The organism is Actinomadura physcomitrii (genome assembly GCF_008923205.2).
GTDB lineage: Bacteria > Actinomycetota > Actinomycetes > Streptosporangiales > Streptosporangiaceae > Spirillospora > Spirillospora physcomitrii.
The window spans coordinates 338,156-394,053 of sequence record NZ_WBMS02000002.1 but is presented as its reverse complement, the minus strand read 5'-3'; the positions used below and the strand labels follow the sequence as shown (position 1 = coordinate 394,053).

56 protein-coding genes (2 of these 56 running past the window's edge) are annotated in these 55,898 nt (G+C 72.7%); 25 read left to right on the top strand and 31 right to left on the bottom strand.

The window, feature by feature from the left end; all coding sequences use genetic code 11:
- A protein-coding gene (locus F8568_RS50170; RefSeq protein WP_151591389.1) for a TRM11 family SAM-dependent methyltransferase crosses the window boundary here: on the top strand, positions 1-120 show its final stretch. It extends 939 nt beyond the left edge of the window; 120 of the gene's 1,059 nt are visible here — the last part of the coding sequence; its start codon lies off the left edge, out of view; its stop codon occupies positions 118-120.
- Positions 121-129: 9 nt separating this feature from the next.
- Here the strand turns inward: F8568_RS50170 and F8568_RS03915 are convergent, their stop codons facing one another.
- Complete coding sequence (locus F8568_RS03915; RefSeq protein ID WP_151591387.1) at positions 130-831, bottom strand: HAD family hydrolase; 702 nt, start codon at positions 829-831, stop codon at positions 130-132.
- Positions 832-1,318: 487 nt separating this feature from the next.
- Here F8568_RS03915 and F8568_RS47750 point away from each other — a divergent pair, with 487 nt between their 5' ends.
- Both F8568_RS47750 and F8568_RS03905 read left to right on the top strand, forming a co-directional pair.
- Positions 1,319-1,630: a hypothetical protein gene (locus tag F8568_RS47750; protein ID WP_236008309.1), complete on the top strand. Its 312-nt coding sequence runs from the start codon at positions 1,319-1,321 to the stop codon at positions 1,628-1,630.
- 61 nt (positions 1,631-1,691) lie between these two features.
- The gene (locus F8568_RS03905) at positions 1,692-1,958 is read left to right on the top strand and encodes a hypothetical protein (protein WP_151591384.1); all 267 of its coding nucleotides are present in this window, start codon (positions 1,692-1,694) and stop codon (positions 1,956-1,958) included.
- Positions 1,959-1,994: 36 nt separating this feature from the next.
- On the opposite strand, the gene F8568_RS03900 is transcribed toward F8568_RS03905, so the two are convergent.
- The gene (locus F8568_RS03900) at positions 1,995-3,395 is read right to left on the bottom strand and encodes a hypothetical protein (protein WP_151591381.1); all 1,401 of its coding nucleotides are present in this window, start codon (positions 3,393-3,395) and stop codon (positions 1,995-1,997) included.
- A 227-nt stretch (positions 3,396-3,622) separates the two neighbouring features.
- Here F8568_RS03900 and F8568_RS03895 point away from each other — a divergent pair, with 227 nt between their 5' ends.
- Together F8568_RS03895 and F8568_RS03890 are read left to right on the top strand one after the other, a co-directional pair.
- A complete protein-coding gene (locus tag F8568_RS03895; RefSeq protein WP_151591379.1) occupies positions 3,623-4,906 on the top strand; it encodes a lysylphosphatidylglycerol synthase transmembrane domain-containing protein in 1,284 nt (427 codons plus the stop codon).
- Positions 4,907-5,139: 233 nt separating this feature from the next.
- Entirely contained in the window at positions 5,140-5,652 is a 513-nt protein-coding gene (locus tag F8568_RS03890; RefSeq protein WP_151591378.1) for a flavin reductase family protein, read from the top strand.
- Positions 5,653-5,676: 24 nt separating this feature from the next.
- On the opposite strand, the gene F8568_RS03885 is transcribed toward F8568_RS03890, so the two are convergent.
- From F8568_RS03885 to F8568_RS03860, 6 genes are all read right to left on the bottom strand, one after another.
- A complete protein-coding gene (locus tag F8568_RS03885; RefSeq protein ID WP_151591482.1) occupies positions 5,677-6,918 on the bottom strand; it encodes an ROK family transcriptional regulator in 1,242 nt (413 codons plus the stop codon).
- Positions 6,918-7,676, bottom strand: a complete 759-nt coding sequence (locus F8568_RS03880; RefSeq protein WP_151591376.1) for an ATP-binding cassette domain-containing protein — start codon at positions 7,674-7,676, stop codon at positions 6,918-6,920. The genes F8568_RS03885 and F8568_RS03880 overlap by 1 nt, the downstream gene beginning before the upstream one ends.
- Before the next feature lie 258 nt (positions 7,677-7,934).
- Positions 7,935-9,218 carry a sugar ABC transporter permease gene (locus tag F8568_RS03875; RefSeq protein WP_151591374.1) on the bottom strand — a complete coding sequence of 428 codons (1,284 nt, stop codon included), beginning with the start codon at positions 9,216-9,218 and terminating at the stop codon, positions 7,935-7,937.
- A 13-nt stretch (positions 9,219-9,231) separates the two neighbouring features.
- Positions 9,232-10,017, bottom strand: a complete 786-nt coding sequence (locus tag F8568_RS03870) for an ATP-binding cassette domain-containing protein (RefSeq protein ID WP_151591372.1) — start codon at positions 10,015-10,017, stop codon at positions 9,232-9,234.
- Positions 10,018-10,211: 194 nt separating this feature from the next.
- Positions 10,212-11,300 (bottom strand): sugar ABC transporter substrate-binding protein, encoded by a 1,089-nt coding sequence (locus F8568_RS03865; RefSeq protein ID WP_151591370.1) that lies wholly within the window; start codon positions 11,298-11,300, stop codon positions 10,212-10,214.
- A gap of 472 nt (positions 11,301-11,772) precedes the next feature.
- On the bottom strand, positions 11,773-12,069 hold the full coding sequence (locus F8568_RS03860; RefSeq protein ID WP_151591368.1) for a hypothetical protein: 297 nt from the start codon (positions 12,067-12,069) through the stop codon (positions 11,773-11,775).
- Positions 12,070-12,276: 207 nt separating this feature from the next.
- On the opposite strand from F8568_RS03860, the gene F8568_RS03855 reads away from it, so the two are divergent.
- Positions 12,277-12,894 (top strand): hypothetical protein, encoded by a 618-nt coding sequence (locus F8568_RS03855; protein ID WP_151591366.1) that lies wholly within the window; start codon positions 12,277-12,279, stop codon positions 12,892-12,894.
- 57 nt (positions 12,895-12,951) lie between these two features.
- Here the strand turns inward: F8568_RS03855 and F8568_RS03850 are convergent, their stop codons facing one another.
- Complete coding sequence (locus tag F8568_RS03850) at positions 12,952-13,623, bottom strand: hypothetical protein (RefSeq protein ID WP_151591364.1); 672 nt, start codon at positions 13,621-13,623, stop codon at positions 12,952-12,954.
- A gap of 178 nt (positions 13,624-13,801) precedes the next feature.
- Here F8568_RS03850 and F8568_RS03845 point away from each other — a divergent pair, with 178 nt between their 5' ends.
- Positions 13,802-14,875, top strand: a complete 1,074-nt coding sequence (locus F8568_RS03845; protein WP_151591362.1) for a hypothetical protein — start codon at positions 13,802-13,804, stop codon at positions 14,873-14,875.
- A gap of 15 nt (positions 14,876-14,890) precedes the next feature.
- Here the strand turns inward: F8568_RS03845 and F8568_RS03840 are convergent, their stop codons facing one another.
- Positions 14,891-15,478, bottom strand: coding sequence for an HAD family hydrolase (locus tag F8568_RS03840; protein WP_151591360.1), 588 nt, complete (start codon positions 15,476-15,478; stop codon positions 14,891-14,893).
- Between the two features lie 129 nt (positions 15,479-15,607).
- Between F8568_RS03840 and F8568_RS03835 the strand changes: the two genes are divergently transcribed.
- The gene (locus F8568_RS03835; protein ID WP_151591358.1) at positions 15,608-16,282 is read left to right on the top strand and encodes a TetR/AcrR family transcriptional regulator; all 675 of its coding nucleotides are present in this window, start codon (positions 15,608-15,610) and stop codon (positions 16,280-16,282) included.
- On the opposite strand, the gene F8568_RS03830 is transcribed toward F8568_RS03835, so the two are convergent.
- A complete protein-coding gene (locus F8568_RS03830) occupies positions 16,279-18,405 on the bottom strand; it encodes an MMPL family transporter (RefSeq protein ID WP_151591354.1) in 2,127 nt (708 codons plus the stop codon). The genes F8568_RS03835 and F8568_RS03830 overlap by 4 nt on opposite strands.
- A gap of 258 nt (positions 18,406-18,663) precedes the next feature.
- On the opposite strand from F8568_RS03830, the gene F8568_RS03825 reads away from it, so the two are divergent.
- Complete coding sequence (locus F8568_RS03825; RefSeq protein WP_151545373.1) at positions 18,664-18,891, top strand: hypothetical protein; 228 nt, start codon at positions 18,664-18,666, stop codon at positions 18,889-18,891.
- Here F8568_RS03825 and F8568_RS03820 read toward each other — a convergent pair.
- The 3 genes from F8568_RS03820 to F8568_RS03810 all read right to left on the bottom strand — a co-directional run bounded on the left by F8568_RS03820 (position 18,866) and on the right by F8568_RS03810 (position 20,607).
- The gene (locus F8568_RS03820; protein WP_151591352.1) at positions 18,866-19,540 is read right to left on the bottom strand and encodes a response regulator; all 675 of its coding nucleotides are present in this window, start codon (positions 19,538-19,540) and stop codon (positions 18,866-18,868) included. The two genes, F8568_RS03825 and F8568_RS03820, sit on opposite strands and share 26 nt — an antisense overlap.
- A 283-nt stretch (positions 19,541-19,823) precedes the next feature.
- Positions 19,824-20,123 (bottom strand): Dabb family protein, encoded by a 300-nt coding sequence (locus F8568_RS03815; RefSeq protein WP_151591350.1) that lies wholly within the window; start codon positions 20,121-20,123, stop codon positions 19,824-19,826.
- 28 nt (positions 20,124-20,151) lie between these two features.
- A complete protein-coding gene (locus F8568_RS03810; RefSeq protein WP_151591348.1) occupies positions 20,152-20,607 on the bottom strand; it encodes a flavodoxin family protein in 456 nt (151 codons plus the stop codon).
- 196 nt (positions 20,608-20,803) lie between these two features.
- Between F8568_RS03810 and F8568_RS50165 the strand changes: the two genes are divergently transcribed.
- From F8568_RS50165 to F8568_RS03785, 5 genes are all read left to right on the top strand, one after another.
- On the top strand, positions 20,804-22,462 hold the full coding sequence (locus F8568_RS50165; protein ID WP_151591346.1) for a bifunctional lysylphosphatidylglycerol flippase/synthetase MprF: 1,659 nt from the start codon (positions 20,804-20,806) through the stop codon (positions 22,460-22,462).
- A 178-nt stretch (positions 22,463-22,640) separates the two neighbouring features.
- Positions 22,641-23,810: a serine hydrolase domain-containing protein gene (locus F8568_RS03800; RefSeq protein ID WP_151591342.1), complete on the top strand. Its 1,170-nt coding sequence runs from the start codon at positions 22,641-22,643 to the stop codon at positions 23,808-23,810.
- Positions 23,811-23,860: 50 nt separating this feature from the next.
- The gene (locus tag F8568_RS03795) at positions 23,861-24,547 is read left to right on the top strand and encodes an endonuclease V (RefSeq protein ID WP_151591340.1); all 687 of its coding nucleotides are present in this window, start codon (positions 23,861-23,863) and stop codon (positions 24,545-24,547) included.
- 105 nt (positions 24,548-24,652) lie between these two features.
- Positions 24,653-25,222 (top strand): TetR/AcrR family transcriptional regulator, encoded by a 570-nt coding sequence (locus tag F8568_RS03790; protein WP_202124432.1) that lies wholly within the window; start codon positions 24,653-24,655, stop codon positions 25,220-25,222.
- 99 nt (positions 25,223-25,321) lie between these two features.
- Complete coding sequence (locus F8568_RS03785; protein WP_151591337.1) at positions 25,322-26,083, top strand: glucose 1-dehydrogenase; 762 nt, start codon at positions 25,322-25,324, stop codon at positions 26,081-26,083.
- A 57-nt stretch (positions 26,084-26,140) separates the two neighbouring features.
- Here the strand turns inward: F8568_RS03785 and F8568_RS03780 are convergent, their stop codons facing one another.
- A complete protein-coding gene (locus F8568_RS03780; protein WP_328600713.1) occupies positions 26,141-27,517 on the bottom strand; it encodes an amidase in 1,377 nt (458 codons plus the stop codon).
- Between the two features lie 73 nt (positions 27,518-27,590).
- Between F8568_RS03780 and F8568_RS03775 the strand changes: the two genes are divergently transcribed.
- From F8568_RS03775 to F8568_RS03765, 3 genes are all read left to right on the top strand, one after another.
- The gene (locus F8568_RS03775) at positions 27,591-28,151 is read left to right on the top strand and encodes a TetR/AcrR family transcriptional regulator (protein ID WP_202124431.1); all 561 of its coding nucleotides are present in this window, start codon (positions 27,591-27,593) and stop codon (positions 28,149-28,151) included.
- Between the two features lie 830 nt (positions 28,152-28,981).
- Positions 28,982-29,755 (top strand): hypothetical protein, encoded by a 774-nt coding sequence (locus tag F8568_RS03770; protein ID WP_151591331.1) that lies wholly within the window; start codon positions 28,982-28,984, stop codon positions 29,753-29,755.
- A 174-nt stretch (positions 29,756-29,929) separates the two neighbouring features.
- The gene (locus F8568_RS03765; RefSeq protein ID WP_151591329.1) at positions 29,930-30,427 is read left to right on the top strand and encodes a DinB family protein; all 498 of its coding nucleotides are present in this window, start codon (positions 29,930-29,932) and stop codon (positions 30,425-30,427) included.
- A 1-nt stretch (position 30,428) separates the two neighbouring features.
- Here the strand turns inward: F8568_RS03765 and F8568_RS03760 are convergent, their stop codons facing one another.
- A complete protein-coding gene (locus tag F8568_RS03760) occupies positions 30,429-31,772 on the bottom strand; it encodes a sensor histidine kinase (protein ID WP_151591327.1) in 1,344 nt (447 codons plus the stop codon).
- Between the two features lie 52 nt (positions 31,773-31,824).
- Positions 31,825-32,511: a response regulator transcription factor gene (locus F8568_RS03755; RefSeq protein WP_151591325.1), complete on the bottom strand. Its 687-nt coding sequence runs from the start codon at positions 32,509-32,511 to the stop codon at positions 31,825-31,827.
- 39 nt (positions 32,512-32,550) lie between these two features.
- On the opposite strand from F8568_RS03755, the gene F8568_RS03750 reads away from it, so the two are divergent.
- Together F8568_RS03750 and F8568_RS03745 are read left to right on the top strand one after the other, a co-directional pair.
- Entirely contained in the window at positions 32,551-33,051 is a 501-nt protein-coding gene (locus tag F8568_RS03750; protein ID WP_151591323.1) for a hypothetical protein, read from the top strand.
- Between the two features lie 207 nt (positions 33,052-33,258).
- Positions 33,259-33,885, top strand: a complete 627-nt coding sequence (locus F8568_RS03745) for a TetR/AcrR family transcriptional regulator (protein WP_151591321.1) — start codon at positions 33,259-33,261, stop codon at positions 33,883-33,885.
- Between the two features lie 14 nt (positions 33,886-33,899).
- On the opposite strand, the gene F8568_RS03740 is transcribed toward F8568_RS03745, so the two are convergent.
- Positions 33,900-34,532, bottom strand: a complete 633-nt coding sequence (locus F8568_RS03740) for a PaaI family thioesterase (protein WP_151591320.1) — start codon at positions 34,530-34,532, stop codon at positions 33,900-33,902.
- Positions 34,533-34,708: 176 nt separating this feature from the next.
- Here F8568_RS03740 and F8568_RS03735 point away from each other — a divergent pair, with 176 nt between their 5' ends.
- The 3 genes from F8568_RS03735 to F8568_RS03725 all read left to right on the top strand — a co-directional run bounded on the left by F8568_RS03735 (position 34,709) and on the right by F8568_RS03725 (position 35,831).
- Complete coding sequence (locus tag F8568_RS03735) at positions 34,709-35,197, top strand: DUF4870 domain-containing protein (protein WP_328600712.1); 489 nt, start codon at positions 34,709-34,711, stop codon at positions 35,195-35,197.
- A gap of 170 nt (positions 35,198-35,367) precedes the next feature.
- Entirely contained in the window at positions 35,368-35,592 is a 225-nt protein-coding gene (locus F8568_RS03730; protein WP_151591316.1) for a hypothetical protein, read from the top strand.
- Positions 35,589-35,831, top strand: coding sequence for a type II toxin-antitoxin system RelE family toxin (locus tag F8568_RS03725; RefSeq protein ID WP_151591314.1), 243 nt, complete (start codon positions 35,589-35,591; stop codon positions 35,829-35,831). The genes F8568_RS03730 and F8568_RS03725 overlap by 4 nt, the downstream gene beginning before the upstream one ends.
- A gap of 37 nt (positions 35,832-35,868) precedes the next feature.
- On the opposite strand, the gene F8568_RS03720 is transcribed toward F8568_RS03725, so the two are convergent.
- Positions 35,869-36,540, bottom strand: a complete 672-nt coding sequence (locus F8568_RS03720; RefSeq protein ID WP_151591311.1) for a cyclase family protein — start codon at positions 36,538-36,540, stop codon at positions 35,869-35,871.
- Positions 36,541-36,585: 45 nt separating this feature from the next.
- Between F8568_RS03720 and F8568_RS03715 the strand changes: the two genes are divergently transcribed.
- The gene (locus F8568_RS03715) at positions 36,586-37,413 is read left to right on the top strand and encodes a HipA family kinase (RefSeq protein WP_151591309.1); all 828 of its coding nucleotides are present in this window, start codon (positions 36,586-36,588) and stop codon (positions 37,411-37,413) included.
- The gene (locus F8568_RS03710; RefSeq protein ID WP_151591307.1) at positions 37,410-37,826 is read left to right on the top strand and encodes a DUF3037 domain-containing protein; all 417 of its coding nucleotides are present in this window, start codon (positions 37,410-37,412) and stop codon (positions 37,824-37,826) included. The genes F8568_RS03715 and F8568_RS03710 overlap by 4 nt, the downstream gene beginning before the upstream one ends.
- A gap of 1 nt (position 37,827) precedes the next feature.
- Here the strand turns inward: F8568_RS03710 and F8568_RS03705 are convergent, their stop codons facing one another.
- The 11 genes from F8568_RS03705 to F8568_RS03655 form a co-directional block, all read right to left on the bottom strand.
- On the bottom strand, positions 37,828-38,736 hold the full coding sequence (locus F8568_RS03705) for a hypothetical protein (protein ID WP_151591305.1): 909 nt from the start codon (positions 38,734-38,736) through the stop codon (positions 37,828-37,830).
- Between the two features lie 116 nt (positions 38,737-38,852).
- Positions 38,853-39,776 (bottom strand): hypothetical protein, encoded by a 924-nt coding sequence (locus F8568_RS03700; RefSeq protein WP_151591303.1) that lies wholly within the window; start codon positions 39,774-39,776, stop codon positions 38,853-38,855.
- 101 nt (positions 39,777-39,877) lie between these two features.
- Positions 39,878-40,720, bottom strand: coding sequence for a GNAT family N-acetyltransferase (locus F8568_RS03695; protein ID WP_151591478.1), 843 nt, complete (start codon positions 40,718-40,720; stop codon positions 39,878-39,880).
- 131 nt (positions 40,721-40,851) lie between these two features.
- On the bottom strand, positions 40,852-42,450 hold the full coding sequence (locus F8568_RS03690; RefSeq protein ID WP_151591301.1) for an alpha/beta hydrolase: 1,599 nt from the start codon (positions 42,448-42,450) through the stop codon (positions 40,852-40,854).
- Positions 42,451-42,588: 138 nt separating this feature from the next.
- On the bottom strand, positions 42,589-44,190 hold the full coding sequence (locus tag F8568_RS03685) for an alpha/beta fold hydrolase (protein ID WP_328600711.1): 1,602 nt from the start codon (positions 44,188-44,190) through the stop codon (positions 42,589-42,591).
- 304 nt (positions 44,191-44,494) lie between these two features.
- A complete protein-coding gene (locus F8568_RS03680) occupies positions 44,495-46,153 on the bottom strand; it encodes an alpha/beta hydrolase (RefSeq protein WP_151591299.1) in 1,659 nt (552 codons plus the stop codon).
- Positions 46,154-46,476: 323 nt separating this feature from the next.
- On the bottom strand, positions 46,477-47,670 hold the full coding sequence (gene ispG, locus F8568_RS03675; RefSeq protein WP_268896140.1) for a flavodoxin-dependent (E)-4-hydroxy-3-methylbut-2-enyl-diphosphate synthase: 1,194 nt from the start codon (positions 47,668-47,670) through the stop codon (positions 46,477-46,479).
- Positions 47,671-47,780: 110 nt separating this feature from the next.
- Positions 47,781-48,980 carry a M50 family metallopeptidase gene (locus F8568_RS03670; protein WP_151591297.1) on the bottom strand — a complete coding sequence of 400 codons (1,200 nt, stop codon included), beginning with the start codon at positions 48,978-48,980 and terminating at the stop codon, positions 47,781-47,783.
- 66 nt (positions 48,981-49,046) lie between these two features.
- The gene (gene dxr / locus F8568_RS03665; protein ID WP_151591472.1) at positions 49,047-50,267 is read right to left on the bottom strand and encodes a 1-deoxy-D-xylulose-5-phosphate reductoisomerase; all 1,221 of its coding nucleotides are present in this window, start codon (positions 50,265-50,267) and stop codon (positions 49,047-49,049) included.
- A gap of 952 nt (positions 50,268-51,219) precedes the next feature.
- Positions 51,220-52,482 (bottom strand): extracellular solute-binding protein, encoded by a 1,263-nt coding sequence (locus F8568_RS03660; RefSeq protein ID WP_236008308.1) that lies wholly within the window; start codon positions 52,480-52,482, stop codon positions 51,220-51,222.
- Positions 52,483-52,848: 366 nt separating this feature from the next.
- Complete coding sequence (locus F8568_RS03655; protein ID WP_151591293.1) at positions 52,849-53,193, bottom strand: hypothetical protein; 345 nt, start codon at positions 53,191-53,193, stop codon at positions 52,849-52,851.
- Between the two features lie 471 nt (positions 53,194-53,664).
- On the opposite strand from F8568_RS03655, the gene F8568_RS03650 reads away from it, so the two are divergent.
- Entirely contained in the window at positions 53,665-55,089 is a 1,425-nt protein-coding gene (locus tag F8568_RS03650) for a phospholipid carrier-dependent glycosyltransferase (protein ID WP_151591291.1), read from the top strand.
- Here F8568_RS03650 and F8568_RS03645 read toward each other — a convergent pair.
- Positions 55,025-55,898, bottom strand: the 3' portion of a protein-coding gene (locus F8568_RS03645; protein ID WP_151591289.1) for a CoA-acylating methylmalonate-semialdehyde dehydrogenase. Its footprint extends 632 nt past the window's final position; the window shows 874 of its 1,506 coding nt (coding positions 633-1,506); the start codon falls outside the window, past its right edge; it ends in the stop codon at positions 55,025-55,027. The genes F8568_RS03650 and F8568_RS03645 overlap by 65 nt on opposite strands.

The following is a 55,898-nucleotide window of genomic DNA, read 5'->3' as shown; positions in this document are numbered from 1 at the left end:
CTGGCGGAGATCCTGGCCTCCAGCGGGCTGGAGGTGCAGGACTCCGGGGCCTATCTGGGCTTCCGGCACCGCGTCGACCAGGCGATCTCCCGCGACCTGATCGTCGCCCGCAGGCCCTGACCCGGGCCGTCAGGCGGCGTGCCAGGTCTCCACGTGCGGGAGCAGCTCGCCGATGCCGTGGATCAGCGCGTCCGGGGGCGTGAGGCCGGGGCGGGTGAAGGCGTGCGTCGTCTGGTGCCAGATCTGGACGGCGCGCAGCCCGGCCGCCTTGGCGCCGTGGATGTCGTCGTAGGGGCGGTCGCCGACGAAGACGCAGGCGTCGGGGTCGGTGGCGCCGACGGCGTCCATGGCGGCGCGGAACGCCTCGGCGTGCGGCTTGGTCCAGGGGATCTCGCTGGAGTAGACGGCGCCGTCGAGCAGGTCGAGGACGTCGTCGCGGGCGAAGATCCGCTCGTGCAGCTCGCGGCTCCACATGGTGTTGGACAGCACACCGACCTTGATGCCGCGCTCGCGCAGCGCGCGGAGCAGGCCGGGGACGGCCGGGTCGGTCCAGGTGTGCGGGGTCCACGTCTCGTAGTGGGTGTCGAGCATGGCCTCGGTCGGTTCGACGCCGGCGAGCGCGAACAGTTCGGCGAGGGTGGCGCTGCGGTGTTCCTCGGCGCCGCGCCGCCACAGTTCGAGCTCCGCCTCGCAGAGGGCGGCGGCGACGGTCTCGACGCTGTCGGCGGGCAGGTGCGGGGAGCAGATCGCGCGCCACATGTCGGGGAGTTCGACGTCGTGCCAGGGGGTCAGCGTGCCACCCCAGTCGAAGATCACTGCTTGTAGGGCCATGCCGGGAATGGTAACCATCCGGACGCTCCGTCCGATGATCCGTTAACGCAGTGCACGCGGGGTCAGGACTTCATGCTGTGGCTGATCGACCCGGCGACGCTGAAGGACCTCGCCGCCTACCGGCTGCCGCCCAGGCCGTCGACGGTGCGGGCGGTGTTCTCCGGCAGCCTCGACACGATCTTCACCGACACGTCCGGCGGCGCGTACTACTACCTGGACCCGCAGGACCGGGCCGTGCTCGCGGACTCTCGGTTCCATCTGCGCCGCTTCGCGCACGGCAAGGGCCCGGACGGCGAGTGGCGGTTCACCGTCACCGACGACTGGGACCTGTCGCGCCACCTCCCGCACGACTGCGCCACCTGGACGAAGCGCCACGGACAACTCGCTCGTCGGCTACGGGGACAGCCTGTTCGTCGAGAACAACCACGGCTACCGGAACTTCTTCGAACTGCCGCCCGGCGGGTCGTCCACGGGCGGGGTGAGCCGGGTGGACGTCGACGCCGGCGGGAAGGGCTGCCGCACCGTCTGGACGAGCCCGGAGCGGTCGCCGTCCACCGTGGCGAAGGTCTCCGTCCCGGCCGGGCTGCTGTACCTGTACACCAAGGACCCGCGCAAGGACCTGATCGACTCGTGGTACTTCACGGCGGTGGACGTCCACACGGGCAGGACCGTCTACAAGGTGCTCACCGGCATGGGCAAGTGGTTCGACAACAACTGGGCGCCCGTCACCGTCGGCCCGAACGGGACCGCGTACGTGGGCGTGATCGGCGGGCTGGTCGCCGTCCGCGACCGTGAGTAGGCGCGGCGCCAGCGGGGATACAGGTCTGATCGGACGTACCCGACCGGACCGTGGAGGAGCCATGAGGGCGCGCAAGCCCGGGGAGAGCCGCGACTTCCGCGCGGACGTCGACGACATGGGCGACAACGATCAGGACATCGAGATCGGCCTGACCGAGCGGTACGTGACCGATCCGCCCGAGGACCTGAGGATCGAGGACCCACAGCCGGACCGGGACGGGGTGAGCATCGCCGAGTACGAGCGGGAGGCGCAGCGGGACGACGACGACCCGCCGGAGCCCGACACCGCCGCCGAGTCCGACGCCGTGAACCCCACCCGCCGCCCCTAGCCCGCCCCTGGCATCACCGCTCGTGGACGCGGCCGGCTAGGGCATGCCGGGCCGCTGGAGCTGCGTGCGGTAGATCCAGTAGAACATCCGCTGGTTCCGCCGCTCGGTGACGCCGTAGACGCGGTCGCCGCCCGAGTAGGGGTCGAAGGCCAGGGACTCCCCGCCGATCGGCCCGACGACCTTGAAGGGCGCGTTGCCGTCCCCGTCCCGGTCGCTGTAGATCGCGCCGGGCGAGGCGCCGTTGGACTGGCTGTAGTAGATCGTGTCGCCGCCGCCGCTGTGGTAACCGGCGACGCCCTGGACGTTCGTCAGGTTCGTCCCGTAGACCACCGAGGACTTTACCTGGCCGGAGGCGTCCGCCTTGAGGGAGCCGTCGGCGTTGAGCGGCCAGCGGACGACGCGCATCGGCTTCGCCGACGTCACCCCGCCACTGGTCTTGTACTCGGCGGTGAGCAGGCTCTTGGGGGACGTGGTCGGGTCGTAGGTGACCGTACTGAAGCACAGGTCCTTGTTCTTGGCCGACGGCGCCTTGTTCCAGGCCGGGCAGGAGCCGGCGTTGACGGGCCGGTACATGCCGGTCTGGAACAGCGCGTACTTCTCGTTGTGCGCGTAGAACTTGCCGTCCGTGGGGTCGACGCCGAGTTCGTTCTTGCCGGTGGCGACCTGGTAGGTGCGGCGGACGTCGTAGACCCGCAGGCCCGAGGTGTCGGCGGTGTAGAGGTAGTCGCCGGCGAGGGCGACGCCGCCCTGGTGCTGCGTGGCCTCGGCGACGCCCTGCGCCGAGACGGAGCCGGTCGCGGGCGCGGCGGGCCGGACGTCCTTGACCGTGAGCTTCCCGGCGGACGTGGTGGTCGGGATGGCGAGGGTGACGGGCTGGTAGGCGCCCTTCTTCTCGACGAGGGGGCGCTTGCCGACGGTGATGCGCGACCCGTCGGTCACCCAGTCGGAGCCGGAGAGGTGCCGGTGGTACCAGCTGAGCACGAACCCGTCGAGCTGGGCGCTGCGGCTCGTCGCGACGCCTTGCGGGATCCAGTAGTCGCTGCTCTTGTCCCCGTTGTCGAAGCACCAGGCGCCGAGCGTCACCTTGGCGTCGACGGCCTTGACGGCGTCGTTGGAACCGCATCCGGTCTTCCAGGTCATCCCGTTCTTCGCGCCGCTCGCGGCGGCGACGAGGTTCGCCTGCCGCTTCATGCCGCGTGCGGAGTCCGCCGCCAGGTCGTCGAGCTGCTTCAGGGCGGCGGCGGAGACGGGCGTGGACTTGAGGGTGAAGGCGACGCCGGGGAGCGGGGCGGTGTCGCCGGCGGCGGTGGACGCGGCGGCCGGCGCCGCGGTGACGTGCGGGGCGGGAGCGGTGGCCAGCGCGACGGCGACGGCGGCGGAGAGCGCGGCCGCGCCGGCGGTGGCGCCGAGGACGGCCGTCCTTCGGGAGGCGGGCATGGAGTCCTTTCCGGCAGGGCGGGAACGAATAGGACAGACCGGAGATCCTAGACAGGAAGGCGATCAGCTGTCAGAGCAACGCGACAGGTTGCTGACGAGCCCGCCGCGCGCGCCCGGCACGCCCCCGTGGCAAAGATCACTTTGTGGTTCCAAGACCCGCCCGTGGGGAATGTCATACCGGAGCCGTAGGTTGCGCTAGGCGGGCGAGCTTGCGAGGTGACCGGGACATGCAGGAGACAGTCGCGGCACCGGCACACCCCCCGGCCGACGTCGCCTCACCTCGTCCGCTCCGGGACGGGCCACGACCGGGCGGACCGGACGCGGACGAACCGTTCACCACCGACCTCTTCCTCGACCGCCCGGCCGCCGGCGCGCACGCCGCCGACGACGCGCCGCGGCAGCCCTGGTGGCGGCGCAGGGCGGGCCTGCTCCTCCAATCGGGGGTGCTGCTCCTCGTCATCGCGGCGCTGCCGCTGTACCGCGACTCGCTCCCCGACCTCGGCGCCATGTGGCGCTCGTTCCGGCACGCCGACCTCGGCTGGATGACGATGGTGGTGCTCGCGGTCGCGGGCTCCATGGGCGCGTTCGCCCGGCTCCAGCGGCGGCTGCTGCGCGTCGGAGGGCTGCGGATGCCGCTGCGCCGCGCGTTCGCGATCACCTACGCGGGCAACGCGCTGTCCACCACGCTGCCGGCGGGCCCGGCGGTGAGCGTCGTCTACACGTTCCGGCAGTTCCGCCGGGGCGGGGCGTCGGCGAAGCTCGCCACCGCCGTGATCCTGGCCGGCGGCGTCATCACCACGACGGTCTACACGGCGATCGGCCTGCTCGCGCTGCTCGCCGACGCGGACACGCGGGGGCCCGCGCTGGCCGCCCTCGCCGTCCCGGCCGCCCTGCTCGTGCTACTGGTGCCGCTGCTGCGGTGGCCGCGCCCGCGCGCCGTGCTGACGGCGCCGCTGCGCCGCGGGTACCGGGCCGCGCTGGCGCATCGAAAGCTCGGGCCGTGGGCCGAACGGCTCGCCGGCGTCCGCGACGTCCTGCGCCCGAACCGGCGCGACTGGGCCGCGCTGATCACGCTCGCCACGCTGAACTGGGTGCTGGACATCCTCGCGCTGCTGGCCGCGGCGCACGCCGTCGGCATCGACGTCGACCCGCACGCCGCCGCGCTCGCCTACTTCGCGGCCCAGGCCGCGGGCAGCGTGCTGCCGCTGCTGCCGGGCGGCCTCGGCGCGGTGGAGGGCAGCATGGCCGCCTCGCTGGTCGCGTTCGGCGCGGCGCTGTCCCCGGCCGCCGCGGCGGTGGGCCTGTACCGGCTCGTCTCGTACTGGGCGGTGGTCGCGGCCGGCTGGATCGCCTGGCTCGGCCTGCACGAGGGGCCGCGGCTGCCGGTGCCGGCGAGGGCCCGGCTCGCGGGCGCGGGACGGCTCGTCCTGGACGGCCTGACCTCGACCGCGGCCCTCAGCCCGTACAGCGCGGTGCCGCTGGTCGTCCCGGCCGAGGCGCGCCGCCCATAGCCGCGCCGCCCGATCCGCGGAGCCCCGGCCCGAAGGAGGGTCCGGGGCTCGGTCCTCGGACCGAGACGCCGCCGGGACCTTTGACGGAGATCGTCCCCTCTGGGAATCATCGTGCCCGGAGAGCGGCTTTAGTGGACACGCAGGCCGCACCCCTCCGGACCGGCGGGGGCCCTGACAACACAACAGCAGGGACGCCTGAGCAAGCAGTCGGCCGACAGAAGGGATCGAGCCCCATGGCGCACGGCGCCATCACGCCGGCGACGGAGATCGACGGCGCACGGTTCCGGCAAGTGATGGGCCGGTTCGCGACCGGCGTGGTCGCCATCGCGGGCGTCGAGCCCGGCACGGCGCGGCCCACCGGGCTCGCCGCCAACTCCTTCACCTCCGTCTCCCTCGACCCGCCGCTAGTGGCGTTCTGCGTAGCGCACACCAGCACCACCTGGCCCCGCCTGCGCGGCGCGGACCGGCTCTGCGTCAACATCCTCGGCGAGCCGCAGCTCGAGATCTGCGAGCGGCTCGCGCTCAAGGGCGGCGACAAGTTCGACGGCATCGCCTGGACGCAGAGCCCGAGCGGCGCCCCCGCCATCGACGGCGCCCTCGCCTGGATCGAGTGCTCCGTCGAGCAGGAGCACGTCGCCGGCGACCACGTCATCGTCGTCGCGCGCGTCCACGCGCTGGAGGAGAACCACGACGGCCGCCCCCTCGTCTTCTACAAGGGCGCCTACGGCGGCATCGCCCGGCCCTAGCGGCCCGGGGGCGCCGGTTCGGTGCTAGCGGCCCGACGTCGAGGGCGATGCGACGTCGACGCTCCGCAGCCGGGCCAGCACCTGGAGGGGGTCGGCCAGCACCTCGGCGAAGGCGAACTCGGCGGCGCCGACCAGGGTGGTGTCGTCGCCGAGGGCGGCGGTGCGCAGCCGCACCTTCTCGCGCGGCGCGTCCAGCGCGCCGGTCGCGAGGACGCTGCGGATCTGCGCGGCGGCGCCGAGGTAGATGTCGCGCAGCGTCCCGCCGAAGATGACCAGGCCGGGGTTGAACACGTTGACGAGGTTGGCGACGCCGAGGCCGAGCCAGGTGCCGACGCGGTGCAGCGCCTCGCGGGCGACGATGTCGCCGCGGTCGGCGGCGTCCACCACGTCGCGGACGGCGTCGCGGCCCGCCTTGTCCACCGGCTCCTCGCGGCCGGCGTGCGCGAGCAGCGTCCGCTCCCCCACCTCGGCCTCCAGGCAGCCCTTGGACCCGCAGGCGCACTGCCGGCCGCCCGGGTTGACGATCATGTGGCCGATCTCGCCGCCGAAGCCCTCGTCGCCGCCGAGCAGCCGGCCGTGCGCGATGATGCCGCCGCCGACGCCGACGTCGCCGTGCAGGTAGATGAGGTTGTCGCAGCCGACGCCCGCGCCGCGCTCGTGCTCGGCGAGCGCGCCGAGGTTGGCGTCGTTGCACACCGACACCGGGATGCCGAGGCCGAGCCGGCGCGACAGGGCGTCGCCGAGCCGCAGGTCGCCGACGTCGAGGTTCGGACCGAACATGATCATGTCGTCGGAGCGGCGGACGGTGCCGGGGAAGCCGAGCGCGGCGCCGACGCAGACCGCGTCGCGCTCGGCCTTGCGGACCAGCGAGCGGGCGCCGGCGACGAGCATGCCGAGCAGGTCCGACGGGTCGGAGTCGCGGGCGCGGGTGCCCTCGCGGCGGTCCAGCACGACGCCGCCGAGGCCGACGCGGGCGACGACGAGCCGGTCGACGCCGACCTCGAACGCCAGCACGTACACCCGGGTCGACTCGGGCCGCACCACCAGGGACGGGCGCCCGGCGCGCCGCCCGGGCCCGCGCGGCAGTTCCTCGCGGACGAGGCCGGCGGCGGTGAGGTCGGAGGTCAGCGCCATGATGGTGCTGCGGTTCAGCCCGAGCGACTCGGCGAGCGTCGCGCGGGACGCGGGGCCGCGCAGGTGCACGAAACGCAGCAGCGTCCCGAGGTTGTGCCGCCGGATGTCCTCCTGTGACGGGCCCGCCTTCATCATCGCCGCAGCCCCAGGTCGCCGCTGACGCCGGAGGTGATCAGCTCGACGACCTGCCGGTGGGTCACGTCGGCGGTGCGCACCTGCGCGACCATCCGGCCGAGGTACAGCGCGGCGATCCGGTCGGAGACCGCGAACACGTCGTTCATGTTGTGCGAGATGAGCACGACGGCGAGGCCCTTGTCGGCGAGCCGCCGGACGATCTCCAGGACCTGCTGGGTCTGCGCGACGCCGAGCGCGGCCGCGGGCTCGTCCAGCACGACGAGCTTGCTGTCCCACAGCACGGCGCGGGCGATCGCGACGGTCTGCCGCTGCCCGCCCGACAGCGTGGAGATCTTCTGCCGGACCGAGCCCATCGTCCGGACGGACAGGCCGGACAGGGTCCTGCGGGCCAGCTCCTCCATCCCGGACTCGTCGAGCGCGATGCCGCGCCGCTGCTCGCGGCCGAGGAACAGGTTCTGGACGATGTCGAGGTTCTCGCAGAGGGCGAGGTCCTGGTGGACGACCTCGATGCCGAGGGCGGCGGCGTCGCGCGGGCTGCCGAGCCGCACCGGGCGGCCCTCGAAGCGGTACTCCCCCGCGTCCGGGGAGTGGATGCCGCCGATGCACTTGACCAGCGTGGTCTTGCCTGCGCCGTTGTCGCCGACGAGCGCGGTGACCTCGCCCGGGTACGCGGAGAAGGCGATGTCGTGCAGGACCTTCACGGAGCCGAAGCTCTTGTCGATGCCGCGCAGGTCGAGGACGGGCGTCACTGCCATGCCGAGGGGCTCCCACCGTGCCGCGTCGCCGCGCGCCGATCGGTCGTGGGCAGTGAGCGTATCAGCCGCGTTCGCGGGCCGGTAAACCCGCGCGGCGCCGCCCGGGAACGGCGGATCCGCCGGCCCGGACGGCGCCGCGGGCCCGTAGGGCAGGGCCCGGGGGCCGGCGGCGCGCGCCGCCGGCTCCCGTGCGTCCCCCGCGTTCACGGGGTCCTGTCCTTCAGGGGCAGGGCCTTCAGGGGCAGGGCCGGCACGGGGTCACCGGCCGGTGTTGGAGCGGCGGCGCCGCGCCAGGGCGTCGATGCTCGCCGCGAACAGCAGCACGATGCCGGTGATCAGGAAGCTCAGGTACGCCTTGGTGCCGAGCAGCCCGAGCCCGTTGTCGATGATGGCGATGACCAGGCCGCCGAGCACCGCGTCGCGGGCCTTGCCGCGCCCGCCGAACAGGCTCGTCCCGCCGATGACCGCGGCGCCGACCGCGTACAGCAGGGTGTTGCCGCCGCCCGCGTCGGGGGTGACCGAGTTCAGCCGGGACGCGGCGACGATGCCGCTGACCGCCGCGAACCCGGACGCGATGATGAACACCGAGATCCGGATCCGGGTGACGTTGATGCCGGCGCGGCGGGCCGCCTCGGCGTTGCCGCCGACCGCGTAGATGTGCCGGCCGTACGGGGTGCGGGCGAGCACGAACGTGCAGACGATGAGCAGCACGCCGACCAGCGGGACGCCCCACGGCACGCCGCCGAGGAAGATCAGCGGGCTGGCGGCGCGGTCCTGGCTGAGCAGGTAGGTGCCGAGCAGCAGCGCGCCGGCGACCACCACCGACTGGGCGACCACCAGCTCGACGGGCCGGGAGTGCAGGTTGCGGGCCTGCTGGCGGCGCCAGCGCAGCAGCTGCGTCGCGGCGTAGCCGACGGCGCAGACCGCGGCGAGCGTCCAGCCGAGCCAGACCGGCATGTTCTTGTTGGCGAGCGCCACGATGAAGTCGTCGCGGACGGGCACCGTGCCGCCGTCGCCGATCAGCCGCAGGGTGATGCCCTGGATGCCGAGGAAGAACGCCAGTGAGACGACGAACGACGGGATGCGCACGACCGCGACCAGCCAGCCGATCGCGGTGCCGATGACGACGCCGACGGCGAGCGCGGAGATCACCGCGACGTACCAGGGCTGGCCGCTGTCGGCGATCAGCTTGGCCATCACGGCGGCGCAGACGCCGCTCGCCACACCGGCGGACAGGTCGATCTCGCCCAGCAGCAGCACGAAGACCAGGCCCATCGCGAGGATCACGATGGGCAGCGCCTGCGTGCACAGGTTCGCGATGTTCTGGTTGCTGAGGAAGGTGTTGGGCCGCAGCGCGAAGAACAGCACGATGAGCGCGGCGAGGCCGAGGATGGCGGGCAGCGCGCCCAGCTCACCGGCCCGGATGCGGCCCCAGTAGTCCAGCAGCGCCGAGCGCACGTCGTGCTCGCGGCGGTCTGCGGCGAAGTCCGAGTCCGCCAGCTTCACGGCGGTCTCCTTGCCCTCGGGGAGGTCGGTGGACACCTCGGTCCCCCTTTCAGATGCTCTCGGCGGCGGTCTGCGGCGCGAGGCCGAGATCACCGGAACGGCCGGCGGTGATGAGCTCCACGACCTGGCCGTGGGTGACCTCGGAGCGGGCCACGTCCGCGGCGACCCGGCCAAGGTAGAGCGCGGTGATGCGGTCGGCCACCTCGAACACGTCGTTCATGTTGTGCGAGATGAGCACGACGGCGTGCCCGGTGTCGGCGAGCCGCCGGACGAGGTCGAGCACCTGCCGGGTCTGCGCGACGCCGAGCGCGGCGGTCGGCTCGTCCAGGATGACGACCTTGGACTCCCAGAGCGCGGCCTTGGCGATCGCGACGGTCTGCCGCTGCCCGCCGGACAGGCTCGCGACCTGCTGGCGCACCGACTTGACGGTGCGGACCGACAGCCGGGCGAGGGTCTGCCGGGCCGCCTCCTCCATGGACGCCTCGTCCAGCACGATGCCCCGGCGGCGTTCGCGGCCGAGGAACATGTTCTGCACGATGTCGAGATTGTCGGCGAGCGCGAGGTCCTGGTAGACGACCTCGATGCCGAGTTCGGCCGCGGCGCGCGGCCCGTCGACCGTCACCTGGCGGCCGTCGAACTCGATCGTCCCCGAGTCGATGGGGTAGATGCCGGCGATGCACTTGATGAGGGTCGACTTGCCCGCGCCGTTGTCGCCGACGAGGGCCATCACCTCGCCCAGCCGCACGGCGAAGTCCACGTCGTGCAGCACGTGCACGGCGCCGAAGCTCTTGTTGAGCCCGGTCAGGCGGAGGACGGGGTCTCCGTTTTCTGCCACGTGATTCCTTCCAGGGGTAGCGCGGGCCCGTTTCGTTCCGGGGGTTGGCGCGGGCCCGTGGCGGGCCCCTGGACGTCCCGGGGTTCCGGGCTCCCGGGGCGTCCTCAGCGGGTGGGGCCCGCCACGAGGGTCGGTGCCGTCCGGGGGTGCGACCCCCGCTCCCCCCGGACGGCCTCGTCGGGATCAGCGCGAGGTCACTGGATGCCGGCGGTCTTGCACTTGGCGGCGTAGGCGCCCTTGCACAGGTCGGCGGCCTTGACGAACTGGTCGTCGGTGACCTGCTTGACGTTGTCCTTGAAGACGCCGATCGGGTTCAGCAGCACCGAGGGCACGTCGCGCTTGCCCTGCGGGTCGTTGGTGGTGCCGTTGGTCTCGCCCTTCTGGCCCTTGATGAGCGCGACGGCGAGCTTGGCGACCGCGTCGGCCTCCTGCTTGACGGGCTTGTACACGGTCATGCACTGGGTGCCGTCCAGGATGTTCTGCAGTCCCTGGAGGGTGGCGTCCTGGCCGGTGACCGCGACCTTGCCGGCCTGCTGGTTCTTCTTCAGGATGGAGATCGCGGCGTTGCCGAGGCCGTCGTTGGCGGCCAGCACCCCGTCGATCTTGCCGTGCTGCTCGGTGTACATCTGCTCGAAGATCGTCGCGGCCTTGTCCGGCTTCCAGTCCGGGACGGCCTGCTCGGCGACCTTCTTGTAGTTCGACACCTGGTCGAGGACGTTGTGCGCGCCCTTGGCGAACAGCGTCGCGTTGTTGTCGGTCGGCGAGCCGTTCAGGTAGGCGATGTTGGACGCCTTGCCGCCGAGGCACTTCTGCAGGCCCTTGCCGAGCTCCTCGCCGACCTTCACGTTGTCGAAGGAGACGTAGTAGTCGGAGACGCCGCCGAGGGTCAGCCGGTCGTAGTCGATCGTCTTGACGCCCTGGGACTGCGCCTTGCGCTGGACGGCGCCGGCGGAGTTGGAGTCGATGCCGTCGACGATCAGCACGGTGACGCCGCTGGTGACCATCTGGTCGGCGATCGTCTGGAACCGCTGGGTCGAGCCTTCGGCGTTCTGGATGTCGTACTGGACGCCGGCGGCCTTGAAGGCCTGCTCGAGGTAGGGCCGGTCGAAGCTCTCGTAGCGCACGGACGAGGTGGTGTCGGGCAGGATCACGCCGACCTTGCCCTTCACCGCGCCGGAGCCGGAGCCTGAGCCCTTGTCGCCGCCGTTGTCGTCCCCGCACGCGGACAGGGTGAGCGCCGCGGCCGCCGAGAGGGCCATGAAGCTGAGGATCCCCTTGCGCATTGCCCGGGTCCTTTCTTGGGGGTGGCCGCATGGCGCGGCCGGGGGTTCGCAGCGCCGGTGAGCGAGGTCGCACATCCACCGGCGTGAATGTTGTGTCCCGCAACTTATGTCTGGCTCGTCCGGAACGCCAGACCTGTCGCCCGGCTAATTTGTTGTGGGCAGTAACAATCCAGTAACGCGAGATCAACACGGGGGGAACGGCGGACGCCGGTGATCGGGCGGCGGACGCGGAAGGCCGGGGGCCGCGGAGGCGCGGCGGGGCATATGTTCGGCGCGTCAACATTCACCCCGACCAGCGGTCAACCCGGCGCACGAGGCCGGGCCGGCGCAGTGGGCGGAGCACAGTGGACGGAGGACGGCGGGGACGCGGCGACACCGTGGTCATGCGGCCGCATCCCGGAGCCGCCGGAACGATGCCGCATGACCATGTGCGAGACCGGCGCGCCCAGACCGGCGTGTTAGGACCGGCGAGCTAGGACGCCGCCAGCACCAGCGCGACCCGGTCGGCCGCGGCGGCGACGTCGTCGGCGGGTGCGATGCGCTCCGCCCACGACCACCAGTACCACCATCCGTCGGCGCCCCGCTCCGCGAGGATGTTCTCCGTCAGGGCGGAGGCGTCCGGATTCATCACGTGCAGGCTCGGCGACTGGCCGCGGGGCAGGGTGAGGCGCACCCGCAGCCCGCGCTTGGCCAGCTCGTCACCGAGCTCTTCCAGATATTCGATCCGCGTCCGAGCGGGCGCGGCGGTTCCCGTATCGTCAGGCGTCATCCCGTCTTCCCCATGGATTCCGCGCGGCCCGACGAGGTCTCACCCTCCCCCTTCCCCGGCCCGGGTGCAAGCACTTCGGGCGGTCGGCGCGGGTGCGCCGCGAACTCCGGCGGCGCGGCGAGCGTCGCACAGGGCGCGGCGACCCGGGGCCGCGGACGGCATCCGGGATATCTTGCGCATAGCACTCGGAGGGGGAAGTTGGGGCGTATGGCGATGGCGAGCGCGGGCGCGAACCCGGAGTGGACCCGGCCCGACCAGCGGCTGCCCGAGCGGCCCCCGGCGGAGGGCGCCGCCCCGCCCCCGCCGGCGGGCACCTGGCACCGGATGCACTACGCGGTCGGCGTGTTCCTCGTGGCGTACGGGGTGACGGGCCTGGTCGGCGCGGCACTCCTGTGGAGCGACCGGCGCAAGGAGCTCGCCGGCTACTTCGGCTCCGGGAACGCCGGCACGCTGCTGCTGCTCGCCAAGGCGGCCGAGGCCGTCCTCGTCGCGGTCGCCGCGGCGGGCATCGTCCGGCGCCGCGACATGTGGTTCGTCCCGGCGCTGGCCGGCTGGATGGCGGGGTTCGCGGTGTTCGCCGTCCTGGACGTGTTCGACGCCCGCTGGGGCGGGCTCCTGGAGCACCTGCTCTACCTCGCGGGCTTCGTCGTGCTGCTGTTCGTCTCGTACGGGCTCAGCGCGAAGGCGCAGGTCGGCAGCGGCGCGGCAGTGCGCGCGACCGCCGCGTCCGGGCCGGAGGGCGGCGACGGCGACGGCGAGCCGCGTCGCCTCACCCGGACGCAGGAGTTCGCGCTCGCCGCGCTCAACCGGCTGCCGCACCGCTAGAAACCGGCGCGTCCCGTCAACGCGGGAGCGCCCGGACGAGCCGGGAAGGCCGCGAGATCAGCGGACGATCCAGGCGATGGCCGTCATCGTCCCCGGCGGCACCTCGGTGAAGCCGCCGTCCCGGACCGCGACGGCCGCCTCCTTGACGCACCGCGACCACGCGACGTCCCGGACGAGGTGGACGGGCGCGCCCGCCGCGACCCACGCCGCGACGTCCTTGCGCCGCCCCTGCCGCAGCAGCAGATGCGCGGCGTGCCCGCTCTGCGCCGCCGCCTTGCCGGTCGTCATCGTCACGTCCGGGTTCAGGGCGAGCGCGGCGTAGGGCGGCGGGGGCGGCGGCGCCGGCTCCTCGGCGTCCGCGAGGTCGAGACCGGCGACCTGGAGCTTCGCCAGCTGCGGCTGTACATCGGCGACCGGGCCCGGCGGGAACGCCCGCACCTGCGCGCCCGCGTGCTCGACCGTCACGCCCGGCAGCGCCTGCGCCTCCGGCCAGCGCACGCCGCGCGCGCGCCGCGCCACCTTCCGGATCCGCCGCGACTCCCATTCGTGCACCGCGTCCCGCCATTCCCCCTCGGGCTCGGCGGCGCGCGGGTCGGTGAGCAGCCGGACGACGGCGGTCGCAGCCGCCTCGCACACGGCGCCATGAGTGGGCGGATCGGCCTTCTCCGCGCGTACCACCAGTTGCATCGCCCAGGGCGGGTCGTCGAGAGGGTCGTGATCGGGTCGCACGCATGGAGTATTCCAAACCGGTTCCGATGTCCATGACGCCGCTTTCCCGCGGACGATGTGGGTAATGCAACTGTTGCCGTCCCCCGTACGTCGGTCCTTCTGTGGGCGCAGCACGGCGGGACGGCCCTCGCCGGAGGGGGGCGAGGGGCACGGCGAGAGGTCGGGTCGGAGGTCGCCGGTGACCAGTGGCGCGTGGAACGAGTCCATCCCCGGAGTCGGTACGTTCTTCGTCGGCATCGACGTCGCCCCGGGGCGGTACCGGTGCGACGACGCGGGCGGCGGCTGGTGGGTCCGCTTCACCGGCCCCGGCGGGGGCGACCCGGTGGGCATGTGGCCGCTGCCGACCGGTGCCACCGAGGTCGAGATCGAGCCGTCCGACTTCGCGTTCGAGACCCATGTCGGCGCGTACTGGCGGCGGATCGCCCCGCCGCGCGGCGCCGGGGACGGCCCCGCCGCCGAGCCGCGCCCGGTCGCCGATCCCGCGCTGCGCGCCGAGCTCGACACGCTCGTCGCGCGCCGCCGCCCGCTGCTGTGGCTGGCGCCGCTGACCGTCCTCGGCCTCGGGCTGCTCGGCTCGCCGCTGCTGGGGTCGCTGTGGCTGATCGGGCTCGGCATGCTCGCGGTCCTGGTCGCGCTCGGCACCCCGTCGGTCTCGCTGGACCTGCGGCGCGCCCGCGAGCTGGAGCGCCGCCGGCACCGCTACCTCACCCCCGAGGACTTCGACGGGCCGGGCCGCGCGCTGCTGGCCCGCGTGCAGGCCGCGGTCGACGCCGTCCGCGACTCGCAGGTGAACCGGGAGGGGCTGCTGGACGCCGTCGACAACGCGGTCACGCTGCCCCGGCAGGAGTGGGAAATCGCGCAGGTGCTGGCGCGGCAGTCGAAGCTGCGCCGCGAGCAGGAGGAGATGGCCGAGGCGGCGCCGCTGCCGGAGGTGGAGGCGGCGCTGCGGCCGCTCCGCGAGAAGCTGGACATCTCCGTCGAGGCGGTGACGCGCCGGATCGAGGCCCTCGAGCGGTACGCCGAGCGGGCCCGCGCCGCCGACGAGGCGCTGGCCGCGCACCGCCACCTGGAGTCCCTCGCGGCGAAGGCGCACGAGTACGACGAGCTGCTCGCCGACACCGTCCGCGACGACCTCGCGCTGCCCGCGATCGAGCGGCTCACCGAGCAGGGCGACGCGCTCGTCCGGACGCTGCGCGAGCGGCTGGCGAAGGCCGCCGAGGCCGGCGGCGAGCTCCCGCCCCCACCCACCTGACCGATCCGGTAGGGGCTAGCCGAGCAGGGCGCGGATCTGGTCGGGGCCCGTGAAGACCTCTGCGGCCATGCCGGTCTCGCGGGCGGCGCGGACGTTGCGCTCGGAGTCGTCGATGAACAGCACGTCGGCGGGCTTCACGCCGAGGCGCTCCGCGCAGATGCGGTAGGCGCGCGGGTCCGGCTTGGCGACGCCGATGGCGCAGGAGTAGGTGAGCGCGTCGAACCGGGACAGCCAGCCCTCGTGCCGCGCCTCGAAGCGGGGCACGAGGTCGGCGATGATGTTGGACAGCAGGCCCAGGGCGCGGCCGTCGTCGGCCAGTTCGTGGACGAGGGCGACCATGCGCTCGTCGACGTCCGTCCAGCTGCGCAGGTCGGCGTCGATGAGCGCGGGCACGTCGGGGAACCCGGTGCCGAGCGCGGCGGCGACGTCCGCCCAGTAGGCGGCGCCGTCCTGGCCCGCGTCGTAGCCGGGGCGCAGCGCCCAGTACGCGTCCCAGAACGCGGCGCCGGAGACGCCGGCGATCTCCTCGATCTCCCGCACGGCCTCGGGGGTCTGGGTGCGGGCGATGACGCCGAACAGGTCGAAAACGATCACATCGGGCATGCTTCGAGGGTATGCGGGGCGTCGCGAGGCCGCCGCCGCGGGTGATGGAACAAGCGTTTGGGCAGGCCGTAAACTGCCGTTGACGCGCGAACTGAGCAAGCGGTTGGGCGCGCACGGCATAATGAGAGGGTGACGACCACGAGCGCGAACTCCGGGCGGGCGAGGCCCCGGGCCGCCGGCGAGGGCGGCGCGCGCCGCCGCGGCAAGGGCTCGCCGGCCCTGGCGTCGGAACGCCGCGAGCACCTGGTCAGGCTGGCCGCGGACCTGTTCGCGGAGAAGGGCTTCCAGGCCACCACGGTCCGCAACATCGCCGACGAGGCCGGCATCCTGTCCGGCAGCCTCTACCACCACTTCGACTCCAAGGAGTCGATCGTGGACGAGATCCTGACCGGCTTCTTCGACGAGATCATGGCCGCCTACCGGGCCGAGATCGACGCGGGCCGCGACCCGCGGGAGACCATCGCCGGGCTCGTCCGCACCGCGTTCGCCAGCCTCGAGCCGCACCGCGCCGCGATCACGGTCATGCAGAACGACTGGAACTACCTCCAGGGCATGGACCGCTTCGGCTACCTCACCAAGTCCGAGGACGAGGTGGAGAAGATGTGGGTCGAGACCATCGCGGCGGGCCAGGAGCAGGGCCTGTTCCGCGAGGACCTCGACCCGCATCTGACCTACCGGATGATCCGCGACACCATCTGGGTGGCCGTCCGCTGGTTCAAGCCGGGCGGACGGCTCGACTCCCGGAGCCTCGGCGAGCACTACATCAAGGTCATGTTCGACGGGATCAACACCCACCAGCGCTAACCCCGCACCGGCACGCCCGTGCGCTCCGCCGCGTCCTCGGGGCGGCGGAGCGGCAGCAGCCGGGCGAGCGGCCCGGGCAGCCACCAGTTCTTCTCGCCGAACAGCTCCATCAGCGCCGGGACGAGCACCATCCGCACGACGGTCGCGTCGATCAGGATCGCGACGCCGAGGCCGAGGCCGATCTGCTTGACCGCGATGTTCGCGCCGAGCAGCACCGACAGGAACACCATCACCATGATCGCCGCCGCCGCGGTGATGACGCGCGCGGTGCCGGCGAGGCCCCGCGCGACGGCCTCCCGGGTGGGGACGCCCGCCTCGTGCGACTCGCGGATCCGCGACACGAGGAACACCTCGTAGTCCATCGACAGCCCGAACAGGATCGGGAACATCATCAGCGGCACCCAGGTGGTGACCGGCATCGAGGTGGGGAAGCCGAGCGCCCCGCCCGCCCAGCCCCACTGGACGACGGCGGTCAGCACGCCGTAGGCGGCGGCGATCGACAGCAGGTTCATCAGTGCGGCCTGCAGCGCCACGGTCAGCGAGCGGACGAGCGCGACCAGCAGCACCAGCGACAGCCCGACGACGACCGCGATGAGCCACGGCAGCCGGGTCCGGACGTCCTCGGCGAAGTCGATGGACGCCGCGTTCTGCCCGCCGACGTAGGCCCGCACGCCCCGCCCCTGCGTGGCGCGCGGCAGCACGTCGTCGCGGAGCCGGTGCACCAGCCGCGGCGTCGCCTCGTCCTGCGCGCCGGTGGCCGGGAACGCCATGATCAGCGAGACGGAGCCGTCCGGGCTGGGGCGCGGCGGCTGGACGGCCGCGACCCCGCGCGCCGCGCCGACGGCCGCGGCGACCGGCGCCGGGTCACCGCCCCGGGTGACGATGACCAGCGGCGCGGCGGTGCCGGGCCCGAACCCCTCGGCCATGATCCGGTTCGCGGCGTAGCCGCTGGTGTCGTGCGGCTGGGTGCTGGAGTCGGGCAGGCTGAGCCGCATCGACAGCGCCGGCACCGCGAGCACGAGCAGCAGCGCGGCGGCGCACAGCCCGGTGAGGACGGGGTGCCGCTGGACGATGCGGGCCCAGCGTTCGGCGAGCGGGCGGCGGGCCCGGCCGAGGCCCGGCACGCGCAGCCGGTCGATGGCGCGGCCGGTGAAGCCGAGCAGCGCGGGCAGCAGCGTGACGGCGGCGAGCATCGTCATCAGCACGGCCACCCCGGCGGCGACGGCGACGGCGTCGAACAGCTTCTGCTGCATGATGAACAGCCCCATCAGCGCGATCACGACGGTGCTGCCGGCGAACAGCACGGCGCGCCCGGCGGTGGTGATGGCCGTGACGGTCGCCTCCTCGGGGTCCCGGCCGGCGGCCAGTTCCTCCCGGTAGCGGGTGACGATGAACAGCGCGTAGTCGATGCCGACGCCGATGCCGATGAGCGCGGCGACGATCGGGCCGAACGACGGCGCGGGCAGCAGGTGCGCGATCAGCGCGATGAGCCCGAGGCCGGAGCCGATGCCGAACAGGGCGGTCACGATCGGCAGCCCCATCGCCAGCACCGACCCGAACGCGATCAGCAGGATGACGACGGCGGCGAGCACGCCGATCCCCTCCGACGACCCGCCGCCGGCGGTCTCGGCGCTGTCGATCGCGGCGCCGCCGAGCTCGATCCGGACGGGGCCGGCGTCGCTGCGGACGTCCTCGATGAGTTTCGTGACGTCGGAGGCCGGCACGTCGTCGGTCGGGACGTCGAGGTTCGCGGTGGCGAACGCCGTCCGGCCGTCCTTGGAGATCTGCCCGGGCACGTCGTAGGGCGAGGTCACGGACGCGACGTGCGGCGTGTCGGCGAGCCGGTCGATCGCCCGGGTGACGCGGGCCTTCGCGTCCGCCGAGCGCACTCCGGCGTCCGCGCGGACGGCGAGCGTGATCGTGTCGCCGCTGCGCTTCGGGAAGTGCTCGTCGAGCAGCTTCTTGGCGGTCGCGGACTGCGAGGAGCCGCCGGTGAAGTCGTTGAGCGGCTTGGCGGCGAAGCCGTAGCCGAGGACGAGCACGGCGAGCGCGCCGACGATCCAGGCGGCGACGACGAGCCGCCGCCTCCGGTAGCAGACCCGGGCGAGCCTGGCCAGTTTCATGGGAACCACCTTCGCGGGAGTCCGCGGGTAGAGAACACGTCGTTCCCGGAATCGTGGCTCCCGCACCCGGCCCGCGTCGTCGGGCGGGCGGCGTCTTCTGGGAGACTCGCTACTTCCGGCGGAGTACATCCGGCGCGGTATCCCACCGTTGGGCGCGCCGAACCCCCATAGTGTGCTTAGTCACAATTTGCCGAGTAGGGGTGACGCTTTGGGCGGTGGGGACGCTGGTACTGAGGAGATCATCGGGGGGAGGGCGGCATGACGGCTCCACAGGGCGCCGGCCGGGACGAGCCCACGCCCGCGGCCATCCGCGCCGCCACGGCGCGCGGCCTGCAGGAGCAGTTCCCGGGGGTGCGCGTGTGGTTCGGCGAGGCGACCGGGTCCTGGTGGGCCATGGTCCCGCTGCGGGACGGCCCGCGGCTGCTGGAGGCCCCCACCCCGCAGCAGCTCCGCGACGAGATCATGAACTCGCGGACCCGGGGGTGACCAGCCCCGACTCGTAGGCGAGCACCACCAGCCGGGCCCGGTCGCGCACCCCGAGCTTGCCCATGGCCCGGCTGACGTGCGTCTTGGCGGTGAGGGGGCTGACCGCCAGGGCGCTCGCGATCTCGGCGTTGGACAGTCCCCGCCCGACCAGCCGCACCACCTCCCGCTCCCGGTCGGTGAGAATCTCCAGCCGGCCGACGGCGGCGGTGGCGGGTCCGGGGCGTCCGCCGACGAACCCCTCGATGACGGCGCGGGTGATGGCGGGGGCCAGCAGCGACTCGCCGCCCGCCACCACCCGGACGGCGCTGACCAGCTCGGCGGGCTCCATGTCCTTGACGAGGAAGCCCGCGGCGCCGGCGCGCAGCGCCAGGTAGATGTGCTCGTCGTCGGTGTAGGTGGTGAGGGCGAGGACGCGCACGTCGTCGAGGGCCGGGTCGGAGGCGATCCGGCGGGTGGCGGCGAGGCCGTCGGTGCCGGGCATCCGCAGGTCCATGAGGACGACGTCGGGCCGCAGCCGGCGGGCCAGCTCCACCGCGGCGTCGCCGTCCTCGGCCTCGCCCACGACCTCGATGCCGTCCTCGCCGGACAGCAGCAGCCGGAACCCGGCCCGCACCAGCGACTGGTCGTCGGCCAGCAGCACTGTGATCACGCCTGCTCCCCCGTCCGCCCGGGCTCCCGTCCGGCCCGGATGCGACGGCGCAACGGTACGACGATTCGGGCCGCGCGAGGAATCGGAACGTTCCCACGAGGGCGCCGCCGGGGCGGCGCGCGGAGGGAGCGCGCGGCGAAGGCCGTCCGCCGGGAACGGGGCGCGATCCGTTCCCGGCGGGCGTTGTGTGAAACTAACCCGAAAAGTGCTCGGACACAAGCGCTTGCTCGGTAAGCGCCGTGTGGTGCCGCGCACATCGCGCCGCACGACCCGGCAGCTCCCTTTAGGTCTCGTACTGGATCGCGGCCCGCTCCGCGACGATCGGGGTGATGAACTCGTCGATCACCGCGCTGTGCACCGGATGGTCGCGGTACACCAGGTAGTCGTCCTTGCCGGCGAAGTCCGCGACCACGACGAACTCGTAGGAGCCCGGGTTCACACCCGCGTCCAGGCCGACGCTGTAGCCGCGGATCTGCGGGATGGCCCCCGGCAGCTCGCGCAGCTCCGCCGCGACCTCCTCCTGCTGGCCGATCGTCGTCCCCTCGACCCACCTGAACATCACCACGTGACGGAAACCGCTCATACGGGCACGCTACCGAGAAGCGGCGTGCTCAAACGGTCCCGAGCTCCGCGGCGACGATCGCGCCGAGCTCCCAGCACACCTCCAGGTCGGCCTTCCCCGGCTCCCCCGTCACCACCACGGGCGGCTGGACCGCCCGCCACTTCAGCCCCGTCGTGATCGCCTCCAGCGCCCGCAGCGCGCCGGCGGCGTCGTTGTTGCCGTGCAGGAAGGCCCCGAACGGCCGGCGGATTGTCTCCTCCAGGCACGGGTAATAGATCTGGTCGAAGAAGTGCTTGAGCGCCCCGGAGAGATAACCGAGGTTCACAGGGGAGCCGAGGAGGTAGCCGTCCGCCTCGAGGACGTCCACGGCCGAGGCGGTCAGCGCCGGACGGGAGACGACCTCCACGCCCTCGACCTCGTCCGTGCGCGCCCCCGCGCGCACCGCCTCGAGCATCGCCTGGACGGACGGCGAGGGCGTGTGATGAACGAGCAGGAGCCTCTTCACCCCCACGAGACTAACCAGTTCTCGCGCCGGTGGCCGGGTACGGCCACCCTGCGGCGCGAGAACCGCCGGAGACGCCGAACGCGACGTCCTAGGAGGTGTCCGGACGACGCTGACCATGAGCGGCCAAAGATAACGTCCGATCCGGGGAATGAGTTCCAAAAGATCATGGTTGGGGCTCAGCGGAGGTGTCCTTCTCGTGCATGCAGCGAAATCGGCCGAGCGCACCGGCGGCGAGGCACTGCCCGTCTGGCCGCTGGCGCTCGCCGCCGCGTTCGTCGCCGTCCTGATCGCCGTGCCCTCCCTGGCATGGTCCCCGCACTGGCTCACCCGGCTGTCGGAGGTGGTGACCGGAACACCGCTCGCCCCCGCGCACGCCGTGTCCCTCGGCCTGGTGCTCCTGCTCATCGCGCGCGGCGTACTGCTGCGCCGCCGCGCGGCCTGGTACGGGCTCGTCGCACTGGTCGCCCTCGGCCTCCTCGCCGTCGTGGCGGGCGAGGACGCGCCGTGGCGCGTGCCGCTCCTCGCGGCCGTCCTGGTGGGGCTCTGGCTGGAACGCGACCGGCTCCCGGTCCGCCCGCACCCCGACCGGGTCCGCACCGCGGTGAAGACCGGCGCGCTCCTCGTGCTCGCCGCCGTGGTCGGATCGGTGCTGGTCGGGGGCGTGTCCATCCGGTCCGTGCGGGTCGTGGCGAGCGGCCTCGGCGCCACCGGCGCGCGCATCGACGGCGCGTCCTGGCTGCCCGGCGTGCTCGGCCTGGCCGGCGCGGTGGGCCTGCTCGCGCTGGTGATGACGCTGCTCGCGCCCGACCCGGCGCCCCCGCCCGGCGACGAGGACGAGCGGCGCCGCGTCGCCGGCCTGGTCGCGCACCCGGGCTCGGACACCCTCGCCCCGTTCGCGCTGCGCCGCGACAAGGCGTACGTGTTCAGCCCCGACGGGCGCGCCGCGATCGGCTACCGGGTGCTGTTCGGCATCGCGGTCGCGGGCGGCGACCCGGTCGGCGACCCGGCGTCGCAGGCCGCCGCCATCGAGGAGTTCCTGACGCTGTGCCGGACGAGCGGCTGGCGTCCCGCGGTGCTCGGCGCGAGCGCCGACCTGCTGCCGGAGTGGGGCCCGCTGCGCTCGTTCGGCTTCGGCGACGAGGTCGTCGTCCGGCCGGCGGAGTTCACCCTGTCGGGCCGGCAGATGCGCAACGTCCGGCAGGCCGTCAAGCGGACCGTCAACGCCGGCGTCACCACCGAGATCGTGCCCGAGCGCGAGCTGCCCGCACGGCTGCGCGCCGAACTGCTGGAGGTGGCGTCCGGCTCGCTGGGCGGCGCCGCCGAGCGCGGCTTCTCGATGAACCTCGACGAGCTGCTCACCGGCTACCACCCCGGCGCGGTCGTCGCGGTCGCCTACGACGAGGACAAGAGGCCGATCGCCTTCCAGCGGTACGTGACGGCGGGCGAGGGCATCAGCCTGGACGCGATGCGGCGCGCCCCCGGCGGGCCGAACGGCGTCAACGAGCGGCTGATCGTCGAGATGGTCGAGTACGCGGGCGAGCACGGCCACGCGCTCGTGTCGCTGAACTTCGCGGCCTTCCGCGAGCTGCTGGACGCCGAGGAGCGCGGCGCGCTGGAGAAGGCCGGCTACCAGGCCCTGCACCTGCTGGACCCGCTGATCGCGGTCGAGTCGCTGTACCTGTTCGACAAGAAGTTCCGGCCCGACTACAAGCCGCGCAGCATCGTCTTCCGGTCGTGGTTCGACATCGTGTGGCTGGCGGCGGCGCTGCTGACGCTGGAGTTCGGCCGCACGAAGCCGGCGTCCGCCCCGCAGGAGCCCGTCGCCGAGCCGGCCCACCACTACAGCCGGTACTGACCTCCGCGTCCCCGAGCGCCCGGATCCCCGGCGGATCCGGGCGCCGCGCTTTCCGCGCCCATCGGCGAGGTCAACGCGGAAGGCGGAGTTTCCGGAGATCGGCGAAGCGGGGGGCTGGTGGCCCGGTCGCTCGAATCTTCGAGCATGATTCTAGAAACCCCCGTGGAGAGGACCGGGCATGAGCAGCACTGTGCAGGGGCACTGCGATCCGGCGTTCGCCGCCGTCCGCGACGCGTTCGAGCGGCATTTCGCCGACGGGCGGGAACTGGGCGCCGCCGTCGCCGTGTACGCGGGCGACCGCAAGGTCGTCGACCTGTGGGGCGGCGTCGCCGACCACCGGACGGGGCGCCCGTGGGCCGCCGACACGCCGTGCTTCGGCTTCTCCTGCACCAAGGCGGTGACGGCCGCGGCGGCGCTGCTGCTCGCCGAGCGCGGCGCCTACGAGGTCGACGGTCCCGTCACCGCGTGGTGGCCGGAGTTCGGCGAGCACGGCAAGGACGGCGCGACCGCCGCGCACCTGCTGTCGCACCAGGCGGGCCTGCCCGCGTTCGACCGTCCGGTCTCGGCGGAGGAGGCGGCGGACCCGAAGGCGCTCGCGGACCTGCTCGCCGCGCAGAAGCCGGAGTGGACGCCCGGCGAGGCGCACGGCTACCACGCCCTGACGTACGGCTGGCTGGCCGGGGAGATCGTCCGGCGGCTGTCCGGCAAGACCGTCGGCGCGTTCGCCAAGGAGGAGTTCACCAGCGGCCTGGACATGTGGATCGGGGCGCCGGACGAGGTGATCGCGCGCGCCGCGAAGATGACCGCGAAAGGCCGCGTGTCCGGCGGGGCCGACGGGCCGAAGGGCGCGTCCGGCGACATCCTGAAGCGGCTCGCCGCGGCGTACGGCGACCCGCAGAGCCAGACGAACCGGGCGCTGAACAACCCCCAGCCGGGCAAGGGCGGTTACAACAACCCGGTGGTGCTGCGCGCCGGCTGGCCGTCCGCCGGGATGCTCGCGACCGCGCCCGCGTTCGCCGGGTTCTACCGCGACCTGGTCGCGGGCCGGATCCTGCGTCCGGACACGCTGCGCGAGGCGATGCGCCGCCGGGTGTCCGGGCCGGACCGCACGCTCATCGTGGACAGCTCGTTCGGGCTCGGGTTCATGCGCCCGTCGCAGACCTACTACGTCCCGAAGATCGCCCGGGAGACGGCGTTCGGCCACACCGGCGCGGGCGGCTCGATCGGGCTCGGCGACCCGGACGCCGGCCTCGCGCTGGCGTACCTGCCGAACAGGATGGGCGAGCAGCTGTCCGGCGACCTGCGCGCGTTCCGGCTGACGGAGGCCGCCTACGCGTCGCTGGGCTGAGCCGCGCCGCCGCGCCGCCGCCACCGGCAAGGGCGGTAGCGTGCCGGTTCATGGAGGTACGCGACCTGCACCCGTGGCCGTCCACGCCGGAGGAGGCGGAGGCGATCCAGGACCGGCTGCGCCCGCTGCTCGAGCTGGACGTCCCCGGCCCGGCCGCCCCGCGCACCGTCGCCGGCCTGGACGTCTCGTACGCGGGCGACGGCGGCGGGACCGGAGCCCGGCTGGCCGCCGCGGTGGTCGTCCTGGACGCGGCGTCGCTCGACGTCGTGGAGGAGTCGGTCGCCGTCGGGACGGCCGCGTTCCCGTACGTCCCGGGCCTGTTCGCGTTCCGCGAGCTGCCGACCCTGCTCGACGCGCTCCGGGCCCTGAAGACCACGCCCGACCTGCTCGTCTGCGACGGGTTCGGGGTCGCGCATCCGCGCCGGTTCGGGCTGGCGTGCCATCTCGGGGTGCTGACCGGCGTGCCGTCGATCGGGGTCGGCAAGACGGCGTTCGTCGGGACGTACGACGCGCCGGGGCCGCGCCGCGGCGACGCGTCCCCGCTGCTGGACGGCGGCGAGGAGGTCGGGCGGGTGCTGCGGACCCGCGACGGCGTGAAGCCGGTGTTCGTCTCGGTCGGGCACCGCACCGACCTCGACTCGGCATGCCGCGCCGCCCTCGCGGTGACGCCCGAGTACCGGCTCCCGGAGACGACTCGCCGGGCGGACCGGCTGTCCCGCGACGCACTCGGAGGCTGACGGCGGGTACCGGCGCCTTCTCGACGCCGGGGCGGGGAGATGGCAGGCTCTTCGGTGACACGCGGCGGCCGGTCGGCCGCCCGCGCACACCGCTGGACGGTGCCCATGCAACCGCGGCCCATGCGGGCGGACGCCCGCCGCAACTACGAACGACTGATCAGCACGGCCCGCGCGGCCTTCATGGAGCACGGCACGGGCGCGTCCCTGGACGACATCGCGCGGCGCGCGGGCGTCGGGTCCGGGACGCTGTACCGGCACTTCCCCACCCGCGACGACCTGCTGCACGCGGTGCTCCAGGAACGCATCGACGGGCTGCTCGCGCACGCCGCCGGGCTGATGCGCGAGCCGGACCCGGGCGCGGCGCTGGCGGGCTGGCTGCGCGGCTACCTGGACGGCGCGATGACGCCGCGCGGCACCTCGACCGTGCTCATCGAGGCGATGTCGCCGCGGTGGTCGGCGACGCGGCTCGGCACGGCGGCCGCCGCGATCCGCGACGCGGTCGGCGGGCTGCTGGAGCGGGCGCAGCGGGCGGGCGCCATCAGGGCGGACACCGACGCCGCGGACCTGCTGCGGCTGACCAACGCGATCGGTGTCGCGGCCGAGCGCACCCAGGATCCCGCCGGGTACGCCGACCGGATGCTGGCGCTGCTGTTCGACGGCCTGCGCACCCGCTGACCCGGCGCCGGCTCGGGGCGCCTTGTTCGTCGAACCAAGCGTTCGCTAGTTTGGTGGAGCGCCGCGGGTCGCGGTCGCCGCTGGGAGCGAGGAGCGTTGATGGGGCAGCTTGACGGCAAGGTGGCGCTGATCACCGGGGGTGCGCGCGGCATGGGCAAGGCCCATGTGAAGCGCTTCGTCGCCGAGGGCGCGAAGGTCGTGTTCGGCGACGTCCTGGAGGAGGAGGGCGGCAAGCTCGCCGCCGAACTCGGGGACGCCGTCCGGTTCGTCCGGATGGACGTGACGTCGCCCGACGACTGGCGGCACGCCATCGGCACCGCGACGTCCGCGTTCGGGGCGCTGCACGTGCTGGTGAACAACGCCGGCATCATCCGCTACAAGACCATCGAGGAGATGTCCCTCGAGGAGTTCCGGCGGATCATCGACGTCAACCTGATGGGCCAGTGGCTCGGCGTGAAGTCGGTGACCGCCGCGATGCGCGAGGCCGGCGGCGGCTCGATCGTCAACGTCTCCTCCACCGAGGGCTTCGTCGGCGCGGACGGCCTCGCCGCCTACAGCGCCAGCAAGTTCGGCGTCCGCGGCCTCACCAAGTCCGCCGCCCGCGAGCTCGGCGAGTACGGCATCCGCGTCAACTCCATCCACCCCGGCGGCATCGTCACCCCGCTGTTCATGCAGGACGACATCATCGCCGCCAAGGCCGGCAGCGCCGACGCCCTGCTGAAGGCGCTCCCCCTCGGCCGGATGGGCAAGACCAGGGAGGTGTCCGGCCTCGTCGTCTACCTGGCCTCGGACGACTCGTCGTACTGCACCGGCAGCGAGGTCCTCGTCGACGGCGGCCTGCTCACCGGCGCCGGCTACTGAGCGCGCCGGGCCGCCGGTGACGGATCGGACCCCCGCACCGGCGGCCCCGCGCGGGCCTCATCGCGGACGGCGCTCCGTCCACCGCTCGACGACCTCCAGCTGGGCCGCGAGCGAGATGAGCGTCGCCTCGTCGGAATCGTGGCCGAGGAGCTGCGCCCCGATCGGCAGGCCGCTCCTGGTGAAGCCCGCCGGAACGTTCACGCCGGGCCACCCGAGCACATTCCACGTCCACGCGTAAGGGCACGCCGCGGCGACGCCCGACTGCGTCTTCTGGTACCCGGCGCCGTCGAACGCGCCGACCTTGAACGGCGGCTGCGCGGTCGTCGGCGTCAGCACCACGTCGGCGAACCGGAAGATGCGCCCGACCTTCTTCCGCAGATAGGGGTCCATCTTCCTGGCCAGCGGCAGCAGCCGCTTCCCGAGGACCCTGCCGATCCGCGCCTCGACCTCCGTCCGCGCCTCCGGCCTCGGGTTCGGCATCGCGTCGAGCCAGTCCGCGACGCCGGCCGTCCCCCGCGGAATCAGGCCGAGTCCCACCAGCCCGTAGTCCGGGTCGGCGGGGAACACCTTGTGCCCCAGCTCGGTCAGTTTCCGCGAGACGCGCTCGACCGCCGCCCGGATCTCCGGGTCGAGCTTCCCGCTCACCCCGAACGCCGTCCGGTACGAGACCGCGATGCGCAGCCGTCCCGGTTCCCGCCTCGTCGCGTCCACGAAGGGCAGGACCGGACGTCCCACCTGATACACGTCCTCCGGATGGCTGCCCGAGAGCACGTCCAGCATCAACGCCGCGTCCTTCACGCTCCGCGCCAGCGGACCCCAGACGGTGATGCCGTTGAACGGATCCGTATGGGGATGACCGGACACCCGTCCCCGCTGCGGCTTGATGCCGACCAGCCCCGTCCACGCCGCCGGGATCCGGATCGACCCCGCCCCGTCGGACCCCACGGCGCCCGCGACCATTCCCGCCGCCACCGCCGCCGCCGACCCGCCCGACGACCCGCCCGGCGTGTACTCCGGGTTCCACGGATTGCGCGCGACCCCGTACTCCGGCGACTCGCTGAACGGCCACAACCCGATCTCGCACGTCGTCGTCTTGCCCACGACGACCGCGCCCGCGGCCCGCAGCTTGCGCACGACCTCCCCGTCCCGCTTCGCCGGCTCGTGGTCGCCGGCCACCGCGAACGGCGTGGTCTCCCCCTCGATGTCCGTGTCGTCCTTGATCGCGACGGGCACCCCGAGCAGCGGCAGCCGCGTCCCCTCGGCCAGCCGCTTGTCGGCCTCCCGCGCCTCCTCCACGGCGGCCTCCCGCACGACCCGGAACGCCCCCAGCGACTCCTGCCGGCGGATGCCGTCCAGCGAGGCCTCCACCAGCTCCACGGAGGACACCTCGCCCCTCCGCAGCGCCTCCGCCTGACCGGCCAGCCCCAGCTCCACGCCCACCTCCGGTATACCGTTCGTTCGAACGAACGATAGCTTCCACTCCCCCCGTAGGGAAGACTGTGCGGTGATGAGCGCCCGCGACCAGATCCTCCACGCCACCCTCCGCCTGATCGGCGAGCAGGGCATCGGCGCCGTGACCAACCGCGCGGTCGCCCGCGCGGCCGGCGTCTCCCTCGGCTCCCTCACCTACCACTTCCCCAGCCAGGACGAGTTGCTCCGCGAAGCGCTGCGCGCCTTCGTCGACACGGAGATCGCCCGCATCGCCGCCTACGCCGAGAGCCTCCGCGAGTCCGGCATCGCCCCGGTCGACGCCGCCGACCTGGTGGAGAAGGCCGTCGTCGACTTCGCCTACGGCCCCGAGCAGATCGCCAACCTCGAACTGCACCTGCACGCCGCCCGCGACCCGCGCATCCGCGAGACCTCGATCCGTTCCGTCGAGGCCTACGACCGGCTCACCACCGCCGTCCTCACCGCCCTCGGCATCCCCGACGCGGACAAGCACGCCCCGGCGATCGTCGCGATGCTCTACGGCCTGGCCGTCCGCCGCCTGGCCACCGGCGACACCGCCGCCACCGGCACCGCGGACGCCTTCCGCCTCCTCCTCCTGGGCGCCCTCCCCCGCGACTGAAAAAGGCCTCTGGCCCGCACGGCCCCAGAGCGGGGTTACGGGGCCGTGCGGGCCAGAGACCTGTCTCAATCAGGAACCTCAGTCGACGTTCGCTCTGCTCTCCGCCTGTGCACCTCCGCCGTCTTCCGATGTGAACAGCCCCAACGCTAAGCCGCCCCCGCACCCCCCAGAACCCCCTTAAGCCTCACTTAGGGAACCGCTGAGCAAGCCTTATTCAGGCACCGTCCAGGTACGTCCGGGGAAGCCGATCCGGTAGCCGCCCACCTGCGAGAACGAGGGAAGGACCCCAGAGGAACCGTCCGGCGCAGTCGACCCGAGTCGAACGCCCTCGACCCACGTCGGCTCCCGAGATCGGCTCCCCTGGTTCCCTCCCCCGACAGGGAGGAGGCACAACCCATGGCCCCCGCAATCACCGAAACCACCGTGACCGCCGCCACAAACGCCAAGGTCATAGCTACGGCAGCCCGCACGGGCAACGCCTGGCACATCCCCACACGGCCAACGCCCCTCCGCGTCGGCAACACGCCCCCGTGCCGCGATACGGGTGTTTCGTTTCACTTCCGGGCATCCGCGCCTGTATACAGGCACAAGTCGCCTCTGTCCGACATTTGCTTACTTCCGACGATGCAGATAACACACTTTTTCTAGACTTAGAGGCAGACCGCAATGCAACAGCACGTCGACACCCGCGATCATCGGCAGACAAGTAGATCTCTCGTTGCACTTTCCTCGAAATCACTGCGAAAAAATGACTCGCTCTGTAGGGTTGGCACCCCCGCTCACGTCACCCGAACCCCTGGATGCGGCCCGGCCCGCGGAGAGATGTCGAGATGGCCGACGAGAGTCAAGGACCACACGAGAGACCGGGCATCACGGGGCGCCATTACGCGCTGGCCATCGCAATGGCGATCGCCATCGGCTCGTGCAGCGTTGTGGGCGAAGCGCTGGTGCCGACGAAGCTGCCACCCCAGAGCCCTCTCGGCTGGGCGGCCTTCCTGGGGGCGGTGATCCTGTTCGCGCTGACGTTCGCAGCGACCACCATCATGGCGAGCTTCATCGGAAGGGTCGCGGCCTCGATCCCCCAACCGATCCTCGGAGTTGAGTTGAGGGAGCGACTGCCCAGGATCACGTTCGCAGCCCTCATTTTCGCGACGATCACCATCGTCACCTGGAACGTCGTCCATCCCTCCAGATTCGTCAAGGAACATGAAGTTGGCGGGGTCAATCTGTCCGATTACTGCAATACCTACAACTACAAGCAGAACGACCAGAAATCTTGCTTCTCGAAATTACCTCTGGACAAAGCATGCGAATGGCATTACAAAACGGCTGGCACACTGCCACACAGGATGGTTATGGGAACCAGCTCCACCAGTGGAGTCTGTTACGACTCCAAGAACCGTAGGCTCGGCGGAACAAAAGACCTTCCGGGTTACTGTCGCTATCTGTACCCCAGAAACGCCAATGTCGAGGCTGTACCCATCTCAAGGAACGTCTGGATATGCAGGGTTCCAATCGATATGAGTCTTGCCTGCAGCTGGGAGTATCAGAAGCGTGACATCGTGGCACGCAGGACCAACGGCAACTGGTCCTGCTACACGTGACAGCTCTCCCATCTGCTTGCATCGGTGAGAAGGCGTCTCCGTTGCCGCATGAGGGCCGCGGCGCAGACAGTGCTGTGACTGTACCGGGCAGTACGCGTCCTCTCTGCCCCTGACGCGGTGACGGGGGGCGGTGCTGCGGGAGGGCGGCGGGGCTTGCGCTGGTACGGTCCAGCGATGAAGGATGTGCCGTTTCTCGGCGATGAGAAGGAGAGCCTGCGGGCGAGCCTCGACCGGCACCGGGACGTGGTGCCGTGGAAGCTCGGCGGGCTGGACGACGAGCAGGTGCGGCGGCGGGTGACGCCGTCGGGCACGAGCCTGCTGGGGCTGACGAAGCACCTGGCGGCGATGGAGTACTTCTGGTTCTGCCACACGTTCGGGCGGGAGACCGAGCCGCTGCCGCTGGCCGACGACGACCCCGAGATGGACCTGCGGATCGAGGCCGGCGAGACGACGGAGGGGATCGTCGCGTTCTACGAGCGGGCGCGGGCCGGCGCGGACGCGGTGATCGCCGAGCTGGACCTCGACGCGACGGGCACGGCCTGGTTCGGGCCGCGGGTGTCGCTGCGCTGGGTGCTGATCCACATGATCGAGGAGACCGCGCGGCACGCCGGGCACATGGACGTCGTCCGGGAGCTGATCGACGGCGCGACGGGCGACCACGTGCGGGACTAGATCAGGTGCGGGAGTGCCGGCGGCGGACGAGGCGGCGGGACCGGCGGGCCGGGGGCAGCCACTTGGTGCGGAACCACATCTGCACTTGCGCGCCGCCGAGGACGCTGCGGTGGATGCGCAGGTAGCCGCCCGTCGACTCGGCGGCGCGGCGCGCGATGTCGAGGCCGAGGCCGGTGGAGCCGCCGCCGCTGCTGCCGCGTTTCAGGGCGGCGTCCGGGTCGGCGATGCCGGGGCCGCCGTCGGCGACGAGGATGCCGGTGACGCCCTGCCCCTGGTGCAGGGTGACGACGAAGCCGGTGCCCTCGGCGGTGTGCCGGAAGACGTTGCCGAGCAGCGCGTCCACGGCGGCGGCGAGCTCGCTGCCGGGCAGCGGCAGCGGCGCCGGGCCCTCGGCGCCGATCAGCTCGCAGGAGCGGCCCTCGTCCTCGGCGAGCACGGACCAGAACCCGACGCGGTCGCGCAGCACCTTGGACGCGTCGCAGCTGCCGCGCCCGGTGGGGCGCCGGACGGTCCGGATGATCTGGTCGACCTCGCGTTCGAGCCGGTCGACGGCGTCGCGGGTCTGGTCGGGGACGGGTCCCTTCCCGAGCGCCTCGGCGTTGAGGCGCAGCGCGGCGAGGGGCGTGCGCAGCCGGTGCGACAGGTCGGCGGCCATCTCCCGTTCGGCGGACAGCAGCTGGACGACGTGGTCGGCCATCGCGTTGAACGCCAGGCCGGCCTCGATCAGCTCCGGCGGCCCGTCCGGTTCGATCCGCACCGACATCTCGCCGTCGCCGAACGCGGCGGCGGCCTCGGCGAGCCGGCGGGTGGAGCGGATCATCCGGTTGCCGAGCCGGTCGGCGACGGCGACGGACCCGGCGACGAGCGCGGCGGCGACGGCGGTCATCACCAGCCACGCCTTCCACACCCCGCGGGTGAGGTCGCCGTCGGGCAAGAACACCTCGACGACGGCGGTGCGCCCGGCGTCCAGCGACACCGGCTGCAGCAGCGCGAACCCGCCGGAGACGCGCGCGGTGTAGGAGCGGCCGCGGCGGCCCGCCTCCATGAGCTGCTCGGCGCGCGCCGACGGGTCGCCGGGCTCGCGCTTGGGGACGAGCGTGCCGTCCGGCATGTGCACGGTCATGCGCCCGGCGGCGCCGGCCTGGGTGCTGGCGACGGCGCGTTCGAGGGCGGCGGGGTCCTCGGTGACGACGAGGACGGGGCCGAGCGCGCTGGCCTGCCGTTCGGCGGTCGTGAGGGCGCGGTCCCGGGCGATCTCCCGGACGGTCAGCGCGAGCGGGATGAGGAAGGCCAGGGCGACCATCGAGGTGACCGCGAGCGACACCAGGACAAGCGTGCGTCTCATCGCGCGGCCCGTTCCGTCGTGCGGGGTGGGAACGTCATGTCGGGGACTCGGCTCATGCGCGGGGGCCGGGCTCGGCCAGCCTGACCCCGACGCCGCGGACGGTGTGCAGGTAGCGGGGTTTCGCCGCGGTCTCGCCGAGTTTGCGGCGCAGCCAGGACAGGTGCACGTCGATGGTCTGGTCGTCGCCGTAGGCCTGCCGCCACACCTCGGCGAGCAGTTCGCGGCGGGCGACGACGCGGCCGGGGCGGGCGGCGAGGTAGGCGAGCAGGTCGAACTCGCGGCGGGTCAGTTCGAGCGGCTCGCCGTCCAGCCGGGCCTCGCGGCGGTCGAGGTCGATGTGCAGGCCGCCGACGCTGATCTCGGCGGACGGCCCGGACCGCGCGGAGCGGCGCAGCACCGCGGCGAGCCGGGCGCTGAGGTGCTCGGCGGAGAACGGTTTGATGAGGTAGTCGTCGGCACCGGCGTTGAGCAGCCGGACGATCTCGGGCTCGTCGTCGCGGGCGGTGGCGATGATGACCGGGACGTCGGACACGCCGCGCAGCATCTTCAGCACCTCGGCGCCGTCGAGGTCGGGCAGGCCTAAGTCGAGGATGACCACGTCGGGCGGGGACTGGGTGACCTCCCGGAGGGCGTCCATCGCGGTGCCGACGCTGCGCACGACGTGCGACCGCGCGCTCAGTTCGCGGATCAAGGCGGTACGGACGTTCGCGTCGTCCTCGACAACCAGAACACTCGCCATGCCGGAACCGTATGCCACCATGTGTCGATGCGTCGGGCGATGTCGTATGTTGCCCCGTGGGCGGTCGTGACCGCGCTGGCGGTCGCGCTGTCCTGGCTCGGGGTGCGCGGCGTCGTGCGCGGCGCGGTGTCGGAGCGGTCGGCGCCGCCGCCGATCGCGGGGCCGGTCATCCACGGCAGCCCGTCCACGCTGCCGGGTCCGCCGACGAGCGTCGGGTCGCCGACGTCGGCGCCGCGCCCGGCGACGGGCGAGGACCAGGGGCCGACGCCGAGCAGGTCCCCGTCGCCGTCCGGCAAGCCGTCCAAGCAGAAACCGACCGGGAACGTGCGCAGTTTCGCGACGCGCGGCGGGCAGGCGGCGCTGGCGTTCACGAGCGGGCGGGTGAAGCTGGTGTCGGCGACGCCGAACCCGGGGTACGAGACGCGCGTGACGGAGGCGGACGGCTGGCTGCGCGTCGACTTCCTCACCGACGAGCACACGTCGTCGGTCGTGGCGACCTGGTACGAGCATCCGGCGTCGGTCAAGGTCTACGAGTACTGACCCGCGTCCGCCATGCGGCGGGGGCGCGCGGGAAGGCGGGCGGCCCGTGCGCCGGCCGCCCGCCCTTGCCCCGCGCCGCGCTACTGCCGCCACGGACTTTAAGGGACTCCCAGTCCCCTCGCAAGGTACTTATAGTCTCTTGCCAAGCGGCGTAATGTACGGCCTGCAGCAGCGAGAAGGTACTGACAAGTCTTTTGGAGGGCGGCCATGGCACCCGACAGCCCCGCGCGGGACCCGGGGCGCGGCGGCCGGACGGGACGCCCGAGGCGTAGCGCCGCGGAGGTTCGGCACGCCGTCCTGCAGGCCGCCGTCGGCGAGCTGACCGAGAGGGGATACGACGGCTTCACGATGGACCGGGTCGCCGCCCGCGCGGGCACGAACAAGACGGCGATCTACCGGCGCTGGCCCAGCCGTACCTCGCTCGCCCTCGCCGCCTACCGGCAGCTGGTCGCCTGGCCGGAGAGCCCGCCCGACACCGGCGCGCTCCGCTCGGACGTCATCGCCCTCCTGCGGGCGGCGGCCGACCGGATGAGCTCCCCGGACGGAGCCGAGATCCTCCGCGGCCTGATGATGGACGCGCGCCGCGAGCCGGCGGCGATGGCCGGACTGCGCGACGAGCTCGCCCGCGGTGAGCCCGGCACGATGCTGGCCGTCCTCGCGCGGGCCGTCGCGCGCGGGGAGGCGCGGCAGGAGTCGCTCGTCCCGCGCATCGCGACCCTGCCCGTGGCGCTGCTCCGCCACGAGCACCTGCTGAACGGCCCCGAGCCGATCTCGGACGAGACCATCACCGAGATCGTCGACCTGGTGTTCCTTCCCCTGGTCCGGCCGCGCTGACCGGCCGGCCCGGCTCAGCGCTCCTGGACGAGGAAGTTCTGCGGCGTGACGAACATCGCGGTGGCCTCGACGGTGACGCGGCCGTCGGGGCCCGTGATCGTCCCGGACGCGTAGATCTTGCGGCCCTCGACGCGGCTCGCCTTGGCCTCGACCGTCAGCGGCATGCCGAGCGGGGTGGGCCGCCGGTAGCGCAGCTCGAGGGTCGCGGTCATCCCGCCGACGCCCGTCTGCGCGGCGGCCATGCCGAGCGCCTGGTCGAGGACCATCGCCGACACCCCGCCGTGCACGTAGGAGGGCGGCCCCTCGTAGACGTCGTTGAGGGTGAACTCGCCGCGGACGATGCCGTCCGCGGTGGCGTCGAGGTCGACGGGCGGCGCGACGGGGTTGAGGGGACCTGAGACCGGGTTGCCGGCCTGCCGGTCGATGCGGTGCGCGCCGGTGACGAGGAACGGCGGCGCGTCCCGCCGCACGGCCCGCAGCCGCTCGGTGAGCGCGGCGATCTCGTCCGCTACGGCGCGCGCCTCGTCCCGCCCGACATCGGTGAGGACGGCGGCCTCGATCAGCTCGCGGACCCGGGCGGCGAGCCCGGCCAGCGGTGCCGCCTCGTCCTCGCCGAGCGTGTGCCGTTCGGTCATCGCCCCGCTCATCCAGCCTCCCTGTAAGCCGAACGAGATTCTAAAATGCGCGCGGGGGTGCCCGGTGCGCCGGGTCCCGCCCACCGGGCGCGGCGGCGGTGAGTGCGGTTCGCCGCATTCCGCGGGCGGTGAGCGCGGCGCACTCTATGATGCACGCGACGAACACCGCGGCCGTGAAGGAATCCCCCGTGACCGAGCAGCCACCGCCCTATGGACAGCCGTACGGGCAGCCTCCGGGGCCTCCGCCCGGCGGACCGTACGACCCGCATTGGGGCTACGGGCCGCCGGGCGTCCCGAACGGGCCGCAGTACGCCCCGCCCCGCAACGACGACAACACATGGGCGATCTTCGCCTATGTCGGCACGCTCGTGATCTCGTTCCTCGCGCCGCTGATCATCTACCTGGTGAAGAAGAACGAGTCGCCATTCGTCCGCTTCCACGCGGCGCAGGCACTGAACGTGCAGATCACACTGCTGATCCACCTCGTCGCGGTGTGCGCGGTCTGCATCCCGCCGACGATCCTCACCGAGAGCCCGTTGTTCCTGATCCCGATCATCTTCCCGTACCTCGAGGCGCTCTTCGGGCAGTGGGTGTTCCTGATCCTCGGCGCGGTGAAGGCCGGCAAGGGCGAGATCTACCGCTTCCCCACCTTCTTCTGCTTCCGGATGGTCCGCTAGGCGGCGGGCGCGTCACAGGCATGTCCGGATGCGAAGGTGATCCGACGAAGTTGATGAACACATTGGGTAGCAGTCCATATCCTCATCGTCATGAGTGAGCTTCCGATCTACGACCGGCTCCCCAGCGCACCCCCGAAGACGCGGCACGGCGCGCGGCTACCATGACCGCCATGGACGAGATGGCGGCGGACGAACCCCGGAACACCATTCACCTCGGCGAGGAGACCGCCGTCGTCGTCCCGCTCGACGAGTACCTGCGCCTGAGGGAAGCGCAGATCGAGGTCGAAGGGCTGACCGCCCTCCGTGAGCTCCACGACCGGAAGGCGTCCGGCACCAATCCGCCCGGAATGACGACCGAGCAGGTGCGCGAGATGCTCGGCCTCGATCGGACATGAGCTACGCGATCGTCTGGGAGGCCAAAGCGACCGGCATGCTGTCCCGCTTCCTCGACGACCCGAAAGGCGCGGCGGCTGTTCTCGACGCCGTGGATCGGCTGAGCCAGGACCCGCGGCCCGCGTCCGCCTTCCCCTACGGCGATGTGGACCGACGTCTGCGCGTGGGCCGGTACCGCGTCTGGTACGCGATCGATGACCAGGTAAAGGAAGTGCACGTCGCGTACGTGGACCGCGTTTGAGCCGTATGACGTGGATGGGCGCCGTCATATAGCTCATTCAGGGCATTTCAATGCGGGCGATGGCGCGGGTGGGGGCGCCGTCGGCGGCAGCGAGCGCGATCGGGAACAGGGAGACCTCGATCGGGCGGCCCTCGGCCTGCGCGGTGACGAGCGGGTCCAGGCCGGTGAGGTTCTCGGCGATGACGGCGCCGGCGCCGCAGAGGACGCGGTGGGCGGCGAGCGAGAAGCCGTCCGAGCCGGGCGGCGGGGTGCGGTCGACGCTGAGGGCGTCGATGCCGACCGTCCGGACGCCGGCGGCGACGATGGCCTCGGCCGTCTCCGCGGACGGGTACGGGTGCGCGAGGTAGCCGTCGGTCCCCCAGCGCGACGACCAGCCCGTCGCGATGAGCAGGACGACGCCGGGCGCGAGGCCGTCCGGGAGCAGGTCCGGGGAGATGGGGGTGCGGGGCGCGAGGCCGCGCGCGTCCATGACGATCGCCGGGCCGGTGAAGCGGGTGAGGGGCAGCTCGTCGAGCCGGGGCAGCGCGTCGTCGATGTGGAACGGCGCGTCCACGTGGGTGCCGGTCTGCGACCCCATGTGCAGCCGCAGGACGTTCACGCCGGAGTCCGCGACGGTCAGCGCCGGGACCGCCGCCACCTCCGGGTCGCCCGGGTACACCGGCATTCCGGTGGCGATCGGGACGGACAGGTCGAGCAGCTCAGCGGCCATGCCGCCGATTATCCCGGGCCCGCGCGCACCCGGTAGCGTTGCGGCGTGTTGCCACATGTGACCGCCATCCGTTACGTGACGCCGCTGCGCGAGGGCGGGTCGCTGCCGGGCGTCGTCGAGGCCGACGACCTCGGCACCTACGTCATGAAGTTCCACGGCGCCGGGCAGGGCCGCAAGGCGCTCATCGCCGAGGTGATCGCGGGCGAGCTGGCGCGGCGGCTCGGCTTCCGGGTGCCCGACCAGGTGCTCATCGACCTCGACCCGGCGATCGGGCGGCACGAGCCCGACCCCGACGTGCAGGACCTGCTGAAGGCCAGCCCCGGCTGGAACCTCGGCGTCGACTTCCTGCCCGGCTCGCTCGGGTTCGACCCGCTCGGCTGGCGCCCCGACCGGCTGTTCGCGTCGCGGGTGCTGTGGCTGGACGCGTTCATCGGCAACGTCGACCGCAGCTGGCGCAACCCGAACATGCTCGTCTGGCACGGCGACGTGTGGCTGATCGACCACGGCGCGAGCCTCATCTTCCACCACGCGTGGGCGAACGCCGCGCGGCTGTTCTCCGGCCCCTACGACGTGGACGACCACGTGCTGACCCCGTTCGCGACGCGGCTGGAGGAGGCGGAGGCCGAGCTGGCGCCGAAGATCACCGAGGTGCTGCTGCGCGAGGTGACCGCGCTGGTGCCCGACCTGTGGCTGGAGAACGAGCCCGGGTTCGCCGGCCCGCAGGAGCTGCGCGACGCCTACGTCGACATCCTGCTGCCGCGCGCCGGCAAGCCCCGCGACTGGCTGCCCGACCTGGACGTCAGCGGCCACCGGCCGGACACCGGGACGCGGCGCGGCGAGAACCGCCCGGGCTGGCTGGGCGGTCCCTCGTGAGCGAGGTCCGGGCGGGCAACATCCGGACGGCCGGCGAGCCCACGGTGTTCGAGTACGCGGCGCTGCGCGTCGTCCCCCGCGTCGAGCGCGGCGAGAGCATGAACGTGGGCGTCGTGGTGTACTGCCGGGCGCTGGACTACCTCGGCTGCCGCACCCACCTGGACGAGCGGCGGCTGCGCGCGCTCGACGCGTCGCTCGACCTGGAGGGCGTGCGGTCCGCGCTGAAGGGCGTGGAAACGATCTGCTGCGGCGGCGCGGACGCCGGGCAGGCCGCGCGGGAGGCGCCGGGCGCGCGGTTCCGGTGGCTGACGGCGCCGCGCAGCACGATCGTCCAGCCGGGGCCGGTGCACGCCGGCCTCACCGGCGACCCCGCCGCCGAGCTCGACCGCCTCCTCGGCCTCCTCGTCACCTGAGCTAGGACCACTCCCAGCGGATGCCGTGGTAGCCGGCCGGCATGCCGAACTCGATGAAGTGGACGTTGTGGTAGCTGGACAGCCGCAGGTCGGCGGCGTCCTCCAGGGCGGTGTGGCCGTCGGGGCGCCACGTCCGGTAGCAGCGGGCGGGCAGCGCGGCGGGATGGAAGCTCACCTCGATGAGGTACTCGTGCTGCGCCGTGCGGAACCCGCGGCCCTCCTCGGTGGCGGGCGGGCCGGACTCGCCGAACCCGAAGCCGTACTCCAGCAGGTACGTCTCGCCGCGGCCGAGCGCCCGGTCGAACAGCAGCTCGGCGGCGATGAGCCCGCTGGAGGCGTCCATCCGGACGCGGCCGAACCGGCAGCCGCGGGCCGTCCGGGACGTCGGCAGCACGCCGTGCGGGTTGTGGTAGACGGCGGTCCAGCGGTCGACGCCGCGCCGCTGCGCCTGGAACACCGCCCGGGTGCGGACCTCGCGCAGCTCCCGGTGGCGGCCGATGACGTGCTGGTCGTGCAGGCTGAGCCCGGTGAGCAGGCGCTCGCCGCCGGCGCCGATCTCGTCGAGCAGGTCCCGGACGCCGGGTTCGGGGCACAGCTCCTCGATCGGCGGCCACGGCCCGGGCGGCCGCTCGGCGTTCGGTTTGAGCAGGGTGAGCAGGGAGTGCCGGGGCAGTTCGAGGATGACCTCCAGGCCGCGGACGGCGCGCAGCGACCCGGCGCGCTCGGGGCGGGTCCGGCCGCGCTGCCAGTAGCTCAGCGTGGACAGGCTGACGGCGACGCCCTGCGCCTCGAGCCGGCGGCGCAGCGACTCGAGGCTGAGGCCGCGGGCCTGGATGGCGGCGTGCAGCGCCACGTTGAAGGGCCCGGACCGCAGGACCTGGAGGAGGTCGTCCTCCGCGACGCTCTGCACAGCTCGGCCTCCGGATCCGTTCCGGCCGGCCCCCGCACGACGGCCTTGACCGCCGTCTTCACGGCCCTCGGCCTCACTGTAAGACCCCGCCGTCCCGAAGTCGACCGCCCGTTCCGTCACTCCCACTCCCACTCGACTCCGACGATGCCGTGCCGGACGGGCCCGACCGCGATGTTCGCGCTCCCCGACGTGCCGATCCACAGTTCGCCGAGGCGCCGCCGCGGGGCGAGCGGCCCGTCGGCGGTGAAGCCGTAGCAGCGGGCGGGCAGCCGGCCCGCGCCGAACTGGACGATCGCGAGGTAGTCGTGCACGGGCCGGGAGAAGCGCCGGTCGTAGCCGTCCGGCGGCCCGCCGGGGACGGGGCCGGTGCCGGACGGCCGGAGGTCGTACTCGATCACGGCCGTCTCCCCGGCCGTGAGCACCCGGTCGAAGACCAGCTCGAACGCCATCAGCCCGCCGCCCGCGCGGACCCGCCCGGGCCTGCAGTAGCGGACACCGGACAGCTCCGCCGTCCATTCGGCCGGCTCGACCGGCTCGGCCGGGAGGGCGTCCGGGCCCGTCCGGTGGACGCAGACGACGCGGTCGACGTCGTCGCCGGCCGCGCGCAGCACCGCGCGGACCGACAGCGTCCAGCGCGGGCCGTGCGTGTCGAGCCGGTAGACGTCGTGGACGCTGAGCCGCTCGAGCAGGTGGTCGCCGGACCGGTCGAGCTGCCCGACGAGGTCGGCGTACAGCCGCGGATCGGGCCACAGCTCCTCCGCCGCGGGCGGTGGCGCGCCGGGCGGTCCGCCGGCGCGCGACGGGACGGGGGCGGGACCGGCGTCGTCCAGCGGGCCGGTCAGCGTGCCGGGCGGCACCTCGAGGACCTCTTCCAGGATCGCGACGGCGGCGCGGGAGCGGGGACGGCTGCGGCCGCGCTGCCAGTGGCTCAGCGTGGCCACGCTGACCGCCAGCCCGCGCCGGCCGAGTCGGTGGCGGAGCCGCTCCAGGGTGAACCCGCTCGCCTGGACGGCCTGCCGGAACGCCTCGGCGAACTCCACGGCGGGATCGTACCGGCCGATCGGCCGTCGAGTCAGGCGACCGTCGCAGATGGGACATGCTCCGACAAGTCCGATGCCTCCGGATTCGCCCCGGCGCCCGGCTAGAAGAGGACCGACATGAACGAGCCGTGCTCGGCGAAGCCGACGTGGCGGTAGGCGGCCCGCGCCCGCGTGTTGTAGTCGTTGACGTACAGCGACACCGTCGGCGCGATGCTGCGCAGCGCCTCCCGCACCACCGCCGACATGCCCGAGATCGACAGCCCCTGCCCGCGCAGGTCGGGCGGGACCCACACGCCCTGCACCTGGCAGGCGCGCGGGGTGACGGCGCCGATCTCCGCCTTGAACATGACCCGGCCGTCCTCGATGCGGGCGAACGCGCGGCCGTCGCGGATCAGCTCGGCGACCCGCGCCCGGTACAGGACGCCGCCGTCGCCGCTGTTCGGGGAGACCCCGACCTCCTCGGTGAACATCGCGACGCACGCCGGGTAGACGACGTCGAACTCCTCCATCCGCACCCGCCGGACCCCCAGGTCGGCCGGGACGTCCGGGACGGCGGAGGTCGCCATCACCGGCTGCGCCGCGCGGACGGCCCGCGGCGGCCCCCAGTACGGCGCGAGGATCTCCCACAGGTCGCCGACCGCGTCGACCGGGCCGACGATCGACGAGCAGCGCCGGCCCTGCGCCTGCGCGCGCTCGGCGAACGCGCGGATCGCCTCCGGCCCGGCGGCGACCGGGATCAGGTTGGCGCCCGAGTAGCACAGCGCGGACAGCCGCCCGTCGCGCATGTAGCCCCACATCTGGGCGCCGAGGCGGCGGGGGTCGAGCCCGGCCGCGTGCACGCGGGAGCCCACGAAGACGTTGCCCACCGGGTCGGCGTCGAGGATCGCGAGCGCCTCCGCGCGGTACCGGTCGTCGAGGACCCGGACCGGCAGCGACCCCAGCATGCGCACGGCTACCGGCTCCCGGACCCGGCCGGCGCGGCGTACAGCACTGTCAGCACCACACTGACAAGCCTATGACGTCCCCGGTCCTCCTACCTCCACCGGCTCCCCCACCGGCTTCCGGGCCGGCGGCTTCACGTTCGCGTGTCGGCGCGGTGGGTCCGTCCCGGCTTCTTGGCGGCGCGGGGCTCCGGTGGCGCCGGGGCCTCGCACCGGGCGTCCGGGCCCGGCCGGGCCGCCGGCAGGGCGCCCTTCCCCAGGTAGGCGGCGACCTTGCGGTCGACGCACCGGTCCCCCGACAACGTCACGCCGTGGTTCCCGCCGCCGGCCTGCACGAGCAGCCGGGACGTGGGGAACAGCCGGTGGGTCTCCAGGGCGCCCGAGTACGGGGTGGCGGCGTCCTCGGTGCCCTGCACCAGCAGCATCGGCGCGAGCGACGACCCGGCGCCCACCCTGGGCGGCCGCCCGCCGCGCGCGCCCCAGAACGCGCAGGGCGCGTTGTACCAGGTGTTGCTCCAGGTCTCGAACTTGTAGCCCGCGCGATAGAGGCGGACGCTGTCGGCGTGCCAGCGCCGCCAGGCGCGCGGCCAGGAGGCGTCGCGGCACTGGACTGCGTTGTAGACGGCGTAGTTGTTCTGGTCCAGCCAGGACGGCCGCTGCCACGCCTTGCGCAGCGGGCCCGGGTCGCGCCGGACGGCGTACGCCGACAGCGCGGCGGCGTGGGCGGCCCAGCTCTGGTTCCCGTAGCCGTCGGCGAGGAACGTGTCGTCCAGCTCGTCGGGGCCGATCTTGCCGTCGATCGGCTCGGCCTTCAGTGCGGCGCGGACGCGGGCGTAGGCGCGGGCGACCCGCCGCTCGCTCTTCCCGAGCCTGTAGGTCGCGTGGTGCCGGGCGACCCAGGTGAAGTACGCCTTGATCCGCTTCTCGAACGCCACGTTCTGGTCGATGTTGTCGCCGTACCAGACCCCGCTGGGCTTGACGACGCTGTCCAGCACCATGCGGCGGACGCGCCCCGGGTAGGTCGAGGCGTACACGGCGCCGAGGTAGGTGCCGTACGAGTAGCCGAAGTAGTTGATCTTCCGCTGGTGCAGCGCGCGCCGGATCGCGTCCATGTCGCGCACCCAGTCGGCCGTCCCCATGTGCGGCAGGATCGTGCGGTACCGCTTCGCGCAGTCGCGCGCGTAGGCGCGGGCCCGCCGCTTCCACGCCCGCTCGGCGGCGGCGTTCTCCGGGACGGTGTCGGGACGCGCGCGCCCCGGGTCCTGGTAGCTCCTGTCGCAGACCAGCGCGGGCCTGCTCGCGCCGACGCCGCGCGGGTCGAACCCGATCCAGTCGTAGGACGCGGCGACGCTCTTCGGCATCGCCGCGCGGAAGACGCCCGCGAGGTCGCGGCCGTGCGCGCCGGGCCCGCCGCGGTTGAGCAGCATGACGCCCTGGCTCTTCTTCGCGGTGTGCCGCGCGCGGGACAGCGCCAGGGTGATCCGCGCACCGTGCGGGTGGGCGTAGTCCAGCGGCACCCGGAGGGTCGCGCACTGCAGTCCCTTGAGGCGGGCGCCCTCGACCGGGTCCTTGGCGGGGCACGCGTGCCAGGCGAGCCCGGCGGGCCGGGCCGCGCGGCCGCGATCGGGCCGTCCGGGGGCGGCGCTCGCGGGAGCCGCGGCGGTGCCGGCGACGGCGAGGGCGACGGCGGCGGCCGCCCCGGCGGCGGCCCTTCTTACAGCGTGGTTCAGCACCCCCGCTTTCTACCTGCGCGCCCGCGCGTGTCGCGGGAACCGCGGGCTTCGCGCGATTCCGCCCGAAAACGGATCTCGCGGCGCGCCCGTCCGGCGAGGGACGGGCGCGCCGCGAGCGTCACGCGGTGGACCGGGGTGTCACGGACGGCCGATCGGCAGGTCCTTGCCCGCGACGGCGCCGGCGGCCTTGGCCGTCATCGCCGTCGGGTCCGGGTCGTTCAGCGCCGGGACGGCCTTGCAGTAGGCGTCCGCGCCCTTGCCGCTCTTCGGCAGCGCGCCGCTGTCCAGGTAGGCGGCGACCTTGTCGTCCAGGCACGCGTTGCCGTTCAGCGTGTTGGCGTGGGTCTTGCCGCCGACCTCGAGGACGAGCCGCGAGGACGGGAACACCTTGTGCATGTTGTAGCCGCCGGCGACCGGGGTCGCGGCGTCCTGCGACGACTGGACGAGCAGCATGCCGGGCAGGCTCTTGCTCGCCTTCAGCTTCAGCGCGGGACCGCCCTGGAACGGCCAGAACGCGATGGGCGCGTTGAACCAGACGTTGCTCCAGGTGTTGAAGCGGTAGCCCTCCTTGTAGAGCTTGGCCGCGTCGTTGTGCCACTTGTTCCAGTTCCGCGGCCACTTGGCGTCGGCCGCCTGGACGGCGTTGTAGACGACGAAGTCGTTGTCCTCGCCGCCGGTGTTCAGCCAGTCGAGCAGGCCGGAGGCGTCCTTGTTGTTCGCCCAGTCCGACAGGGCCTGCGCGAACGGGATGTAGTAGCCGGTGTTGTAGCCGGCGGTCAGGACGATGTCGTCCAGCTCGTCCGGGCCGATCTTGCCGCCGATCGGGGACTTCTTCGCGGCGGCGCGGACGGCGTAGTACTTCGCCTCGACGGCCTTCTCGGTCTTGCCGAGGTGGTAGAGCGAGTCATACTTGCCGGTCCACGCCCACCAGGACTTCATGTTCCGCTCGAACGCCTTGTCCTGCTCGAGCTGGGCGTCGTACCAGACCGTCTTCGGGTTGACGTTGCCGTCGAGCACCATGCGCTTCACGCGGTTCGGGAACAGCGTGGCGTAGGTGGCGCCGAAGTAGGTGCCGTAGGAGAAGCCGTACCAGCTGATCTTCTGCTGGCCGAGCGCGGCGCGGATCGTGTCGACGTCGCGGGCGGCGTCGGTGGTGCGCATGTGCGGCAGCATCCAGCCGAACTCGCGCTGGCAGTCCTGCGCGTACTTCTTCGCCTTGGCCTTCCAGACGGCCTCGTCCTTGGCCGAGTGCGGGACGTAGTCGGGCCGGACGGGGTTGTACCAGGTCTTGTCGCACGTCAGCGCGGGCTGGCTGGATCCGACGCCGCGGGGGTCGAAGCCGATGATGTCGTACTTGGCGGCGGTGGCGGCGTGGCCGACGCCGCCCATCCAGCGGGCCAGGGCGGGCGCGTACTCGATGCCGGTGCCGCCGGGGCCGCCCGGGTTGACGAACAGGACGCCCTGGTAGTTCTTGTCGTCGGTGTGCTTGTAGCGCGACACCGCGATGGAGATCTTGCGGCCGTTCGGCTTGGCGTAGTCGAGCGGCACCTGGACCTGGGCGCACTCGGCCTTGTTCATCGGGTCATCGGGGCCGCTGACCTGGCACTTGCCCCAGTTGATCCCGCTCGCCGCGACCAGGCCCGCCGCGGACGGGCCGGTGGCGGCGTTCGCGGAGACGGCGGCGACGCTGCCGCCGGCCGCCACGGCCGCGGCGGCCGTGGCGATGACGATCCTCTTCACTTGACCCCCTCAGATCGGCGGCTCCGGAGCCCGGGTCGGGCTCGGAGGGGGGAGCAGCGCCGATGCATGCGGATGCGTGGATTGCGTGGCGATTGTGGCGGTTCTGGGCGATATGGCGGGAGAGTCGCTCGTGACCAGATGCGAAATCGTGACAAGATCCACCGATGTTCGTGATGTTGGCGCGGGTGGATCCCGCCGTCGGAGCGCCCGCACGCGAAGAGGGCCCCGGGGATCGCTCCCCGGGGCCCTCGCCGGCCGCTGCGCGGGCCGGCCGGCGGATAGGCCGGTCAGCCCGTCACGCGGTTCAGCGGATGACGTCGTCGCTCAGCCGCGCCGCCTTCGTCACCGTCGTGGACAGCGACTTGGCCTTGGCGGAGGCCTGCGCCGGCGGCACCGGGTCGCCGAGCTGCGGGACGTGCGTGACGGACCGCCCCGGACGCTCCCCGGTCAGGAAGTACCGGTCGAAGATGGCGTCCACGGCCGCCGAACCGCGGTGCACGATGCAGTGCGTGCGGTCGCCGTCCTGGATCACCAGCTGCGAGCCCTTGAGCCGGCGGTGCATGTCGAGCGCGCCGGCGAGCGGCGTCGCCGCGTCCTCGCTGCCCTCGAACTGCAGGATGTTGCGCGGCAGGTCGCGGCTCCGCCCGACGTTCACCGGCGTGCCGGCCTTGGCGGGCCAGGTCAGGCACGGCGCGTTGAACCACACGTTGCCCCAGGTGAGGAACGGGTGCTCCTTGTTGATCCGGACGTTGTCGCGCTCCCACTTCGCCCAGCTCTGCGGCCACTGGACGTCGGTGCACTGCACGGCGTTGTAGACGGCGAACTCGTTGTCGTCCGCGCCGCCGCTCGTCTGCGCGCCGAAGGTGCCGACGAACGTCGCGGCGTCACCGGTCGTGTAGGCGTGCAGGCCCACCGCGTAGCCGTCCCACAGCGCCTGGCTGCGGCGGTACGCGGCGTTCTGGATCGCGTCGGTCAGCTCGTCCGGGCCGACGGCGAACTTCTGGCCGCTGCTCGGGTCGGTGTAGTACACCGGCTTGGTCTTGAGCGTGGCGCGCAGCTTGTAGAAGAACGACCGGACGGCCTTCTGCGTCGTGCCCAGGTGGTAGACGGAGTCGTACTTGGCGATCCACCCGAAGTAGTAGTCCATGTTCTTGTCGAACTGGACGTCCTGGTTCAGGTTGGCGTCATACCACACGTCCGACGGGCCGACGTTGCCGTCCAGCACCATCCGGCCCACGGTCTTCGGGAACATCGTCGCGTAGACCGAGCCGAGGTAGGTGCCGTACGAGGCGCCGTAGTAGTCGAGCTTCTTGTCGCTCAGCGCCTTGCGGATCGACTCCATGTCGCGGACGGAGTCGGTCGTCTTGATGTGGTTCAGCAGGCCGATCTTGTCGGCCTTCCGGCACGCGTCCGTGTACGCCTTGGACTTCTTCAGCCACACCGAGACCGAGGCGCGGTCGCCCGTGCCGTAGTCGGGGCGGGGGGCGTTGGTGTAGTTCGTGTCGCAGCTGAGCGAGGGGACGCTCATCCCGACGCCGCGCGGGTCGAACCCGATGACGTTGTAGGCGTCCTTCAGCGCCGCGGAGTTCTGCGCGAACACCCGCGGGCCGAACAGCGCGCCGCCGCCGCCCGGACCGCCCGGGTTCACCACCATGTCGCCCTTGGCGGCGCCCGTGCCGGTGTGCGGGGTACGGGTCAGCTGCAGCGTGATCTTCGTGCCGCTCGGCTTGGCGTAGTCCAGCGGCACTTGCAGCTCGCCGCACTGCACGATCTTCGAGACCGGGTACAGCCCGTCGTACAGGTCGTGCACCTGCTGGACGAAGTCCGCGGGGCAGGCGTGCCACTTGACCGCGGCGGGGTCGAACCCCGAGGCCGCGGAGGGGCCCGCGGCCTGTGCGCTCGCGGTGCCGAGCCCACTCAGCCCGAGCCCGGCCACCGCGGCCACGACGACAGTCCTCTTCACATATCCCCCTAACCTGTCGACTCGGATGAGTCAGACATTTGGGTAAACAAGTGAAGATTGTTGTCCTGCGGACAAGTCGGACGACAGAGCTTGTCGTGACCAGATGCAGAATCGTGACAAGATCAACGGAACTCTGTGATATGCCCGAACGTTCCGGCTCAGGGTCCGCCACAGGCCGGGGCCCCGCCCGGGGGCGCGCGCCCGCACCGGCGGTCACCGCCCACGGCACGCGAAAAGGGCCCCCGGGCTCATCACCCGAGGACCCTTCCGAGTCCGTCCCCGGCCGCCTACGCGACCGCGGCCGTCACATCACCGGACCGGCGTCAGCTCACCACCACCTGCGCGCCCGGGCCGGACACCGACCCGTCCTCGCCGACCTCGATGCCCATGTCGTCGGCGATGCGCATGGCCTCCTCGATCAGCGTCTCCACGATCTGCGACTCCGGCACCGTCTTGATGACCTCGCCCTTGACGAAGATCTGGCCCTTGCCGTTGCCGGACGCGACGCCGAGGTCGGCCTCCCGCGCCTCGCCCGGGCCGTTCACCACGCAGCCCATCACCGCGACGCGCAGCGGCACCGGGAAGTCCTTCAGGCCCGCGGTGACCTGCTCGGCGAGCGTGTAGACGTCCACCTGCGCGCGCCCGCACGACGGGCACGACACGATCTCCAGGCCGCGCTGCCGCAGCCCGAGCGACTCCAGGATCGCCGTGCCGACCTTGATCTCCTCGACGGGAGGCGCCGACAGCGACACCCGGATCGTGTCGCCGATCCCCTCGCTCAGCAGCGCGCCGAACGCGACCGCCGACTTCACCGTGCCCTGGAACGCCGGACCCGCCTCGGTCACGCCGAGGTGCAGCGGGTACTCGCAGGCGGCGGCGAGCTTGCGGTACGCCTGGATCATCACGACCGGGTCGTTGTGCTTCACCGAGATCTTGATGTCCCGGAAGCCGTGCTCCTCGAACAGCGAGCACTCCCACAGCGCCGACTCCACCAGCGCGTCCGGGGTGGCCTTGCCGTGCTTCTCCAGCAGCCGCTTGTCCAGCGAGCCGGCGTTGACGCCGATCCGGATCGGCACGCCCGCGTCCTGCGCGGCGCGCGCGATCTCGCCGACCTTGTCGTCGAACTTCTTGATGTTGCCGGGGTTGACCCGGACCGCCGCGCAGCCCGCGTCGATCGCCGCGAACACGTACTTGGGCTGGAAGTGGATGTCGGCGATGACCGGGATCGGGGACTTCTTGGCGATCGCGGGCAGCGCCTCGGCGTCGTCCTGCGACGGGACCGCCACCCGGACGATCTGGCAGCCGGACGCGGTCAGCTCGGCGATCTGCTGCAGCGTGGCGTTGACGTCGGCGGTGAGGGTCGTGGTCATCGACTGCACCGACACCGGCGCGTCCCCGCCGACCGGCACGGTGCCGACCATGATCTGGCGCGACTTGCGGCGCGCCGCGACCAGGCCCTGCGCCCCCTGTCCGTCGCCCTCGCCGCGGACCGTCGGAATTCCCAGTGAAACGCTCATCCCTCTCCTCTGACTCGCTTCACCCAGCCTAGGCGCCCCGCATGGATGAGGTGACGGCGACCGGCATGGAAGAGTGTGACCACTCGGCTACGCGCGGTAAACCTTCTCGTTCATTGCGGCATCTGGAGCGGGTTGACCAGATCCGCGAGGATCAGCAGCACCCCGAGCCCCACGAGCACCAGCACCGCCAGATAGGTCAAGGGCATGAGCTTGGTCATATCGACGGTGCCCGGATCCGGACGCCCTCTGATGCCGTTGATGCGCACCCGCAACCGCTCGTAGGCGACGACGGCGAGATGCCCGCCGTCCAGCGGCAGCAGCGGGACGACGTTGAGCGCGCCTAGGAAGATGTTCACCGAGACGACAAGTGACAGATACAGAGCGATCTTGTCGCGGACGGTGCTGTGCGAGGAGAAGATCTGCCCCGACACCTCCGTCGCGCCGACCACGCTGCCGACCTGGCCGCCCGGCGAGCTCTGCCGCTCGGGGGTGAACAGCTTCGGGATCGCCGACGGCAGGTCCACCACGATCTGGCCCATGCTCCGCACGGTCCGGCCGATGGCACGCCCCGCGAACACCGCCGCGTTGACCGGGCCCGTCCGCTCGTACCCGGAGCCGACGATCCGCGCGGACAGGCCGACGAACGGCTCACCGCCGACGTCCGCCAGCCGCATCCGCAGCGTCACCGGCCGCGGGACGCCCGCGCGCTGCACGGCGACCGGCACCGTCTGCCCCGGCTTCGCCCTGTCGATGGCGTCGCGCAACTCGTCCCAGTCCGCCACGCGCGTGCCATTGAAGGTCAGCACGCGGTCGCCCGCCCGCAGGCCCGCTGCCTTCGCCGGAGACTCCGGGCGGCCGCCGCCGCAGCCGTCCTGCAGCCGGGCCGGCACGCAGGAGCTGACCTCGTCCACGGTCGTGGTCACGGTGCCCGGCTCCCGGACGCCGACCGTCATCGCCATCGCCATCAGCAGCACGAACGCGAACACGAAGTTCACCACGACGCCCGCCGCGATGACGATCGCGCGCCGCCCCGCGGGCTGCCGGTAGAACGCGCGCGGGCGGTCGGCCTCGTCGACCTCCTCCAGCGGCGTATAGCCGATGATCTTGACGAAGCCGCCGAGCGGGATCGCCTTGATCCCGTACTCGGTCTCGCCGCGGGTCCGCGACCACAGCGTCGGGCCGAACCCGACGAAGTACTGCGTGGCCTTCATCCCGAACCGCTTGGCGGTGAGCAGGTGCCCGCCCTCATGGAGCATCACCGACACCAGCAGCGCGACGACGAACGCCACCGCACCCAAGGCGAAGGCCATCCGATCCCCCTTCCGGGTTCGGTCCCGCCCGAGGGATCCCCCCGCGCCCGGCCGGCCCCGCGGGGCTCAGGCCTGGCCGGTCACTTCCCTGGTCCGTTCGCGCGCCCAGGCGTCGGCGGCCAGCACATCGTCCAGCGTCAGCTCGCCCGGCGTCCCGGACCCGTGCTCCTCCACTACCCGCATGATCGTGTCGACTATCCCCAGGAACGGCAGCCGTCCGGCGCGGAACGCCGCCACGCACTCCTCGTTGGCCGCGTTGTAGACGGCGGGGACCGTCCCGCCGAGCTCGCCGGCGCGGCGGGCGAGCGCGACGGCCGGGAACGCCTCGTCGTCGAGCGGGAAGAACTCCCAGGTGTGCGCCTTCGTCCAGTCGACGCCGGGCGCGGCGTGCGGGACGCGGTCCGGCCACTCCAGACCGAGCGCGATCGGCAGCCGCATGTCGGGCGGGCTCGCCTGCGCCAGCGTCGACCCGTCGGTGAACTCCACCATCGAGTGGATCATCGACTGCGGGTGCACCACGACCTCGATCCGCTCCATCGGGACGTCGAACAGCAGGTGCGCCTCGATGACCTCCAGGCCCTTGTTGACGAGGGTCGCGGAGTTGATGGTGATGACCGGGCCCATCTCCCAGGTCGGGTGCCTCATCGCCTGCTCGGGCGTGACGTCCGCCAGCTCGGCGCGGGCCTTCCCGCGGAACGGGCCGCCGCTGGCGGTCACCACGAGCCGCCGCACCTCCTCGGCGCGGCCGCCGCGCAGGCACTGCGCGAGCGCCGAGTGCTCGGAGTCGACCGGGACGATCTGCCCCGGCCGCGCCCGCTCCTTCACCAGCGGCCCGCCGATGATGAGCGACTCCTTGTTGGCGAGCGCGAGCGTGCGGCCGGCGTCGAGCGCGGCCAGCGTGGACGCCAGGCCGAGCGCGCCCGTCACCCCGTTCAGCACCACGTCGCACGGCCAGGCCGCGACCTCGGCGACCGCGTCCGGACCGGCGACGATCTTCGGGATGGCGTAGTCGCCGGAGGCGTAGCCGCGCCGCTTGGCCTCGGCGTAGAACGCCAGCTGGAGCTCCTGCGCGGCGGACGCCTTGGCCACCGCGACCACCTCCGGACGGAACTCCAGCGCCTGCTCGGCCAGCAGGTCCACCCGCCCGCCGCCGGCCGCGAGGCCCGCGATCCGGAACCGGCCGGGATTGCGGCGGACGACGTCGAGGGCCTGGGTCCCGATCGAGCCGGTGGAGCCGAGGACGACGAGTTCGCGTGCGGCGGGCGCGGCGGCGCCTGAGGGAGACATCACCGGACCATTGTCGGACATCGGCGCGCGGGCGTCCCGCCGCCCTGCCCGGTGTCGCGGGCCCTCTGCCCCCGGCCCGGTAGGGCAGGCCCGAAACCCGGCCGCGGCGCGGTCCGCGGATCGGTGAGCGAGCGGAAGGCGGAGCACGAGCCGCGCGCGCCGCCGCCGCCGACGATCTCGGACGGGCGCCGGCCCGCCAGCCTTTGCCGCCACTTTCACCTTCACTAGCAGGGACAACACCCGTCCCCGCTTATAAAGGAGTGACGTGATTCGACTCCCGCAAGGGGGATGGGGACATGGGCCAGACGGGCGAGCCGACGTTCGACCCGGGAACGCTGAGCCCCGCTCAGCGCCTCGGTGATGCCTGCGCCGTCTGCCGCAAGAAGTGGCCCCGGCCGCGCGTACGCATCGGCCGCCTACCGGACTCGTCCGGGGTGTTCGCGTGCGACGACTGCGCACCCGCCCCGCCGGCACCCCGCACGCCGCGGGGCCCGAAGGAGCCGCTCACGGACGCCGCACGGCCGGTCGGAGAACCGGTCCCGGCGCCGGCGACGGCCCTGGACGCCGTCGTCATGGAGGTCTCTCCAGGGAGAAGGGTGACCCGGGCCTTCGGGGGGACGCCCGGGACCACCCGAGAGGCGCGCCCGGCTGGGGGCGGCCGGGCGCGCCTTATTTAAACAATCTCGGCCCAAGGGGCTCGCCTGGCGGCTCGCCCCTTGACCGATCTTGAGCGAGCGCGAACTCGCTTCGCGAGCTTCCCGGCGGGGGCTCGCCTTCGGCTTCGCCCCGCCGGTCAGGTAGCGCGCTCGCGTGCAAGCTCGGCTTGTTGCGTTAGGGCGGCTGGGGTCGCTGCGACAGCTTGCGGTCGGCTGACGGCCCCTGTGACAGTTTGCGGTCGGCTGAGGGACCCTGTGACAGCTTGCGAACGTTCAGGGAGAGGCGGCTCGCGAAGTCAGACCTTGGTGGACTCGATCCAGGTTCTGGTCCACTCGGCGTAGTCGGTGCAGTCGGTCTTCTTGGACTTGCCGCCGCAGACGCGGGTGGGGGCGTGCGCGAACATGATCTTGTCGATGTAGTCGCGGTCGCCGACGTGGAAGGCGGCGCAGAAACCCGCGCGGAGGCGGTCGCCGGAGCACGCCTGCGGGTTGGCGGGCGCCACCCCGGTCCACTCGGCCACCTGCTGCTGGACGTCCGGGGACGCGGTCCACTGCAGCCACTGGTACATGCAGTTCGGGTGCTGGACGCGGGCGCCGATCATCCAGGCGTCCATCCAGCCGGTGAGGCCCCCGGACGGCTCGGCGGCCTGGACGGGCTTGCCGGCCCGGTCCAGCACGTCCACCTGGTAGGGACCGGCCTCGCCGAGCACGGCCGCGCCCGCGGCGAACGCGCTGATCGCGTCGGCGGGCTGCGTCCAGTACTTCAGCACGTGCGGCCGCTGCCGGGCGAGGACGCGGCCGGCGGCGGCGAGCTGGCGGGGCGACAGCGAGTACGGGTCGCCGATCTTGAGCTTGCGGTCGTGGCCCTTCAGGTAGAGCGCGGCCTCGGCGATCGACAGCGGGCTGTCGCGCAGGATCAGCTTGCCGGAGTAGCGGCGAGCCTGGTCGGGGTCGAACAGCGCCGACCAGCTCGCCGGCGGCTGCACGGTCCGGGTGTCGTACATGAGGAGGTTCGCGCCCCAGACGTAGGGGACGCCGTAGTACTTGCCGTTCTGCTTCAGCAGGCCCCGCAGCTTCGGCTCGAGCTTCTTGTAGCCGTCCACGAGGCTGGTGTTGACCGCGGTGACCTGGTTCTCGGCGACGAGCCGGCCGGCGACCTCGGGCGGGGCGGCGACGCCGTCGTAGCGGCGGCCCTTGTCGCGCATGAGGTCGTACATCTCCTGCGGGGTACTGACCAGCTTCACGCCGACCTTGCAGCCGGTGCGCTCCTGGAAGGGGGTGACCCAGTCGACCCGCGGGTCGGTGGTGCCGCTCTCCACCGAGCCCGGCAGCGCGAGCAGGTTGAGGCCGCCCTCACCGGGGCCGAGGGTGCTCGCCACCTTCGCGACGCCGACCGGTGCCGGGTTCTCGTCGCTGCACGCGCCGAGACCCGCGACCGCCAGCACCGCGGTCGCCGCCAGCGCCGCCAGCCTCCCGCCGCCCGTCCGCCGGCCGGCCCTCCGCCGCATGTCGCTCCCGATCCCCTCCGCAGAGCCGTCCCCCGTCGCGGACGGACCCATCGGCGCAGCGTAGCGCCTCCGGCACCGCGGGGCGGTGCCCGCCCCGCCCGGGATGTCGGCGGGAACCCGGCCCGGCCGCCATTCGCGACGGCGCCGGGGGCCTTCCGCAAGCCATTCGCCGGTTTCCGGTGGCGACTCTTGCGAGTTGTGCCGGGAAGCGGCGGGCTTACAACAGATCGCTACTCGGGGCGCCTATCTGCCAAACCATTTCCGGTCCGTATACGGAAACGGTGCGGCCCCGGGAGGGCGGCGGGTGCCGGTGTCCGCGCCACACGGAGGTTGCTGGAGAGGGATGTGGCGCGGGCTGCCGCCCTTCCCGGGGCCGCGGTGCTGCCGGTGGACGTGGCGAGGTTGGGGAACAGCGGATCACCTTGCAGTGCTGCCTGGCCACGCGATCACCGGCGCCCGGCGCGGCGGCGGCGGTGTGACGCCCTCGAGACGGAGGAGGTTCGAGGGACGCCGCGCGCTCTGCCGGGGGTCGCGGGACGGCCGGAGGCCGTCGTCGAGGGAGAGCCTGGGTGGGGTGTGGGTGACCACCTCGATCCGTGCGATGAGCGTCTGCGGGGTGTCGGCCTCCAGGAAGTCGCCGACGTCGCGTTCGCGGGGCGGCAGGGCCCACCAGCGCCGGGTGAACGGCCCGAACCAGATCGTCCAGCCCGGGAACCGCCGGCCGAGCGCGTCGACCTCCGCGGCATGGTCGTCAGCGGTCATAGCGCGGCTCTCCTGCTCGTCCCGTCCCACCGGTCACCGGAACGCCGGATCCCGTTCTGACTCCGGAGCCTGACTTTTAATTTCGCTCCTTTTAATTGATAGTGCGATTGTGTCGCCCGCCACAGACCCCGTCAATGGGTGGAGCCATTATTCGTCCGCCCGGCCCGGACGAAAATCAACGACGGGAATCCACCACCGTGGGAAAGTACCGGACACGCGGCCCGGCCTGCCGGTTCGCGCCGGGCCGCGTCCGGGCGGGTCACCGGCCGCAATCCCGCGTTCACCGCGGCGTCACCGGCCGCGGCTAGCGTGGCCGGCAGCAGCGTTCCGACATCGAGCACCGCGAGGCGGTCCCGCGTGCCGTCAAGGCTTTTTGCGCCATTTATTGCTATCTGGGCGTTTCGTCGGTATCTCCGCCACGGACCGTTCGTTCTCGCGCTCGCGGGCGGTGCCGCGCTGCGCTGGACGGCGGTGCTCGCCTATCCGCACGGCCTCTGGTTCACCGGCGACTCCTACTTCTACGTCGGCTACGCGCTGCGGCCCGCACCCTCACCGAGCAAGACGCTCGGGTACTCGTTCGTGCTGCGGCTCATGGAGCCGCTGCACAGCCTGACCGCGGTCGTGGTCGTCCAGCACCTCATGGGCCTGGCGGTCGCGGTGATGGCGTACGCCGTGCTCTGCCGGGCGGGGCTGCCCGCCTGGGCGTCCGCCCTCGTCACGCTGCCCGTGCTGTACGACGCGTACCAGATCGAGCTCGAGCACCTGCTGATGTCCGAGACGCTGTTCATCTTCCTGATCGCGGGGGCGCTGACGCTGCTGCTCTGGCGCGTCCGCGACGGGCGGGCACCGCCGTGGTGGACGGCCCTGGCCGCCGGCCTGCTGCTCGGCTACGCGGTGCTCGTCCGGTCGGCGGGCGCGCCGCTGGTCCCGGTCGTGCTGGTCTGCCTGCTGCTGTGGCGGCGCGGGTGGCGTCCGGCACTGGCGTTCGGCGCGGCCGCCGCGGTCCCGCTCGCCGCGTACGCGCTGTGGTTCCACGCCGAGCGCGGCACGTACGCGCTCACCACGTCCGACGGCATCTACCTGTGGGGACGGACGGCCGGGTTCGCCGACTGCGCGAAGATGCGGCCGCCGAAGGACCAGGCGGCCCTGTGCCTGCCCCCGGACGCCGCCGAGCGGCGCGACGCGCCCGGCCACCTGATCTGGCGCGGCGACATACCGCCTCGCGTGCTCCTGTCGCCCGTGGGTTCTCCGGAGGCGAACAGCACGCTGCGCGCCTTCTCCATCCGGGCGATCCTGGCCCAGCCCGGCGACTATTTTGAGGCGGTCGGCGACGGCATCGGGCGCGCCTTCAGCTCGCACCGGTACCCCTACCCGAACGCGACGACCGAGCGGCTGTACCACTTCCCCGACCGTCCGCAGCTGTTCCCGAGCGGCCTCGCCTATGCCACCGGGCACGGCGCACCGGGCACCGTGCTCGCGGACGCGATGCGGTACGGCCGGACGGGCAGGCCGAGCCGGGTCGTCCAGCCGTACGCGGACCGGATGATCGGCTACCAGGAGCGCTGGTTCCTGCCGGGACCGGCGACCGGCGCGGTGTTCGGGCTCGGCGCCATCGCCGTCGCGGCGGCCCGCGGGCGGCGCCGCGAGGTCCTGATGGTGTGGGGGACGGCGGCGACCCTGCTGCTGTTCCCCATCGCCAGCGCCGACTTCGACTACCGCTACGTCGTGCCTGCGGTGCCGTTCGCGTGCTTCGCGGTGGGCCTCGGCCTGTCGGCGGTACGCCGCCGCGCGGCCGGCGAAGAGGCCGGCCGCGCGGACGACGAGGAGACCGCTACCCGTTGGTGGGGAACCCTAGGTTCACGCCGCCGTGAGAAGGATCGAGCCAGCGTGCCGTGACGGCCTTGGTGCGCGTGTAGAAGTGCACGCCCTCCATGCCGTGCGCGTGGCTGTCGCCGAACAGCGAGTCCTTCCAGCCGCCGAAGGAGTAGTACGCCATCGGCACCGGGATCGGCACGTTGATCCCGACCATGCCGACCTCCACCTCGTTCTGGAAGCGGCGCGCCGCGCCGCCGTCGTTGGTGAAGATCGCCGTGCCGTTGCCGTACGGGTTCGCCGAGATCAGCTCCATGGCCTCCTCGTACGAGCCGGCCCGCACGACGGCGAGCACCGGGCCGAAGATCTCGTCCTTGTAGGCGTCCATCTCCGGGGTGACGTGGTCGAGGACGGTCGGGCCGAGCCAGAAGCCGTCGCCCGCGCCGCCGAGCACCGGCGTCTCGCGGCCGTCGATCGCGAGGGTGGCGCCCTGCGCGACGGCGGAGTCGAGGTAGGAGGCGACCTTGTCGCGGTGCGCCTTGGTGACCAGCGGGCCCATCTCCGACTCGGGGTGGTCGCCGGGGCCGATCTTGAGCTTGGCGACCCGCTCGCGGATCTTCGCCATCAGCTCGTCGCCGACGGGGTCAACGGCCACCGCGACGGAGATCGCCATGCAGCGCTCACCCGCCGAGCCGAAGCCCGCCGACACCGCCGCGTCGGCGGCGAGGTCCAGGTCGGCGTCCGGCAGCACCAGCATGTGGTTCTTCGCGCCGCCGAGCGCCTGCACCCGCTTGCCGTTCGCCGCGGCCGTCCCGTAGATGTACCGCGCGATCGGCGTGGAGCCGACGAAGCTGACCGCCTTCACGTCCGGGTGGTGCAGCAGCCCGTCCACC

Coding starts and splice junctions, on each gene's coding strand:
- F8568_RS03750 (WP_151591323.1), top strand. CDS start 32,551: ATGTCGTATGTTGCCCCGTGGGCGGTCGTGACCGCGCTGGCGGTCGCG.
- F8568_RS03885 (WP_151591482.1), bottom strand. CDS start 6,918: ATGAAGGCGGGCCCGTCACAGGAGGACATCCGGCGGCACAACCTCGGG.
- F8568_RS03765 (WP_151591329.1), top strand. CDS start 29,930: ATGAAGGATGTGCCGTTTCTCGGCGATGAGAAGGAGAGCCTGCGGGCG.
- F8568_RS03895 (WP_151591379.1), top strand. CDS start 3,623: ATGCAGGAGACAGTCGCGGCACCGGCACACCCCCCGGCCGACGTCGCC.
- F8568_RS03770 (WP_151591331.1), top strand. CDS start 28,982: ATGGCCGACGAGAGTCAAGGACCACACGAGAGACCGGGCATCACGGGG.
- F8568_RS03890 (WP_151591378.1), top strand. CDS start 5,140: ATGGCGCACGGCGCCATCACGCCGGCGACGGAGATCGACGGCGCACGG.
- F8568_RS03655 (WP_151591293.1), bottom strand. CDS start 53,193: ATGACCGCTGACGACCATGCCGCGGAGGTCGACGCGCTCGGCCGGCGG.
- F8568_RS03760 (WP_151591327.1), bottom strand. CDS start 31,772: ATGAGACGCACGCTTGTCCTGGTGTCGCTCGCGGTCACCTCGATGGTC.
- F8568_RS03785 (WP_151591337.1), top strand. CDS start 25,322: ATGGGGCAGCTTGACGGCAAGGTGGCGCTGATCACCGGGGGTGCGCGC.
- ispG (WP_268896140.1), bottom strand. CDS start 47,670: ATGAGCGTTTCACTGGGAATTCCGACGGTCCGCGGCGAGGGCGACGGA.
- F8568_RS03915 (WP_151591387.1), bottom strand. CDS start 831: ATGGCCCTACAAGCAGTGATCTTCGACTGGGGTGGCACGCTGACCCCC.
- F8568_RS03740 (WP_151591320.1), bottom strand. CDS start 34,532: ATGAGCGGGGCGATGACCGAACGGCACACGCTCGGCGAGGACGAGGCG.
- F8568_RS03745 (WP_151591321.1), top strand. CDS start 33,259: ATGGCACCCGACAGCCCCGCGCGGGACCCGGGGCGCGGCGGCCGGACG.
- F8568_RS03725 (WP_151591314.1), top strand. CDS start 35,589: ATGAGCTACGCGATCGTCTGGGAGGCCAAAGCGACCGGCATGCTGTCC.
- F8568_RS03670 (WP_151591297.1), bottom strand. CDS start 48,980: ATGGCCTTCGCCTTGGGTGCGGTGGCGTTCGTCGTCGCGCTGCTGGTG.
- F8568_RS03755 (WP_151591325.1), bottom strand. CDS start 32,511: ATGGCGAGTGTTCTGGTTGTCGAGGACGACGCGAACGTCCGTACCGCC.
- F8568_RS03660 (WP_236008308.1), bottom strand. CDS start 52,482: ATGGGTCCGTCCGCGACGGGGGACGGCTCTGCGGAGGGGATCGGGAGC.
- F8568_RS03815 (WP_151591350.1), bottom strand. CDS start 20,123: ATGAGCGGTTTCCGTCACGTGGTGATGTTCAGGTGGGTCGAGGGGACG.
- F8568_RS03720 (WP_151591311.1), bottom strand. CDS start 36,540: ATGGCCGCTGAGCTGCTCGACCTGTCCGTCCCGATCGCCACCGGAATG.
- F8568_RS03825 (WP_151545373.1), top strand. CDS start 18,664: ATGACGGCTCCACAGGGCGCCGGCCGGGACGAGCCCACGCCCGCGGCC.
- F8568_RS03860 (WP_151591368.1), bottom strand. CDS start 12,069: ATGACGCCTGACGATACGGGAACCGCCGCGCCCGCTCGGACGCGGATC.
- F8568_RS03775 (WP_202124431.1), top strand. CDS start 27,591: ATGAGCGCCCGCGACCAGATCCTCCACGCCACCCTCCGCCTGATCGGC.
- F8568_RS03800 (WP_151591342.1), top strand. CDS start 22,641: ATGAGCAGCACTGTGCAGGGGCACTGCGATCCGGCGTTCGCCGCCGTC.
- dxr (WP_151591472.1), bottom strand. CDS start 50,267: ATGTCTCCCTCAGGCGCCGCCGCGCCCGCCGCACGCGAACTCGTCGTC.
- F8568_RS03865 (WP_151591370.1), bottom strand. CDS start 11,300: ATGCGCAAGGGGATCCTCAGCTTCATGGCCCTCTCGGCGGCCGCGGCG.
- F8568_RS03905 (WP_151591384.1), top strand. CDS start 1,692: ATGAGGGCGCGCAAGCCCGGGGAGAGCCGCGACTTCCGCGCGGACGTC.
- F8568_RS03830 (WP_151591354.1), bottom strand. CDS start 18,405: ATGAAACTGGCCAGGCTCGCCCGGGTCTGCTACCGGAGGCGGCGGCTC.
- F8568_RS03855 (WP_151591366.1), top strand. CDS start 12,277: ATGGCGATGGCGAGCGCGGGCGCGAACCCGGAGTGGACCCGGCCCGAC.
- F8568_RS03795 (WP_151591340.1), top strand. CDS start 23,861: ATGGAGGTACGCGACCTGCACCCGTGGCCGTCCACGCCGGAGGAGGCG.
- F8568_RS03900 (WP_151591381.1), bottom strand. CDS start 3,395: ATGCCCGCCTCCCGAAGGACGGCCGTCCTCGGCGCCACCGCCGGCGCG.
- F8568_RS03790 (WP_202124432.1), top strand. CDS start 24,653: ATGCAACCGCGGCCCATGCGGGCGGACGCCCGCCGCAACTACGAACGA.
- F8568_RS03880 (WP_151591376.1), bottom strand. CDS start 7,676: ATGGCAGTGACGCCCGTCCTCGACCTGCGCGGCATCGACAAGAGCTTC.
- F8568_RS03840 (WP_151591360.1), bottom strand. CDS start 15,478: ATGCCCGATGTGATCGTTTTCGACCTGTTCGGCGTCATCGCCCGCACC.
- F8568_RS03695 (WP_151591478.1), bottom strand. CDS start 40,720: ATGCTGGGGTCGCTGCCGGTCCGGGTCCTCGACGACCGGTACCGCGCG.
- F8568_RS03730 (WP_151591316.1), top strand. CDS start 35,368: ATGGACGAGATGGCGGCGGACGAACCCCGGAACACCATTCACCTCGGC.